The organism is Streptomyces sp. 6N223, assembly GCF_052246635.1.
Taxonomy (GTDB): domain Bacteria; phylum Actinomycetota; class Actinomycetes; order Streptomycetales; family Streptomycetaceae; genus Streptomyces.
Window position 1 is genome coordinate 1 of record NZ_JBQQCA010000026.1, and the last position, 56,643, is coordinate 56,643.

Here is a 56,643-nt window from a genome sequence, read left to right on the forward strand (position 1 = left end):
CCCCCGCACCCGGCGCGGCGCCGCCACCCACCCGCCCGACTACCATCGATTCCCATGCCGATGCCCAACCTGGTCAGCCTTGAGTCCGTCAGCAAGGACTACGGCACCCGAGCCGTCCTGGACCGCGTCTCGCTCGGCGTATCCGAGGGCGACCGCGTCGGCGTCGTCGGCCGCAACGGCGACGGCAAGACGACCCTCGTCAGCATCCTCACCCGCCGCCTCGACCCCGACGCCGGGCGCGTCACCCACACCACCGGCCTGCGCCTCGGCGTTCTCAGCCAGGGCGACACCCTCGACCCGGCCGCCACCATCCGGCAGGCCGTGATCGGCGGGCTCGCCGACCACGAGTGGGCCGGCGACGCCCGCGTCCGCGACGTCCTCACCGGCCTCTTCGGCGGCCTGGACCTGCCCGGCTTCCCCGACGGCCTCGACACCGTCATCGGCCCGCTCTCCGGCGGCGAGCGCCGCCGCGTCGCGCTCGCCGCGCTCCTCATCGCCGAGCAGGACCTGGTCGTCCTGGACGAGCCCACCAACCACCTCGACATCGAGGGCATCTCCTGGCTCGCCGACCACCTGCGCGCCCGCCGCTCCGCCCTCGTCGTCGTCACCCACGACCGCTGGTTCCTCGACCAGGTCTGCACCCGCATGTGGGACGTGCAGCGCGGCACCGTGCACACCTACGACGGCGGCTACAGCGACTACGTGTTCGCCCGCGCCGAGCGCGAGCGCATCGCCGCAAGCGAGGAGGTCAAGCGCCAGAACCTCGTCCGCAAGGAGCTGGCCTGGCTGCGGCGCGGCGCCCCCGCCCGCACCAGCAAGCCCCGCTTCCGGATCGAGGCGGCCAACGCCCTCATCGCCGACGTGCCGCCGCCCCGCGACGGTGCCGAGCTGGTGCGCTTCGCCTCCGCCCGCCTCGGGAAGACCGTCATCGATCTCGACGAGGTGACCATCCGCGTCGGCGAGGGCGACGCCGCCCGCGAGCTGCTGACCCGCCTGACCTGGCAGCTCGGCCCCGGCGACCGAGTCGGCCTGGTCGGCGTCAACGGCTCCGGCAAGACCTCGCTGCTGCGCGCCATGGCGGGCTCCTCACCGGCGTCCGGCCGCGTCACCGTCGGCAAGACCGTCCGCCTGGCGTACCTCTCCCAGGAGGTGGCCGAGCTCGACCCCTCCTGGCGGCTGCTGGAGGCGGTCGAGAGCGTCCGCTCCCGCGTGAACCTCGGCAAGGGGCGGGAGCTGACCGCCTCCCAGCTCTGCGAACGCCTCGGCTTCGGCGCCGACCGCCAGTGGACCCCGGTCGGCGACCTCTCCGGCGGCGAGCGGCGCCGCCTGCAGATCCTGCGCCTGCTGATGGACGAGCCCAACGTCCTCTTCCTCGACGAGCCCACCAACGACCTCGACATCGAGACCCTCACCCAGCTTGAGGACCTGCTGGACGCCTGGCCCGGGTCGCTGGTGGTCGTCAGCCACGACCGGTACTTCGTCGAGCGCGTCACCGACCGGATCTACGCGCTGCTGGGCGACGGCAGGCTGCGGATGCTGCCGCGCGGCATCGACGAGTACCTCGAACGCCGCTCCCGCCGGCGCGCGCCGAGCGTGCCCGCGCCCGCCGCCGCCGTGGCACCGGCCGCCGTCTCCGCCTCCGCCTCTGCCTCCGCCAAGCCCGCGGCCCAGGCCCGGGCGGCGCACAAGGAGATCCAGCGCATCGAGCGGCAGCTCGACCGCCTGGGGGAGCAGGAGTCGAAGCTGCACAGCGAGATGGCCGAGCACGCCACCGACTTCCAGCGCGTCGCGGGCCTGGACGCCCAGCTCCGCGAACTCGCCGAGCGGCGCGAGGAGCTGGAGACCCGATGGTTCGAACTCGCCGAAGAGGCCGTGTGATACGACTGGTGACTGTCAGGTAAGGGGAGGGGTCCAGGGGGGACCATGTCACAGCCACCGCATCAGCCACCGCATCAGCCACCGCCGTCTTCGCCGTACCCGCCGCAGGGACAGCCACAAGGACAGGGCCGGCCTTACGGCCAGCCGCTGGACCAGCGGCCCACCGCACCACCCTCCGGCGGCTTCGGCCCGCCGGCGCCGCCCGGTCCGCCGCCACCGGCCGGCCAGCCGCTCCAGCCGACCCAGCCGGGAGGCTTCGGGCCACCCAACGCCGCTCCGCCGCCGCCTGCTGCCTCACCTCCCACCGGGCCCCGGCACCCCGGCGGCCGGGGCCGCGCCCGGACCCTGATCGCCCTGGCGACCGGGTTCGGGCTGGTCGCCGTCGGCGCGTCCATCGCGCTGCTGACCGGGTTCGACCGCTTCCAGGGCTCCGGCTCCGACCCCAGCCCAGAGCCCGGCCCCACCGGCCAGGAGCAGGAGGCAGACGGCCTGCCCACCGAGCCCGTTGACGCCTCACTCGCCTGGGAGGCCGGGCCGCCCGAGGTCACGCCGGAAGAGATCACCGACGAGTCGCGGGGGGTGTGGGTCTCCGGGGAGAACGTGGTGCGGACCGTGGACGACGCCATCACCGCCTACGACCTGCGCACCGGTGAGGAGGCGTGGAGTCTGCCGCTGGAGCTGACCGAGGGCCAGTGCCGCGCCTCGGAGAACGTCTCCGAGGACCGCATCGCGGTGCTCCAGGGCCGGGACTGCGAGATCATGACGGTGATCGACATCGCCAGCGGCGACGAGGTCACCTCGTTCCCCACCGATGTCGGCGGATCCGGCGGGGGCGCCGGATCCGGTGGCGTCCCGTCGATCCTCGGCGACATCGCGGCGGTGTCCTGGTCATACGGGCTCATCGAGTACAACGTCGGCACCGGTGAACCGATCTGGGCGAGCGACATCACCGGAGAGTGCCAGGACATCGCCCGCACCGTCATCGACCACACGTTCATCACGCACGAGGAGTGCGCGTCCGGCGATGCCGGCGGCAGCATCCGCGCCACCACGGAGGACGGCTCGGAGCTGTGGCGCTGGGAGTACGACGGGGGCTTCGAGGGCGAGCAGATGTACGTCAAGTCCGTCATCTCGATCGACCCGCTGATCGTCACGGCCCACGCCGACGACGACTACGAGCAGGAGCGCATCCTGCTCATCGACGAGCGGCACGAGTCGATCGAGTTCGCCTTCGACTACGACCCCGAGCACTACGTCTCGCCCTGCCACGGCAGCACGCTCACCGACTGCGGTCTCGCCGTCGTGGACGACCGGTACCTCTACCTCTCCAGCTACACGGGCCAGGAGAACGCGATCGTGGCGTTCGACCTCGGCGACGGTCATGCGGTCCTGGAGATCCCGCCGTACTACGCCGACCGGGACGAGGGCGCCCGCGAGGCGGGTGATCTGGCCAGCACCATCCGGCCGTTCGCCGTGGTGGACGGTCAACTCCTCGGCTACCAGCGGGACGCCTTCGACGAGAACTACCCGGGCACGGTGGTCTCCATCGACCCCGAGGCCGAGAAGGCCACCCCGGTGATGCACCTCGAAGGCGCCGCGAGCCCGAAGGAGTACCTGGTGACAGCGGGAGCCACCTCGCCGTGGGACTCGCAGGTCATCTGGCACGAGAACACTTTGCTGCTGGTCCGCATGTACTTCAGCGAGGACGACAACGCCGCCGGGGAGCCCTCCCTCCTCGCTTACCACTGAGGAGCGCTGACGGCGACGGGCCGTTGGTTTCGGTGCGGTCACGACCGCTTTCCTGCCGGAACAGGACCGGGCAGTGTCGCAGCCTGGTGGTAAAAAGGGCTCGGCTTAACAGATCACCGGGCCCAGGGGGAGCCATGTCACAACCACCGCCGCAGAATCAGCCTCCCGGTCAGCCGTCCGACCCGCGGCAGCAGGGAAGCTTCGGCCCCCCGACGCCGCCGCCCGCGCCCGGCACCCCGCCCTCGGCCCCGCCGCTCCCGCCGGCGGGCCAACCGGGCCAGCCCGGCTACGGGTACCCGCAGCCGCAGCCGCAGCCGCAGCCGCAGCCGCAGCCGCAGCCGCAGCCGTACGGCTATCCGCAGCAGCCGCCCCCGCAGGCGGGCTTCGGCGACCCCGTGCCGCCCGGGCCGTACGGGCCCGGCGCCGCCCCGACGCCGCCGGCCGCCGCCCCGCCGGGGTGGGGTCCGCAGCCGGGTCAGCAGGTCCAGCTGGGCGTTCCTGGCGTGCCTCCACCCCGGCCGGGCGGCGGCAGGTCCGGGGCCAGCGGCGCCCGCATCGCCCTGATCATCGCCGCCGTGGTGGCGCTGCTCCTGGCGGCCGGCGGCACCGTCCTGCTCGTCTCCGGCGGCGACGACTCCTCCCCGACCGCCGAGGGCGACGACGGGGACAACCCGGGCGGCGGCGGCGAGGGAGAGGGCGAGGGCACCGGAGGTGAGGGCGGGCTGCCCGCCGAGCCGATCGACGCGGCCCTCGCCTGGTCCACGCCCGGGCCGAAGGTCTCCGCCGAGGACATCATCCTGGGTGCCCGGGGGAGTTGGGTCACCGACGACACCGTGGTGCGCACCATCGACGACGCGATCACCGCCTACAGCCTGGAGAGCGGCGAGGAGGTCTGGAGCCTGCCCCTCGAACTGAGCGGCGGCGACTGCAACGCCTCGCCCACCGCCTCGGACAACCGCGTCGCCGTGCTCCAGGGCCGCGACTGCGAGGTGCTCACCGTGATCGACATCGCCGCCGGCGAGGAGGTCACCCGGATCAACCTCGACCTGGAGCGGATCGGCGGGTCCCTCTCCGACACCGTCTACCCGGCGATCCTCGGCGACACCGTCGCCCTGGGCACCGGCACCACCGGCATGGGATACGGCATCAGCACCGGCGAGCAGCTGTGGGTCTCCTCGCCCGAGGAGAACTGCCCCGAGGTGGCGTACGCCGTCATCGACGAGACCTTCGTCTCGCAGCGCGCCTGCGGCTTCGTCGGCGACGAGGGCGGCAGCATCCGCGCCACCGACGAGGCCGGCGACGAGCTGTGGGAGTGGGAGTACGGGACGGAGTACGAGGGCCAGGAGCTCGTCATCCACTCCGTGGTCTCGGTCGAGCCGCTGGTGGTCACCGCCTGGCTCGACGACGACCTGGAGAAGGAGACCATCTTCGTCATCGACGAGAACCACGAGGAGATCTCGCACACCCTGGACTACGACGTCGACCGGTACAGGTCCCCCTGCATGGTCAACACCCTGAACGACTGCAAGATGTCGGTCGTGCAGGACGGCTTCCTGTACCTGGCGAGCAACACGCCCGCCTCGGACAACGCCGTGGTGGCGTTCGAGCTGAGCAGCGGCCAGCCGCTGTACGAGGTGGCGCCGGTCTATGAGGAGGGCAGCGGCCCGGTCAACGGCACCTACCGCCAGATCCGGCCCTTCGCCGCCCAGGACGGGAAGATCCTCGCCTACCAGCGGGACGGCTACGACGACACCACGCCGGGCATGGTCGTGGCGATCGACCCCGCCACCGAGCAGGCGACGCCGGTGATGCGCCTCGACCCCGCCACCACCGCCCAGGAGGCGGCGGCCGGTTCCCCCTCAGACCTGCAGGAGCTGCGCCTGATATGGCACGAGAACAGCCTGCTCATGATCACCGAGGCGTTCTACGAAGGCAGCCTCGAGGACCGCGACGCGACCCTCGTCTACCGCTGACGGCCGTCCGATGAGCGTGCGGGTCGTCGTCGTGGACGACAGGCGGCTGGTGGCGGAGGCGCTGGCCTCGGCGCTGCGCGTACGCGGGCACCGGGTGCTGGGCGCCGGCGCCCCCGTGGCGCGCGCCGCCGATCTGGTGGTGAGCAAGCAGCCCGAGGTCTGCCTGCTCGGCTCGGACGCGCCCGACGAGCCCGGCGCCCTGGAGCCGCTGCCCCGCATCCGGCGCGAGGCGCCGAGGGTGGCGGTGGTGGTGCTCGGCCCGGTGCCGCGCCCGCGGGGCGTCGCCGCGGCCTTCGCCGCCGGCGCACGCGGGTACGTGCGCCACGACGAGCGGATCGAGGGCGTGGAGCGCGCCATGGTGAAGGCCCGCGCCGGCGAGGCGGCGGTCTCGCCGCAGCTGTTGCGCGAGGCCTTCGCCGAGCTGCTCAACCCCAGCGACGCGCCCGACGCCGAGGGCGCCAGGCTCGCGGCGTTGCTCACCGAGCGGGAGGCGGACGTGCTGACGCGGATCGTGGAGGGCGAGGACACCCGCCGCATCGCCGCGGGTCTTGGCGTGGCGCCCAGCACGGCCCGGACGCATGTGCAGCGCCTGCTGACGAAGCTCGGCACAGCCTCCCGCCTGGAGGCCGCGGCCCTGGCAGTCCGAACTCGACTGCTCGACCACTTGCCCTGACCCGCTCCCATCCGGGGGTCCAGGGGGCGGAGGGGGAAATGAACCGGTCCCTGACCTGGCCCGTTGACGGATCCAGCACGCGCATGGTTCATTGTGTTCGATTCTGTTTAACTAGGACCTAGCAGCGAAGCTGGTGCGAGGAAACGCGATGAAGAAGACCGCGACCCGACTGGCGGACGGCCGTGAGCTCATCTACTACGACTCCCACGATGACGCCGCCCGGGACGCCCTCGACCGGCGGCCCCTCCCGCCGGCCACCTCCTCCTCCGAGGTGCGCCGCCACCCCCTTCTCGGCGAACACGTCGGCTACGCCGCCCATCGCCAGACCCGCACCTACCACCCGCCCGCCGACCAGTGCCCGCTCTGCCCCTCCCGAGGCGACCGCCTCAGCGAGATCCCGGCCGAGAGCTACGAGGTCGTCGTCTTCGAGAACCGCTTCCCCTCCTTCTCCGGCGACCTCGGCCGCTGCGAGGTGGTCTGCTTCACCTCCGACCACGACGCGTCCTTCGCCGACCTCACCGAGGAGCAGGCCGCGCTCGTCCTCGACGCCTGGACCGACCGCACCGACTCCTTCTCCCAGCACCCCGGCGTCAAGCAGATCTACTGCTTCGAGAACCGCGGCGCCGAGATCGGCGTCACCCTCGGCCACCCCCACGGCCAGATCTACGGCTACCCCTACATCACCTCCGTGACGGAGCGGATGCTGCGCTCACTCGCCGAGCACAGGACCCGCACCGGCGGAGGCAACCTCTTCGACCAGGTGGTCGCCGACGAGCGCGCCGACGGGCGCCGCATCGTGCTGCAGACCGCCCACTGGCTGGCGTTCGTCCCCTACGCCGCCCGCTGGCCCTACGAGGTCCACCTCTACCCGGCGCGCCGCGTCCCCGACCTCCTGGCGCTCGACGACGCGGCGCGCGCGGAGTTCCCCGGCGTGTACCTGGAACTCCTGCGCCGCTTCGACCGGATCTTCGGCCCCGACGTCCCGCCCACCCCGTATATTTCCGGCTGGCACCAGGCGCCCTTCTCCCTCGAAGGGCGCGAGCTCGTGCGCGAGGACTTCGCGCTGCACCTGGAGCTGTTCACCATCCGGCGCAGCCCGGGCAAGCTGAAGTACCTGGCGGGCTCGGAATCGGGCATGGGTGCCTTTGTCAGCGATGTACTGCCGGAGGCGGCGGCCGACCGGCTGCGAGAGGTGGCGAGCAAGGAATGAGCAAATATCTCGTGACGGGCGGCGCGGGGTACGTGGGCAGCGTGGTCGCGGCCCACCTGCTGGCGGCAGGGCACCAGGTGACCGTGCTCGACGACCTGTCCACCGGCTTCACCGACGGCGTGCCCGAGGGCGCGGAGTTCCTCGAGGGCCGCATCCAGCACGCCGGCAAGTGGCTCGACCGCTCCTACGACGGCGTGCTGCACTTCGCCGCCTGCTCCCAGGTCGGCGAGTCCGTCGCCAACCCCGAGAAGTACTGGCGCAACAACGTCGGCGGCACCATCGAGCTGCTGCGCGCCATGCGCGTGGCGGGCGTGCGCACCCTCGTCTTCTCCTCCACCGCCGCCGTCTACGGCGAGCCGGCCACCACCCCGATCACCGAGGACGCCGCCACCGCCCCCACCAACCCGTACGGCGCCTCGAAGCTCGCCGTCGACCACATGATCACCGGCGAGTGCAACGCCCTCGGCCTGGCCGCCGTCTCCCTGCGCTACTTCAACGTCGCCGGGGCCAGCGGCGCGCAGGGCGAACGCCACGACCCCGAGAGCCACCTCATCCCCATCGTCCTCCAGGTCGCCCAGGGCAGGCGCGAGTCGATCTCCGTCTACGGCACCGACTACCCGACCCCCGACGGCACCTGCGTCCGCGACTACATCCACGTCGACGACCTCGCCGAGGCCCACCTGCTGGCCCTGGCCTCGGCCACCGCCGGCGAGCACCTGATCTGCAACCTCGGCAACGGCAACGGCTTCTCCGTCCGCGAGGTCGTCGAGACCGCCCGCCGCGTCACCGGCCACCCCATCCCCGAGACCCCGGCCGCCCGCCGCCCCGGCGACCCCGCCGTGCTGGTCGCCTCCGCCGACCGCGCCCGCGAACGCCTGGGCTGGCGCCCCAGCCGCGCCGACCTCGCCACCATCATCGGCGACGCCTGGGCCTTCGCCCAGCAGCACGCCGAGCAGGCCCAGCAGGCCCAGCGCACCCGAGAGGACAGCAAGTGAGCACAGCCGCCGCCCGCCACCAGGAACTCTTCGGCACCGCCCCCGAGGGCGCGTGGGCGGCCCCCGGCCGGGCCAACCTCATCGGCGAGCACACGGACTACAACGACGGCTTCGTCATGCCGCTCGCCCTGCCCCACAACACCACCGTCACCGCCTCCCGCCGCGACGACCGCATGCTGCGCGTCCACTCCCGCGACATCCCCGGCCCCACGGTGGAGTTCCCGCTCGACGAGCTGACCCCCCACATGGTGGAGAGCTGGGCCGCCTACCCGGCCGGCGTCGCCTGGGTGCTCCAGGGCGCGGGCCACCGCCTCGACGGCGCCGACCTGTACTTCGAGTCCAACGTCCCCACCGGCGCCGGCCTGTCCTCCTCCGCCGCCCTGGAGGTCGCCACCGCCCTCGCCCTCAGCGACCTGAACGGCCTCGGCCTCACCCCCGACGACCTCGCCCGCCACTCCCAGCGCGCCGAGAACGACTTCGTCGGCATGCCCTGCGGCATCCTCGACCAGATGGCCTCCGCCGCCTGCACCGCCGGGCACGTCCTCTACCTCGACACCCGAGACCTCAGCCGCCGCCAGATCCCCTTCGACATGGCCGCCGAGGGCCTGCGGCTGCTCGTCGTCGACACCCAGGTCAAGCACGCCCACGCCGACGGCGCCTACGCCCAGCGCCGTGCCGAGTGCGAGGCGGGCGCCGCCGCCCTCGACGTGCCCGCGCTGCGCGACATCCCCCACGCCGAACTGGACGCCGCGCTCGCCCGCGTCGAGGACCCCGTCATCCGGCGCCGCGTGAAGCACGTCGTCACCGAGGACCACCGCGTCGAGCAGGTCATCGCGCTGCTCGACGCCGGCCGCGCCCGCGACATCGGCCCTGTCCTCACCGCCGGGCACGCCTCGCTCCGCGACGACTTCGAGATCTCCTGCGCCGAGCTGGACCTCGTCGTGGACACGGCCAACGCGGCCGGCGCGCTCGGCTCCCGCATGACCGGCGGCGGCTTCGGCGGCTCGGCGATCGTCCTCGTCGAGGCCGACGCCACCGAGACCGTCGGCAAGGCGGTCACCGCCGCCTTCGCCGCCGAGGAGTACGTCCCGCCCCGCATCTTCGAGGCCATCCCCTCCGCCGGGGCCCGCCGCGTTTCCCTTCCCGCGTAGCCTGAACACCCACTTCCCGTTGTGACTTTATCGATACGACTACTTTGGTGAAACACCTTCCATGAACGCCCACCGGCCGTAGTCTGAGATCAGCACCGGTGGGGGCTGGTGCCACATCAGGGGGCGAGACAGGTGGGTGCGACGCCCAAGGGCCTGACGCCGATGTGCCGTACGGCGGCGGCCGTCCGGTGACGCGGAGTCGTAAAGGCACGGCGGCGCCGCGCCCACCGAGCCCGCGCGTTGCCCAGGGGGCGCAGTGGACCGAATCCGGGTGCTTGTGGTGGACGGGCATCGCATCTTCGCCGAGTCGCTGGCCACCGCGCTCACCGCGGAGCAGGACGTCGAGGCGCTCGCGGTCGGCAGCGTGCCCGCCGCCCTCCACCTGCTCGAACGCATCCGCGGCGGGAACGAGCAGCCGTTCGACGTGCTGCTCATCGACGCCGAGCTGGACGGCGCCCTCCAACCCGCCGGCGCGTCCCCGGGAGGCGCCTCGCCGAACGGAGCCGCCCAGGCCGCCTCCCTCCTGACCACCGCGCTCCAGCGCTATCCGGCCACGCGCACGGTCATGCTCGCGACGTTCGACGACCCGGCCAACGCCGCCCAGGCCCTGGCGGCGGGCGCGTGCGGCTGGATCGCCAAGGACGCCTCCCTCGCCCGCCTCCTCGCCGTGCTCCGCGGCGTCCTCCGCGACGAGACCCACCTCTCCCCGGCCCTGCTCACCGGCGTCCTCCGCGAACTGACCCGCGACCGCCGCCACCGCGACGAACACCAGCGCCTCGTGGAGTCCCTGACCCCGCGCGAGCTGGAGGTCCTGCGCTGCATGCTGGCGGGCCTGGGCCGCAAGGCCGTCGCCGAACGCCTCTACCTCTCCCCCCACACGGTCCGCACCCACATGCAGAACGTCCTCAGCAAGCTCGGCGTCCACTCCACCCTCGCCGCCGTGGCCCTGGCCCGCAGGGCGGGCGTGCCCCCCGCCGACTGAGGTCCAAGGGGAGGGGGGCTAGCTACACCCCCGCCCCTCTCCCTACGCCTCGCGACCTGGGTGTCTGACCGGCTGGGGCGCGAACGCGCCAATTTCTACCGTCATTTGCATGACGAATCGAGCCCAGACATCCCAGACATCCCTGGCATCCACGAAGAATGGCCTGGCCGCGCGGCTGGGCGGCTGGAGCACCCGGCACCGCAAGACGGCCATCCTCGGCTGGCTGCTCTTCGTCGTCCTGACCGCCGTCGTCGGCGGCGCCTCCGGCTTCAACGCCATGAGCGACTCCGAGGTCGGCTCCGGCGACTCCCAGCGCGCCGCCGAGATCCTCGAGGACGCCGGCCTCACCACCCCCGCCGGCGAGCTGGTCATGCTGCGCGGCGACGAGCCCAACGCCTGGCGCGAGGCCGCGCGGGAGCTTTCCGTCGCCCTGGAAGGGACGGGCGAGGTCACCAACCTCCAACCCCCCATCCCGTCCTCCTCCGGCCGCGAGGCGTTGATCACCTTCGACATCGCGGGCGACCCCGACACCGCCCCCGACCGCGTCGGCCCGGTCATCGACGCGGTCGACGCGCTGGAGGGCGTCGAGACCTACCAGTTCGGCGAGGCCAGCGGCGACAAGGCCGTCTCCGACCTGCTCTCCGACGACTTCCGCACCGCCGAGATGACGGCCGTCCCGCTGGCCCTCGGCATCCTCCTGATCGTCTTCGGCGCCCTGGTCGCCGCCCTGCTCCCCGTCTTCCTGGCCCTGACCGCCTGCATCGCCACCCTCGGCCTGCTCGCCCTCGCCAGCCACCAGGTTCCGCTCTTCGAGACCACGAACTCCGTGATGTTCCTGGTCGGCCTGGCCGTCGGCGTCGACTACTGCCTCTTCTACCTGCGCCGCGAGCGCGACGAGCGCGCGGCGGGCCGCGACCCGGAGACGGCGTTGCGCATCGCCGCCGAGACCAGCGGCCGGGCGGTCCTGGTCTCCGGCCTGACCGTGATGCTGGCCATGTCCGGCATGTTCCTCTCCGGCCTGCTGCTCTTCCACGGCTTCGCCGTCGCCACCGTGTCGGTCGTGCTGGTGGCGATGCTCGGCTCGGTCACCGTCCTCCCCGCGATGCTCTCCTGGCTCGGCGACCGCATCAACGCCGGCCGCGTCCCGCTCCTGCACCGCCGCCGCGCGAGCGGCGGCCTGTCGGGGAAGCTGATGCGCCCGGTCCTCTCCCACCCCAAGGCGTTCGCGATCGTGGCGGGCGCTGCCCTCCTCGCCCTCTGCGCCCCCGCCCTGACGATGAAGACCGAACAGCTCGGCCTGGAGAAGCAGTTCGGCTCCGACTCGCCGCTGACCATCGCCTACGCCGAGATCACGAGCGCCTTCCCCGACGGCCCGGCGCCCGCCGAGGTCGTGGTCCGCGCCGACGACGTCACCTCCGCCGAATTCACCGCCGCCCTCCGCGACTTCGAGAACGCCACCGACGCGAGCAACGTCACGCTCCACGAGTCCCAGAACATCGCCCGCATCGAGGTCCCCCTGAAGGGCGACGACTCCGAGGCCCTGGACACCCTCCGCGACGAGCTGGTCCCGACCTACCTGGAGCCCGTGTCCGAGGAGGCGTACGTCACCGGCGAACTCGCCGAATCCACCGACTTCACCGATCAGCTCTCCAACGACATCTTCCCGATCCTCCTCTACATCACGGTCGTGACCTTCCTGGTGATGCTGCTGTCCTTCCGCTCCCTCCCCATCGCCGTGGCCTCCATCGTCCTGAACCTGCTGTCGGTGGGCGCGGCCTACGGCGTGATGACGGCCGTCTTCCAGCACGGCTGGGGCGCGGAGACGCTGGGTATGGAGCCGGCCGGGGCGATCGAGGCCTGGATGCCGCTGTTCGTCCTCGTCATCCTCTTCGGCCTCTCCATGGACTACCACGTCTTCGTCGTCTCGCGGATCCGCGAGGCCCACGAGCGCGGCCTGCCCGCGAACGAGGCCATCCGCGAGGGCATCCGCGCCACGGCGGGCTCCGTGACCGGCGCGGCGGTCATCATGGTCGCGGTCTTCTCGGTCTTCGCTCTCCTCCAGATGCAGGACATGCAGCAGATGGGCGTGGGCCTGGCCGTAGCGGTCCTGCTGGACGCGACCCTGGTCCGGATGGTCCTGCTCCCGTCCATCCTCGCCCTCCTCGGCGACCGCGCCTGGCCCCGTCGCCGCCGCAGCGTTCCCCGCCACCAGCAGCCCCTGGAACCTCCCATCCCCGTCGCCTAGTTCAACGCACGTGGCCCGCCGCTCACAGGGGGAGCGGCGGGCCACTTCGCGTTGTCAGGAGCGTCAGGCCGCCGTAGCCCACTCCACCCGCACGGAGATCAGCGGGTCACCTCCGAAGAACAACCCCAGCCGATCCAGCGACCGCATGCGGACCCGCTTCTGCCCGTCGAACCCGACGATGTCGTACACCGTCCGCCCGTCCTCATCCTCAAGCGCGAATCCCCACCCGGCGATCCACGCATCCTCCCGTTCGCCCTCCACCTGCACGACGGCGAAGACCCGGGGCGCGGCCCCCGCGACCATCTCGCGGATAGTTTGGTCGAACTCTTCGTCACTCCACGGTGGTTGTCCCATGCGATCTCCTCGATCGTTGGTCCGGAGTAGTTGAGACGCCACTCACTGTAGGGCCTATGATGAGTACGAAGCAACCTCAACTAGGGTCTTGAGTGGACTAGTTCACTCGTTCGAGAGGGGTATCATGCCGCCCAGGATTCAACCCACCGCCCGGCAAGCCCGATTGGGAGCCGAACTGCGCAAGCTGCGCGAAGCGGCGGGCATGTCCGGAAAGGACGCGGCTGGACTGCTGGGGATCAACCCCGTGTCCATCAGCCAGCTTGAGAGTGGGAAGGCGGGCGTCAGCGGAGAACGGGTCCGCAGGCTCGCCGCCCACTACGCCTGCCCGGACGAGGAGTTGATCGACGCCCTGGCGGCCATGGCCGACGACCGCACGCGCGGCTGGTGGGAGGACTATCGGGGTGTTCTTCCGCCATCCTTCCTCGATCTCGCCGAGATGGAGTACCACGCGACGCGTCTGCGGAGGATCGAGATCGTGCATATCCCAGGTCTGCTTCAGACGGAGGACTACGCCCGCGCGGTCTTTTCGTACATCGTCCCGGCGTTGCCGCCGAGCGAGCTGGAGCCGCGCGTCGCCCATCGGATGCAGCGCAAGATGGTCATCGACCGCTACCCGCACACGGAGTACACCGCGATCATCCACGAGGCAGCGCTGCGCATCCGGGTGGCCGACCGAAAGACGGCCCGGGCCCAGCTCCGCGCGGTGCTCGACCAGTCCGAGCGGGGCCACGTCACAGTGCGAGTGGTCCCGTTCGACCGTGACGGCTTCGGCGGGGCTGGCTGGTCGATGACGTACGCATGCGGTCCTGTCCCGCAGCTCGACACGGCCCTGCAGGACAGCCCTCAAGGCAGCGTCTTCATCGATGCACGCGCGCAGGTGAGCCGACTAAGCTCGCTCTTCGACATGGGCGCGCGGGCGGCACTCAGCCCCGAAGACACCCGCGACCTGATCCACGGCATCATCCAGGAACTCTGAGAGGCCAACCGTGTCCGAGCACATCGCGTGGCAGAAGTCGTCGTTCTCCGGCGGCGGCGATGGCAACGAGTGCCTTGAACTGGCCGCCCGCTCGCAGGACCTCGCCTTCCGCGAGAGCGACGACCCAGCGCTGATCCTGACGACCAACCGCGACCGCCTCGGCGCTCTGCTGTCCCTCATTAAGGCAAACGACCCGATCGGCCGCTGACATGCCCAGCCAACACAGGTGGCAGAAGTCCTCATTCTCTGGCGGCGGTGACGGCAACAACTGCATGGAACTGTCTACCGCCCCCACCGGCCCCGCCCTCCGCGAGAGCGACGACCCCGCCACCATCCTCGCCACCACCCCCGCCCGCCTGGCGGCGCTCCTCTCCGCCCTCAAGACGCCCAATGCCGGTTGACCCGGCGACTGCCCACGCCTGGGCCGCACTCGGTGGCCCAAACGGACTGGCCGAGGGGGTGTCGTACGAAGAGGCGAGCGGCGTATTGCCAGCCCGGCTGCCGGTGCGGGAACTGGCGCGGGCGAGCGTGGGCGTGTGCTCGCTGGCCGCTGCCGAGCTGCTCGCGCGGCGCGGTGAGGCGTCGATTCCCACCGTCCATGTGCGCGAGGCCGCCGTGGCCACGGCGTTCGTCAGCGAGCGGCACCTGCGGATCGATGGGCGGAAGCCGACGTCCTTCGCGCCGCTGTCCGGCTTCTGGCGCGCGGCCGACGGCTGGGTGCGCACGCACGCCAACTACCCGCACCACCGCTCCCGTCTCCTGCGCGCGTTGGGGATCCGCGACACGGGCGATGACCAGGCGCTGGCCGGGTCGCTCGCTCAGGAGCTGGCCGGGCGTCCGGCCCTGGGGATCCAGGAGACGGTCTACGCGGCGGGCGGTCTGGCCGTGGGCGTTGCCACGGGCCGGAGCGCGACTGTCCATCCGCTCGTCGAGTCCCGGCTTGCTGGGGAGAGCCCGCCACGGGCGCTGCCTGGGGCGTCCCTTCCGGCCAGCGGCGTGCGCGTCCTGGATCTGACGAGGGTCATCGCCGGGCCCGTCGCCACGCGCACTCTCGCCCTCCTCGGAGCTGACGTGCTGCGCGTCGACTCCCCCCAGCTCCCTGAGGACCCCGACGCCCACGCCGACACCGGCATGGGCAAGCGCTCGACCCTGCTGGACCTCTCCACTCCCCAGGACCGGAAGGTCTTCGACGCCCTCCTCGGGTCGGCCGATGTCGTGGTCACGGGGTACCGGCCCGGCGCGCTCGACCCGTACGGTCTGGCGCCCGAGGCACTGCTGGAGCGGCGCCCCGGCCTGATCGTCGCCCAGCTCTCGGCCTGGGGCTGGTCGGGGCCGTGGGCGGAGCGGCGTGGCTTCGACAGCCTCGTCCAGGCCGCGAGCGGCATCGCCGCGATCGAGGCCGGGGCCGACGGCCGTCCGGGTGTGCTGCCCGCACAGGCGCTGGACCATGGGACGGGGTACCTGCTCGCGGCGGCGGTCCTGCGCGCACTGAGCGACCGGCAGCTCACCGGCGGCGGCCGGCGTATCAGGCTCTCCCTCGCGGGCACGGCCTCCTGGCTGCTCCACAACATCCACCCGGCACCCGCGGCCGCCGCACCCGCCGAAGGCGAGACGTACGACCCCCAGCCCTGGCTGACCGAGACCCCCTCGCCCTACGGAACCCTGCGCCACGCCCTCCCCCCGATCGCCTACGACGGCGCCCCCAGAACATGGCCACGTCCGCCGTCACGGTGGGGCACCGATCGCCCCGCCTGGAACTGATCACCGAGCCCGCGACTGTGGCCGGCACGCTGGACCGTAGGGAGATCTCCGTTCCGGGCGTCCCGGATTCGTGGCGGCTGCTGACTGCGGCGCAGGCACTCGCGCCCATGACATGGTTTCCTGTTATGGAAACCCGTATCCCTTGCACCGGTCGGTCGTGGTTCGGGAACATGACTCTGGGCTAGCTTGCCGTGGTGGGAAGGAGTTGCATGCGCGTCACGAAGTATGTCGGCGAGTGCGAAGACGACGAGTGCGCCGGGGTCTTCAGGACAGACCGAAACAGCTACTTGTTCCAGGGAGACGTGACCACCGATCACGGTCTCAGTGTCCCTGCCGGTGAGGGAATCGTGGAACTGCCAGCGTCGGTGGTCGAGGCGCTGGTCAAGAGGGCGATTCGCGATGGCATCGCATAAAGAACTTATGAGGAGCTTCAAGCGGGAAGCGTTCCGGCTCGAAACCCTGGACGCCTACGACATTCCAAGACTGGCGGACCACTTCCATGCCTTCATGGCGGGAGAGGAGCAGCCGGAGAGCTTCCGCAACACTCCATGGGTGACGACGGTCCGTGATGCCACAAAGAGTGGTAAGCGCATCTATCGAGTCCATGTGCTCTCACGTCCGCTCACGGACTACCTCCGGTACGAACTGGGATGGGGATACCACCGCAACGCTGAAGCGGGAGAGGAGTTCTTCATCCTCGACACGACCGATCGGAAGAACCCATTGGGGGCCGTCCCAGACTTCTGGCTGTTCGACGAGTCGGCCGTCAGTGTGATGCGCTATGACGAAAACGGCGCGTTTCTGGGATCAGACGTGCTCCCCTCGGAGCGCACCGCTGAGTTCTTGGCGTACCGGGACGAGGCCCTGAGCCGCGCGCAGCCGTTCTTCGAATGGTGGGAAACGTACGGGGCTGAGTGAACCGGGCGGAACTAGGTGCCTCGCTGCGGGCCCTGCGGCTCTCCTCCGGTAAGGAGGCAAAGGCCGTGGCCCGCGACGCTGGGCGTCCGGCTCATCGAGGAGCCGACCGAAGTCCTCAGGGCCTGCCAGATCCGTGATCTTGCCTGGCACCACGCCACGCCGACGGCGACGTTCCAGGAACGGGTACGGTCCCACGGCCGAGCTCTCCCCGGACGTTGAGGTCCGGTTCAGCCAGACGCTGAGCGGGCGGGCTGGAACAGCTCGATCAGGTTGCCGGCCGGGTCGGCGAGGAGGATCTGGCTGCCGCCGGGGCCGCTGACCATGTCGCTGCGGAAGGACAGGCCCGCATCGCGGAGGCGGGCGATCTCGGCGTCCAGGTCGTCGACGATGAGGTGGATGCGGTTGCGGCCTGCGATGGCGGCATCCTCGGGGGTGGCGCGGGCGCCGGAGCTGGCGGGGCCGGACAGCAGCAGCCGCAGCGGGCCACGGACCACGTCGGCGAACGCGGGTGCGGCGCTGGTGTTCAGCGTGAAGCCGAGGTGGGTGGTGTAGAAGTCGATGGCGGCCTGCACGTCGTCAACGATGTAACGGACACTGGCGTACTCGTCAGGCGCGGTCATGGCCGAACTCCTCATGCTCGGTGGCGGCAGGATCATTTTGATGGATCTGCGTCAAAAGGATCTGCCGGACGCGCGGGCCGCCGCCGAGGAACTCGCCGAGCCGTGGCGGCCAGCGGGATGCGCCGGGGGCGCGCGCCGTGATCCGGGCATGAGACCGGGGCTGTGGAGGTGGCCGAAAGGGCGGCTCTCCACAGCCCCGGATCCCTACCTGGTCCTGCCGGAAGGTGGGCTGTCTGTCGTCCTCGCGGGGGACAGGTGATGCGGTCTTCAGCTCATGGTGATGTTCGAGGACCCGCTGCTCTGGTAGCCCTCCGTCGCCATGATCATGTAGTAGCTGAACGCGCCGAGGGTCATGCCGGCCTGGCCCCACGCGTCGAAGTGGGTGCCGGTGTTGATGGTGCCGCTGGTCCGGTGGCTCTGCCGGACGCTCCAGAACTGCGGGAAGGTCCGGGTGCCCTCCACCGACGGGGCGTTGTACCGCATGGAGTGGACGAGGGTGTACGTGCCGCCGTCGGCGTTGATCGTGCCGCGCGTCTCGCCGCCGCTGCTGGGGTTGTACGGTCCGTGGGACTCCACGATGTAGTACTCCACCAGCGGGTTGGAGGTCCAGCCGTAGAGGGCCAGGTAGCCGTTGCTGCCGTGGTTGACGCTGCCGCTGTAGTTCACGGTCCGCCGGCTGCCGTTGGCCCAGCCCTTGCCGCAGACGAAGTTGTTCGTGCCGTTCCACTGGGTGCTGTAGCTGCCCCCGGAGTTGAGCGTCATCGACACCGTGCCCTGGGTGTCGGTCCAGAAGGAGTAGTAGTACCCGTCGTGGGTGCCCGTCTGGTTGGTGGTGATGGTCTGCTGGGCTCTGGCGCCCTCGGGCAGCATCAGCGCGGCCGCGCCACCGAGGGCCAGCGCGCCGACACCGCCGATCAGACCCCTGCGACCGAGCATCGGCGCGGGGTTGTTCTCCATGGTCATGCTTCCTCCTTGTGAAGGCTGGCGGAGGCCAGACACGTGGTACGACTCGACAGTTCTGTCGATGACCAGAGCGAGGTCGCCGACGGATCGTCGGCGTTGTCGCAGCACAGCGGGAGCTGGCCGGTCGGTGTGCGGCTCACGACCGGAGGGCCAGATCGCGCGGGTGACCCGGATCGACAATGTGACGTGGGGGTGCAGTGACGGAATTGTCGATGTCATGACCATGCTGAGACCCCCCCATTGAGTTGTCAACAGTTTCCGCAAGGTTTACGAGAAACCCGCCCCTGTCATACGTCCCTTGAAACCTCGTCACTCCAGGTCGGCGCCCTGCCCTAGGCGTTGAGCCCGCACGAGCCCTCAAGGTTTCCAACTCTTCACACCGAAAGTTTCCGGAGCACTTCCGGATCATCCGCCCGGCGATCGCGTCACCCTCACGACCCCCCGTCCGCGGGAAAAGCGCGGGCCCGGCGCCAGGGCCCGTTGCTAGCATCGGCGACATGATCACGCCTTCGCCTCAGCGCCACCGGCTGATGCCCCGCCAACGGGGCCGCTGAGCACGGACGCGTACCGAATCGAGGCCCCGGGACGGGGCCTCGACGTGTGTGGTGCGGACCGGGCCTCGCTGCCGGGAGAGGAGGACCGATGACCGCACAACGCCCGCAACGCCCACGCCACCCTGAACGGGTTTACATCACCACGACCATTCCGTACGTCAACGCGCGCCCGCACCTGGGGTTCGCCCTGGAGCTGGTGCAGGCGGACACGCTGGCCCGCCACCGGCGCCGCCGCGGCGATCACGTCCGGCTGCTCAGCGGCACCGACGACAACTCCCTGAAGAACGTCCTGGCCGCCGAGGCCGAGGGCGTGGACGTGCGGTGGCTGGTCGATCGCAACGCCGACGCGTTCGCCGCGCTGCGCGAACCGCTGGCGTTGTCGCTCGACGACTTCATCCGCACCAGCAGCGACCCCCGCCACCGCGTCGGGGTGGAGCGGCTGTGGCGCCGGTGCGCCGCCGCCGGGGACCTGTACCGCAAGGCGTACGAGGGTCTGTACTGCGTCGGCTGCGAGCAGTTCTACGCCCCGGACGACCTGGTCGACGGGCGGTGCGCCGAGCACGGGAGCGAGCCCCAGCTCGTCGCGGAGGAGAACTGGTTCTTCCGGCTTTCCCGCTACGCCGACCGGCTCCACGAGCTGATCGTGGCCGGAACCCTGCGCATTGAGCCCGCCGTCCGCCGCAACGAGGTTCTCGCCCTGATCGCCGACGGCCTGCACGACTTCTCCGTCTCCCGTTCCCACAGCCGCGCCCGCGGCTGGGGCATCCCCGTGCCCGACGACCCCGACCAGGTCGTCTACGTGTGGTGGGACGCGCTGGGCAACTACGTCACGAGCCTCGGCTACGGCCACGGCAACGGCTACGGCGACGGCGACCCCGCGTACGACCGGTGGTGGGTGACCAGCGAGCGCCGCATCCACCTGGTCGGCAAGGGCGTGGTGCGCTTCCACGCCGTGTACTGGCCGGCCATGCTGCTGTCGGCCGGGCTGCCGCTCCCCACCGACATCCTGGTCCACGACTACCTCACCGTCTCAGGCCGCAAGCTCAGCAAGTCGGGCGGCGCCACCGTCGATCCGGCCGCCCTGGCCGAGGCGTACGGCACCGATGCGGTGCGCTGGTGGCTGCTGCGCGATGTTCCCCGCGTCGGGGACGCCGACTTCACCGTCGACCGGCTGACGACCCGTGCCGACGCGGACTTCGCCGGAGGACTGGGCAATCTCCTCCACCGCATCGTGACGATGGTCCACCGCTATCGCGGCGGGGCGGTCCCCGCACCCGCGACCCATGCGGGCGGGTGGGACCAGCCTGCGGTGCAGCCCGCGGTGGCGGCGTTGGAGGAGGCATGCCGGAACGCCCCCGGCCGTGTCGATGCGGCCCTGGCCGGCTTCGACTTCCGCAGCGCGATCTGTGCCGCCTGGGACATCGTGGAGGCGGCCAACCGCTGCGTCGACACCACCCGGCCCTGGGAACTGGCCGGGGCGGAACGGCGGGGCGCCGGCGACGCGGGCCGGCAGCTCGACACGGTTCTCGCCGCCCTGGTCACGGCGTGCCGCGTGCTGGCCGACGAACTGCACCCCTTCATCCCCGACGCCGCCGCGCGCATCGCCGAGCAGGTGGCACCCGCTGACGGGGGCGTTCTGCCAGCCGCGAGCCCGCTCTTTCCCCGCCTCCGGTAGAGCGGCGGCCACGGCCCGTCACGCGGACGTGGCGACCTTCCACAGGTGGCCGTCCGGGTCGGCGAAGGGCCCGAAGCGGCCGCCCCACTCCGCGGCGACCGAGGACTGACCTACGCGGTGAGCTGGAAGTGCCAGACGATCAACGCCGGAACGCCGGCGTTGGCCACGGCCGCCGCCTCGGGTACCAGGTCGAACAGGCACCACGGCCAGACCTCCCACGGCCCGAGTTCCGTCAGGCGTTCCCTCGGCCTCTCCTGCTCCGGCCGGTCCCGCGCCTCGACCCGCTCGCCCTCGCCGCCCGGGCGTTCCACCGGCTCCTCGCACCGTCGCACCTGCAGGCCCACCGGAAGCGCGGCGCGCAGGTAGTCGCCGGTCAGGTGGCGGTAGCCCGACAGCCGCCCCGGCTGCCCGTCCGGGCGGCGTAGCGGCGGAATCGCGCCGCGCCCCACCCACTCGGGGTGCATGTCGGAGATCACCAGGTGCCCGCCGGGGCGGAGCACCCTGGCGAACTCCGCCATCACCGGCCGCAGATCGGCGACGTGCGTCAACGCCAGGGAGCAGGTGACCAGGTCAACGGCGTCGTCGGCCACGGGCAACCGGTGCAGGTCGCCGTGGTGGAACGCGCCGTCCGGCACCCGCTCGCGCGCCCGCGCCAGCATGTCGGGCGAGCTGTCCACGCCGATGACCCGGTGGCCGCGCCCGGCCAGCAGAGCCGAGAGCCGGCCGGTGCCGCATGCGGCGTCCAGGGCGGTCCCCGTCGGCAGCCCGTCCAGGATCTCGGCGATGAGGGGCTCGTCGTAGTCGAACGCCGCGTTGGGGCCGTCGTACGTCGCGGACCAGACCCGGTAGCCCTCCACCGTGTTCAGGCGATGCACGTCCACGGCGGCGTCCGCCAGCGACTCGTCGTCGAGCAGCCTGCGGACCTCGGCGATGCGCGCGTCGACGAACGCGCGATCGGCCTCCCGGACCTCCCCGGTGAACGAACGCAGCAGGGCTAGGCCCTCAAGGGCGAGCGTGTAGGCCAGCGGATGCTCGTGGATCACACCGGGACGCTAGCCGCGCACGCCCCGCCACGGCCACCGAATTAGTGCTCCCGGTAGTCGCGCAGGCCGTCCGCACCCACACCTTCACAGACAGGTCTGACAACCAGTCTGACAACCCGATCTGACAACCGCCGCTCACCACGCCAGGCCGATGTAGGCGTACCCGCCGCCGACCGCCGCCACCGCCGCCAGGCACGCGGCCCACGCCGCCCAGCCCTTGCCACTGTCCCGCAGCGCGGCCCGCGTGCCGACGACGAGCGCGCCGGGCAGGAGCACGATGGGGAGGAGCATGAGCGTCCAGCCGCCCGCGTCCGTGCACAGCAGGGAGTCCTCGCGCTCGGCGGCGCAGCGGCCCAGCAGGCCGATCATCCACAGCGCGGGCACGTAGACGATCGCCGCGAGGCCGCAGCACCACAGCAGCCCGAGCCGCGCGATGCGGCTTGTCAGGCGCCATCCCCCGCTGGTTGTCAGCATCCACCGGATGATGGCGGGAAAACGGCCAGTTGCTGAAGCCGAGTCGGCGAGGTGTTGCGCGAACGTTACGGCGGGCCTAGGTTGGTGGCGACTGTGATGGGAGCGCTCCCAGGAGTAGAGGGGCGAGCGCCCCCGACGAACACCCAGCCCTCCAGGGGCCGGCGGACTGGGTGCGGCTGCACGTCCGGACGGAGGACGCCGCAGTCACTACGTCACCAAGGAGACCTCCTTGACGGCCTCATCACGCATCACGCGCCGCACTGCCCAGCCCACCCTCGCGGGGGCGGCGGCCCTCGGCGCCTTCGGCGGCGACTTCAACGCGGCGATGGACTTCGCTGACCGGCACCTCCAGGGCGCCCAGCCCACACGGGACTTCAACGGCATCCCCCACCCCGAGGACCCGGCCGCGATCCCGTGGACGTTTCCCTCGTAACGCCCCCAACCCCCCACGACAAGGACGACACCATCATGACCAGCAGACGGCAATTCCTCTTCGGCGCGCTGGCCGTGGCCGCGGCCCCCGCCGCCCTCGGCACCGTGGCCTCCGGCACCGCGCACGCCCAGCAGAGCGGAGTGATGCAGGGCGGAGTGAAGGTCATGCCGCTCGGCGACTCCATCACCGACGGCTTCAACGTGCCGGGCGGCTACCGCATCGACCTGTGGCAGAAGTTCCTGGACGGCGGCTACACCGTCGACTTCGTCGGGTCGATGCGCAACGGCCCCAGCAACCTCGGCGACCAGGACCACGAGGGCCACTCGGGCTGGACGATCGCTCAGATCGACGAGAACATCACGGGCTGGCTTGGCACCTACAGCCCGCAGACGATCCTGCTGCACATCGGCACCAACGACGTGTACGGCAGCGACCCGGCGGGCGCGCCCGCGCGCATGTCCACGCTGGTCGACAACATCACCGGCCTGGCCCCGGACGCCGAGCTCTTCGTGGCCACGATCATCCCGCTGGGGTGGGAGGACGCGAACCTCCAGTCGCTCAACGCCGCGATCCCGGGCATCGTGCAGGCGAGCGCCGACGCGGGCAAGAAGGTGCACCTGGTCGACATGTACAGCGCCCTGACCGCCGCCGACCTCGCCGACGGCGTCCACCCCAACGCGGGCGGCTACAGCAAGATGGCCACGGCCTGGTATGACGCCCTCCTGTCGGTCCCGGGCAGCATCGGCGACGGGGCGAGCGTGGCAGCGGCCAGGCGGTAGCCGTTCCCCGGCGTGCCTCGGCCCCACGGCGCGGAGGCCGAGGCACGCCTGCCGGGCATCCCTTCTGCCTGACCGGAACCGGAACCGGAAGCTGAGGCGCTGAGGTTCGGGCCGTCATCGCCGGTCACTGGCCGGTCCATCACCGGTCACCCGGCGAGCGCCTCCGCGATGGCCTGAACCAGCTCCGTGTCCTCCGGCCCGGGCGCGTCGGGGGCGCCGGCCGCCTGGGCGTAGGTCCCTGTGATCGACAGGACGCGCTCGCCGCCCGCGTTGACCGTCGCCTCCAGCAGGGGCGACTCCGGGTTGATCTGGACCAGGGCACCGTCGCCGATCTCCGGAGCGTTGATGTCCTCCGACGGGACACTCATGTTCCCGGCCAGCACCGGATCGGTGTACACGATGGCGCGAAGGGCCGCGCTGTTGCCGGTGAACTCGCAGGTCATGGCGCCCGTGTCGCTCAGCACGGTGCGCGCCGCGAACAGGTCCTCGCCGAGCACACCGGACGCCTGCGCGAGATCGATGTCGGCGCACGGGCCCTCGGGGACACCGTCGGGGATCGTCACCTCTTCCGGCAGGCGCTCCAGCGCCAGGACGGCGATCTCCGCCATCTTCTGGCCGAGCGTGGCCTCGTCGAGCGCCGGCATCCCCCCGGGGTCGTTCTCGCTGTAGGAGTACTGGAAGTTCAGCCCCGTGTCGCCGTCGAGCACCTTCAGAAGGCCCATGTGCGCCGAGTCGCTGGAATCCGAAAGGGTGAACGCCTCGGCGTGGTCGCCGAGATCGTCGACCTCGCCCCTCTCGTACCCCTCCCAGCTCTGGAAGAACGCCTCCTGGTTCGTGCCCGCCACCGTGGACATCTTGAAGCCGTCGATGCCAGGGATGTCCTTGGTGAGGTAGGAGCATCCGGCCATTCGCCCGCCGTCCCCCTGCGGGTAGATGAACCGCCCCGTGATGTACAGCGTGTCGGCGCCGAAGATCTCGGCCAGTTCCTCGGTCTCGAAGAGTCCGCACTCGTCGAATCCGGCCTGCTCGACCGGCTCCTGCGGCTCCTGTGACTCCCGCGGCTCCTGCTCGTTGTCGTCGTTCGCGCCGAGGGTCTGCCCCGCGCCCCCGTCGGCGTTCGGCGAGTCGCCGCTCGAACCGCTCGAACAGCCCGCGCTGGTCAGCAACGCCACGGCCCCCACAGCCACGGCCAGTCGAGGGCGCCACCTCATACGTACTCCAAGATCGTGATGTTCGTTCCTTGGAGCAGACATTGGCGAACGCCGCTTTCACGCCACTTTCATGCCTGGGCCGCGGTCGGGCTCGACGACCCGGTACGCGAGGACTATGCGGTCGGGCGGGCGATCGTCGCGGCGAGCTCACGAGCACGGTCGTGGGCGTCGGCCATGGATGCCTCGTGCATCGGGAGAAGCTCCGCCAGGGACGGTGTGTGGGGTGCCATGGTCAGCTCCGGGACCACGGTGGCGACATCGAGTCCCAGCAGTTCCTCTCGTCCGAGCACCGCCTCAGCGGTGGGCACGACGTAGTCGAAGCCGTGGTTGGGCGCGCCGGGACCGTAGCTGCCACCTCGGGCGGAGATCAGCACCGCTGGACGTCCGGCAGCCGGGGACGGCCTGAACGTGCGACCGAAGACGATGATCTGGTCGAGCCAGGCCTTGAACACCGACGGCATCGACAGGTTGTACATCGGTACCGTGAACAGGTAGGCCCTGGCGCCGAGGAACTCCTCGATGAGCTCGTCCTGCAATGCGGCTGCGGCAGCCTGCTCGTCGGTGTGATGGGCGGGATCGGTGACGCGGGCGGTGATGCCGGCAGCACTGAGATGGGGCACGGGTGCCGCGGCGAGGTCGCGGTGGACAACCTTGCCGTCCCAGCCTGCGAGGAAGGACTGGGCGACCTGGCGCGAGACCGAGGCCTCGCCGAGCGCGGAGGAGTCAATGTGAAGCAGGTACGACATGGATGGGTGTTCTCTTTCAGTAGTGGCGTGTAGTGGCGTGAGAGCGCGCTCCAGCGATCGACCAGAGCGAGTCGTTGTCGTGGAGTGGTGTGTGGTCGCCGACTGTGTTACACACTGGTAGTGCGGTTGCGCACCAGGTGAGAGGCGAGTGGGATGGCTTCAGCGCGACAGATCAGTGGTCCGTGCCAGGCATGGCCAAAGGACAGCGCCTTCATCCGTGAGGTGCTCGACCGCATCGGTGACAAGTGGACAGTGCTGGTCATCAGCACCCTGAGCGCCGGCTCGCTGCGCTACTCCGACTTGCAGGCGAGCATCCCGGGCATCTCCCAGCGGATGCTGACCCAGACCCTCAAGCACCTCGAGCGGGATGGACTGATCACGCGGACCGCGTACCCCGAGGTTCCGCCGCGAGTGGAGTACGAGCTGACGGATCTGGGGCGTTCCCTGTTGGATGCGGTGACGGCGATGGTTGGTTGGGCCGCCGCCCACCACAGTGAGATCGCCAGCAACCGGGCTGTCAGCGAACGGACCGGAGTCGGCCGAGGCAAGACATCGGTCAGCGCGTCGGCAGGCTGAGCCGTCGGTGGTGCTCATCGCTGCGCAGCGCCGGGCACATCACCCGCGGCGTTCTCGTTGCTCGCCTTCACGGTCGACGCCCCGTCGTCGGCGTCGATGGAGCACGTGCCGGTAGCAGGATCGCACCACCCGCTGGAGGGGACCGCCACGATCTCGAGCCCGTCCCTCGCCCGGCTCATGACACACACTCGCTCGGCACGGGCCCGGCCGCCTGCTGCAGCAGGCGGCCGTAGACAGGGACCTTCTGGGCGCCCGGGGCGGCCACCCGACGGTCGAAGACGACGAACGGGACGCCGGTCGCGCCCAGTTCCAGGCCCTCGTCGCGGTCGGCGCGCACTCGGTCGGCGTACTCGCTGCTCGCGAGGACCTCGCGGGCTCGCCGCCCGTCCAGCCCTACTGCCTCCGCGACGCCTGCGAGGGTGTCCGGGTCGTGGGGGTTGAGGGTGCCGGCGAAGAAGCCGTCCTGGACGGCGGAGAAGAACTCGAACCCGCGGCCCTGGTCGTTGGCGTACTGGACCACGCGGTGCAGGTCGAGTGTGTTGGCGTTCAGGCGGTTCAGCGAGTACTCGAGCCTCTCCTGGCGTGCGAGGGCCTGCATCTGGCGCTCGGCCCGGAGGACGTCGACGGCGGTGCCGCCGTGGGCACGGAGGAAGCTCTTCTCGTTCTCCTCCGGCTCGTGCGGCGCGCCCGGGTCCAACTCGAACGACCGCATGACGATCTCGAACCGATCCGCGTCCGGACGCTGCGCGATCGCAGCCTGGAGTCGGTGCTTTCCGACATAGCACCACGGGCAGCCCAGGTCAGACCACACCTCGATGACGACCTGCGACAACTCGGATTGAGTTGGCTGCTCAACCATCTTGCTCACCTCACTAGTAGTGCGTAACACCATCATCAGTGAGTAAGAGAGAGCTTACAAAAGGCACTTTGAAGTGCGTCAGCATCTTCCTTCTTGCCCGGGTTCCGCCGCCCCGGCACCCGGCCCCGCCACAGCGATCATTCTGTCCATGCACACTGGGAGCATGGCCTCGAAGGAGTGGCAGGGTGCCGGGGCGACGACGGCTCAGCCCCGGGACGCCACCACTCGCGTGAATGTCAGCACGCGCCCCGAGTCATCGCGGACCGTGTCCGCTTCCTCCCGGGCCGCGCCAGCCGTCCATTCCGGGTCACCGAACTCCGCGCACGCCTGGTTCCACAGCAACCACTCCCGCCAGCCGTCCTCCAGGGTGTCTGCGGTCTCCACCAGGACTGCCCCGCTCCTCTCCCATGTCCGCCGCCACCACTCCGCGGTCCGGAACGTCCAGAAATCCGCATCCGCCGCCCACGCCGACAGATACTCCGGCACCGGCTCTGCATCGAGGTCGACCCTGGTCGCCGGCGCCGCTATTCCGATCTGACCGCCCCGCCGCACGCACCGTGCCAGCGTCGGCAGGTACCGGACGTCCGTCCCGAAGTAGTGGTACGCGTCCACACTCACCACGGCGTCGAAGTACCCGTCCGCGAACGGCAGCTCGTGCGCCTCGACTCGTAGCGGTGTCACCGTCCCCGCGCCCGTGTCCACCTCCCGCACCCGCCGCCAGTTGTCCCCGGGGCCGATCCACAGATCCGCCGCTGTGACGTGCACGCCGAACTCGCGGGCCAGAAACACCGACGTCAATGCCGTCCCGCACCCGAGGTCGAGCACCCGCATCCCCGGCTCCAGCCGCATCGCGCCGGTCAGCCACTCAGCCAGCCACAGCGGCTGCGGTCCCATCACGTTGGCGATGACCCACGCCGGGTCGTACTTCGCGCTCCGTGGATACTGCGGCAGCGTCAACCGCTCAGCCAGGACGCCGGGTTCGGCCGACGGCGGTTTCCGCAGCGAGACCTCCCCGCCGTCGTCTTCCGTCCCTTCCGGCTTCCGCGCGACGATCCGTGCGAACCCCAGCGTCCGCCCCGCATCTGCCCGCAGCATTGCGGCGACGTCGGCCGCGCCCCGCCCTGGGTGGGCTTCCAGCACCGTCTCCTCCCAGGCCAGCCAGTTCGCCGCGCCGTCCGGGAGGAGATCCGCACGCTCGACGTCCACCTTCCCGGAGGACTCCCACAGCCGCCGCCACCACTCTGGGGTGTGCCAGCCGTTGAACTCCCAGTCCCACCACGGCGCGAGGTGTTCGGGCACGCGCCCGTCCAGTTCCTGTGTCACGCCCGGCGTGACGACGCCGACTTGTCCTGCGGGCCGCACGAACCGCAGCAGGGACGGCAGGAACCAGTGGTCCGTGCCGAAGTACTCGTAGGCGTCGACGCACACGACCGCGTCGAAATACCCCTCGGCGAACTTCAGGTCGTGCGCGTTGACGCGCAGCGGGACGACCGAGTCCTCGACACCGGCCGCGCGGATCCGCTCCCAGTTGTCGGACGGGTCGATCCACAGGTCCGCGGCGGTGACGTGGACGCCGTACTCGCGGGCGAGGAAGACGGAGGTCAGGGCGCGCCCGCAGCCGAGGTCGAGGACACGCATGCCGGGCCGGAGGCCCATCGCAGCGGTCAGCTCCTCGACGAGCCAGAGGGCGTTGGGCCCCATCTGGTTCTCAAGAACCCAGTCGGCCGGGTAAGCCGCAGCACGCGGCGCACTGCGCACGGCAATGCGGTTCTGAAGGTTTAGCAGGTCAAACGAAGAGTCGCTCATGGCGAAGGAAAGGTCCTTTGAGAGAGAGGAAGGACCCGAGAACTGAGCAGACGAAGAGGCGCGGCGTCAGCCCCGGGCCCGGAAGGCGGGGATGGCGGATGCGCTGCACGCGGCAGCGCCGTACCCGGCGGTCATCAACCCACCTCCTCACGTCCCGAAAAGACCAGTCCGATGTCCTGCACCGTACCAGACGCCGACGCCAGCCGATCACTGCGTTCCGGATACCGCCCCCTCAACCTCCGTGGCAGCACCCGCGGAGCCACGGGCACAACGAAACGAACAACGCAAGGCGGGTGTGCCGGCTGGCGGACGGTCACGCCCCGAATCGCTCACCATGGCGCTCAGGCGCTCAGGCGCTCAGGAGCCCAGGCGGCGTACCGGGGACCCGGCGAGGTACGCCTCGATGGCCTCGACGGCCTGGCCGTAGTAGGTGCGGTAGTTGCCGCGCGTGACGTACCCCAGGTGCGGGGTGGCCAGCAGCCGGGGCGCGGTGCGCATGGGGTGGGAGGCGGGCAGCGGCTCGGTGTCGAAGACGTCGACGGCCGCGCCCGCGATGCGGCCCTCGCGCAGCGCCGCGAGCAGCGCGTCGGTGTCGACGATGGCGGACCGGGCGGTGTTGATCAGGTACGCGGTCGGCTTCATCAACGCCAGCTCCCGTGCGCCGACCAGGCCGCGGGTGCGGTCGCCGAGCGCGAGGTGGACGGAGACGAAGTCGCTGCCGGCCAGCAGGTCGTCGAGGGAGGGGGCGAGCCGCGCGCCGGCCTCCTCGGCGCGGTCCCTGGTGAGGTTCTGGCTCCAGGCCGCCACGTCCATGCCGAAGGCGAGCCCCACCCGGGCCACGCGGGTGCCGATCTTGCCGAGGCCGAGGATGCCGAGCCGCGCGCCGTGGAGGTCGGTGCCGACGGTGGACTGCCAGGGGCCGTTCCCCCGCAGCGCGGCGTTCTCGGCGACGACGCCGCGGGCGAGGCCGAGCAGCAGCGCCCACGTCAGCTCAACGGGCGGGGTGGCGGCGCTCTGCGTGCCGCAGACGGTCACGCCGTGCTCGGCCGCGGCGGCGTAGTCGATCACCGTGTTGCGCATGCCGGAGGCGATCAGCAGGCTCAGGCGGGGGAGCCGGGCCAGCAGCGAGGCGGGGAAGGGGACGCGCTCGCGGAGCGTGACGATGATGTCGAAGTCGGCGACGGCCGCCGCGAGGGCGTCCTCGGTGGCGAAGTGCTCGGCGAAGGAGGTGACCCCAACCCGGTCCAGGACAGGGCTCCAGTCGGCGGCCGCGAGGGCGGTGTCCTGGAAGTCGTCCAGGATGGCGCAGCGCAGTGTCATGCGGGCCATCATTCCTCAGGGCGGCTCGGGGCGGAGACGCGGCGAATATGATGAACCACCCGAACCGTCCGAGTGATCCGAACCGTCCGACATGAAGAGACGCTCATCGTGGTTTCATGAAGCGCAGCGCAGAGGCACCGCAGTCTGTCTTGTATGAACTTCACGCATCGCATGGCGACGCTCGCTGCCGTCGTTCTCATACCCGTGGGCATCGCCGGGACCAGCTATCTGCTCAGCGAGGACCCGGCCGAGCCGTCGGTGCCCGCCGAGGTGGAGCTCAGTGAAGACCCCTCGCCGTCGCCCTCGGATTCGGGCACGCCCGGCGACACCGCGAGCGACAGCCCCGGCGGATCCCCCAGCGATACCGGAAGCGGTACCCCGGAAGAGCCCAACGAGGAAGTCGTGCCACAGCCCTCCACCACCGAGGGATCCATCGATGACGACGACAACGGCAACGACGACAACGGCAACGACGACGGGCCCGGCGACGGCGGGGACGACGACAGCGGGGGCGGCGACGACGGCTGAGGCGGCCCCCGCCCCCGGCGGCTTCCGGCTCTCAGCACGCTTCCGCATCCTGCTGTGGCTGCTGGCCGTCATGGCCGTCGCCCTCGCCGCCGTCGTCCTCACCACCCGCTCGATACTCCTGCGCGACGTGAACGAGCGCACCGCCGAGGTGCTCTCCCAGGAGGCCTCCGAGTTCGAGAGCTTCGTGAGGTTCGGCCGCGACCCCGAGACCGGCGAGCGGTTCACCGGCGCCGAACGCCTGCTCGAGGTCTTCCTGCAACGCCAGTACCCCGACCCCGCCGAGGAACTGCTCGGCTTCATCCGCGAGACGCCCCTGCCCAGCGTCGAAGTGCAGCAGCGCGAGATCCCGTCCGAGAAGCCCCTCAAGGACGACGGCGCCTCGCTGGCACGCATCGCCGAGTCCCCCGAACGCTCCGGCATCCTGCGCCGCGAGGAGGGCGAGATCCGCTGGGCCAAGGTCCCCATCGTCGCGGCCCCGGACGACCCCGAAGCCATGTTCATCGTCGCCCTGCACATCGACGGCGCGCGCGCCGAGGCCGAGGCTATGGTCGGCGTTCTCGTCGTCATCTCCGGCATCGCCCTGCTGATGACCTGCGCCGTCGGCTGGGCCGTCGCGGGCGGCATCCTCGCCCCCGTCCGGCTGGTCCGCACCACCGCCGCCCAGCTCACCGAGCAGGACCTCACCCGCCGCATCCCCGTCCGGGGGCGGGACGACATCTCCGCCCTCGCCGAGACGTTCAACGCCATGCTCGACCGGCTGGAGCTCGCCTTCACCGCCCAGCGGCGTTTCGTGGACGACGCCGGGCACGAACTGCGCACGCCCATCACCATCGTCCGGGGCCACCTGGAGCTGATGAACGCCGGCGAGGGCCCCGACAGCGCCGCCGAACGCCGCGAGACGCTGCGCCTGGTCACCGACGAGCTCGACCGCATGAGCCGCATCGTCGAGGACCTGCTGCTCCTCGCCAAGGCCGAGCGGCCCGACTTCGTGCAGCCCGCCCCGATACCGCTCGCCGAGCTGACCGGCGACGTCTTCGTCAAGGCGCGGGCGCTGGGCGACCGCCGCTGGGAGCTGCCCGAGCTCGCCGAGTGCGAGGCGGAGCTGGACGCGCAGCGCATCACCCAGGCCATGGTGCAGCTCGCGCAGAACGCCGTGGAGCACACCCGCCCCGGGCAGGCGATCCGCATCGGCTCGCGCCGCGTCGGCGAGAGCGTCGAGCTGTACGTCGCCGACACCGGGCCCGGCGTTCCGGCCGAGGACGCCGAGGTCATCTTCGAACGCTTCCGGCGCGGCGGCACCGCACGGCGCGGCACGCGCGGCGCCGGGCTCGGCCTGTCCATCGTCAAGGCGATAGCCGAGGGCCACCACGGCCGGGTGGAGCTGCGCGAAAGGCCCGGCGGCGGCGCCACCTTCGTTCTCGTGCTCGGCCTTCGCGTTCTTCGCGTTCCACCGGAAAGGACCCCGACGTGACGCGCATTCTCATAGCGGAGGACGAGGAGCGCATCGCCTCCTTCGTCGAAAAGGGCCTGCGGGCCAACGGCTTCGTCACCACCGTCGCCGCCGACGGCGACACGGCGCTGGACTACGCCGTCACCGGCGGCTTCGACCTGATCGTCCTGGACATCGGCCTGCCGGGGCGCGACGGCTTCACCGTGCTGCGCGAGATGCGCGAGGCGCGGGTCACGACGCCCGTGATCGTGCTCACGGCCCGGGACTCGGTGCGGGACACGGTCGCCGGCCTCGAGGGCGGCGCGGACGACTGGATGACCAAGCCGTTCCGGTTCGAGGAGCTGCTGGCCCGGGTGCGGCTGCGGCTGCGGACGGCGGCGCGGGCGCCGGAGGTGACGGTGCTGCGCAGCGGGGACCTGAGCCTGGACCTCCGCACCCGGCAGGCGCGGGCGGGCGACGCGGTGGTGGACCTGACGGCGCGCGAGTTCCTGCTGCTCGAGCTGTTCCTGCGCCACCCCGGGCAGGTGCTGTCGCGGGAGCAGATCCTCTCCCACGTGTGGGGGTACGACTTCGATCCCGGCTCGAACATCGTGGACGTGTACGTGCGTGCGCTGCGGAAGAAGCTGGGCGCGGGGCGGCTGGAGACCGTGCGGGGCATGGGCTACCGGCTGCCGCTGGAGCCGGCGGACGCGAAGGCCCGATAGACCCGACCGCCCCGACAGCCCCGACAGCCCCGAAAAGGCCTGACAGTCCTGACAGCCTTGATCGCGGAAGGCTACATGAAGCCGTCCTCATGAGGCGTTCATCGGCGGCTCACCCGGCGTTCCGAGACTGGTGGGGTGGCACTCACCATCCGTCAAACCGCCGCTCTGTGCGTGGCGCTCAGCCTGTGCGGGCTGCTGGCCGTCCCGACGAACTTCGACGGCCTCGGCGCCGACGCGCGCATCACGCTGTGCGTCTTCGCCCTCGCCACCTGCGCCTGGGTCGCCACGCCCATCGACGACACCTTCGTCGCCCTCGGCGCCGGGCTGGCCCTCACCACCACCGGGGTGACCAGCACCGACACCCTCTTCGGCACCCTGGGCGACCCGACCGTCTGGCTGCTGATCTGCGCGTTCGTGCTCGCCGCCGCCGTCGCCCGCAGCGGGCTGGCCGGGCGCGCCGCCGCGTTCCTGGTGTCGGGGGCGCGCACGGTGCGGCAGCTCTTCCACGTCACCACCGCCGCCCTCGTCGCCAGCGCCTTCGCCATCCCCGCCACCTCCGGCCGGGCCGCGCTCGCGCTGCCGGTCTTCCTCGCCCTCGCCAGCGCGCTGTCCGGCCGCACGCGGCTCGTCGTGGCGCTCGCGCTGCTCTTCCCGACGGTCATCCTGCTCTCCGCCGTCGCCACCCTCATCGGCGCGGGCGCGCACCTGATCACGGTCTCGGTGCTGTGGGAGACGACGGGCGAGCGGATCGGCTTCCACGAGTGGCTGCTGCTGGGGCTGCCGCTGGCCGTGGTCTCCTCGCACCTCGCCGCCGAGCTGGTGCTGCTGACGATGACGCGGCGGGCCGACCGGCGAGGGCCGGTGAAGGTGAGCGCCGAGGACATCCAGGCTCACAGCGAGCAGCCGGTGACCGGTCCGCTGACGGCCGGCGAGGCGCGGTCGGCGCTGCTGCTGGCCACGGTCGTGGCCCTGTGGTGCAGTGAGCCGCTGCACGGGGTCTCGCCCGCGCTGGTGGCGTTGATCGGCGCGGTGGTGGCGACGGCGCCGAGCCTCGGCACGATACGGCTGAAGGACGCGCTGGCGACCGTGCCGTGGTCGCTGCTGCTGTTCATGGCGATGACGATGGCGATGGGCGTGGCGCTGGCCCAGTCCGGCGCCGCCGACTGGCTCGTCTCGGGGCTGCCGGGCGGCGAGGCGGTGCCCGCCTGGCTCTTCCTGGCCGTCGTGGTCGCGATCAGCACCGCCGCGCACCTTCTCCTCCAGTCGCGGTCGGCGCGTTCGAGCGTGCTGGTGCCGCTGGTGGTGGCCTCGGCGCTGGCGGCGGGCGTCGATCCGGTCGCGGCGGCCCTCGCCTCCACGGCGGCGGCCGGGTTCTGCCACACGCTGCCCGCCTCCGCCAAACCCGTGACCCTCTTCTCCGACGTGCCCGGCGCCCCCACCTACACGCCCGGCGACCTGCTGCGCCTGTCGGCGTTCCTCGCCCCGCTGACCGCCGCCCTCGTCCTGCTCTTCGCCCTCGCAGTCTGGCCGTTCCTCGGTGTCACGCCGTGAAGCCGCGTGATGCCGTGAAGCCGCAAAGGAGAAATACGTGATCCCGCCCTACCGAATCGCCGTGGCCCCCAGCGGCCTCAAGGAGTCGCTGTCGGCTTCGGACGCCGCCGAGGCCATCGCCGAGGGCCTGCTGCGGGTCGCGCCCGGCGCGGAGATCGAGCTGCTGCCCCTGGTGGACGGCGGCGAGGGCACGGCCAAGGCCCTGGCGGCGGTCACGCCGGGCGGCAGGGTCGTGCCGCGGCTGGCCACCGGCCCGGTCGGCGACCCGGTGGACAGCCACTACGCGCTGCTGCCGGGCACGGCGGTGGTGGAGATGGCGGCCGTGGCGGGCCTGGCCCTCGTGCCGCCCGAACGCCGGGACCCGGGCGTCACCACCACGTACGGCGTGGGCGAGCTGATGCGCGCCGCGCTGGACGCCGGGGCACGCCGCATCCTCGTGGGCTGCGGCGACTCCGGCACCTCGGACGGGGGAGCGGGCGCGCTGCAGGCCCTCGGCGCCCGCCTCCTCGACGCCGAGGGACGCGAACTGCCGCCGGGCGGGACGGCGTTGCTCCGCCTGGACCGGATCGACGCCGGCGGCCTCGACCCCCGGCTCGCGGACGCCGAGATCGTGCTGGCCTGCAACCCGTTCAACGTGCTGTGCGGGCCGCGCGGCGTCGCCCGCGTCTTCGGGCCGCAGAAGGGCGCGACGCCCGAGCAGGTGGAGGAGCTGTCCGCCGCGCTGGAGCGGTGGGCGGCCGTGCTGGGGCGCGACCTCGCGCCCACGCGGGGCCTGCGGGGCCTGGACCTGCGCCGGGCTCCCGGGACGGGGGCCTCGGGTGGTCTGGGGGCGGGTCTGGCCGCGCTCGGGGCGCGGCTGAAGCCGCGCTTCGAGGTGCTGCTGGACCACCTGGACCTGGACGCGCGGCTCGCCGGGGCCGACCTGGTGGTCACGGCGGAGGGCTCGCTGGACGGCCAGACCCCGCACGGCAAGATCCCCGGCGAGGTGGCGCGCCGTGCCAAGGCGCTCGGCGTCCCGGTCCTGGCTCTGGCGGGCACGATCGGCGAGGGCGCCCACGAGACGCGCCTCATCGGCGTCGACGCCTACAGCGGCATCCTGCCCGCGCCTCTCCCACTGCCCGAAGCGCTGGCGCGGGGCCGGGAGTTCCTCGCCGACGCGGCGGAGAACGCCCTGCGCATGGTCCTCCTCGGCAGCCGCCTCGCGGCGTCCCGGGCATAGCCCGCCCTGAGCAGCCCTCGGAGCGGGGCGCCGCGGGGCGCCGGTCAGGGGTGGCGGGGGCCCGGGAGGGTGCCCGCAGCGCGCAGGGTGTGGCGGGCCGCCTCGATGGCCTCGGCCGTCGTGGCGAAGACCCGCCCCGCCGCCCGCAGCCGCGGTATGACACCGATCGCCTTGAGCGGCTGGTCGTGGCCCTCGCGGATGCCGGAGACGTAGACCGCGATGCCGCGCCGCTCCAGGCGTTCGATCGCCTCCTTGAGCGCGAGCGCGCCGCTCGCGTCGAGCGTCGTCACGCGGCACATCCGCAGTATCACGGCGGAGACGCCGCTCACCTCCGCGAGTTGGCGCTGGAAGCGGTGGGCGGCGGCGAAGAAGAGAGGGCCGTCGAGGCGGTACACCACGATGTGGTCGGCGAGCAGCCGCATCTCGTCCCGGTCGTCGCCGACCTCCCGGCCCAGGACGGCCGCCAGCTCGTCCGCCAGCGCCACGCGGTCGACGCGGGCCTGCGCCGCCACGGCGTGCAGGGCCGTGACGCCGGCCGCCAGCATCCCGAGGATCACGGCGTACACGAGGTCGAACGCCACCGTGACGACGGCCGTCAGCGACACCACCACCGCGTCCGGCCGCGTGGCGCGTGCCATGGCGCGCAGCGAGCCGGGCTCGACCATCCGCACCGACGTGGCCAGCAGCACCCCGGCCAGGGCGGCCAGCGGGATGCGGGCGACGAGCGGCGCGGCGGCGCAGATGACGGCCGCCAGGACCGCCGCGTGGACGAGCGCGGACAGGCGCGAGACGGCCCCGGCCCGCACGTTCACCGCCGTGCGGGCGGTGGCGCCGCTCGCGGGGATGCCGCCGACGAGCGGCGCGGCGACGTTGGCCAGGCCCTGCCCGAACAGCTCCCGGTCCGGGTCGTGCGGCGGCACCCGCGCCCCGGCGTCCCCGGCGTCCCCGGCGTTCGCGGCGTCCGCGGCGTTCGCGCGACCCTCCGCCATCCCGTCGGCCATCCCCGCCGAGAGCAGCGACTCCAGCGCCGCCAGCCCGGCGATCGCCATGGCGGGCGCCAGCAGCGCCCCGAACGCCCCGGGATCCAGCACGCCCGCGCCGAGGAAGGACAGCGAGGGCACGGCCAGCCCGGCCGGCAACTCCCCGATGGCCTGAACGCCGTTGAGCGGGAGGATCTCCGCCGCGAGCGTCGCGGCGGCGACCGCCAGGATCGAGAACGGGACCCCCGGCCGCCAGAGCGCGCCGGCCAGCACCGCGGCGGCCACCCCGAGGGCGAGGGCGAGCGCCGTCCAGTTCGGGTCGCGCGCGAACTCCGCCGCCGCCTCCCACGCCACGGCCCCCACCTGCACCCCCTCCGGCGTGGACACCCCCAGCGCGGCAGGCACCTGCTGAAGCCCGATGACGCACGCGATCCCCAGCGTGAACCCCGCCATCACGGGAGCGGGAATCAACCTCACATAACGCCCGAAGCGCAGCAGGGAGAGCGCCAGCAGCAACAGCCCCGCGAGCAGCCCCACCGTCAGCACCCCCTCCGGTCCGTGCCGCGCCGCGATCGGCACCAGCACCACCGTCATCGCCCCGGTTGGGCCCGATACCTGCAGGTGCGACCCGCCGAAGACCGCCGCCACCGCCCCCGCGACCACCGCCGTGGCCAGCCCGGCGGCCGGGCCCATGCCGGAGGAGATCCCGAGCCCCAGCGCGAGCGGCAGCGCCACGACCGCGACGGTCACCCCGGCCAGCAGATCCCGGCGTGGCTGCCGGAACGCCTCCAGCAGATCGATGCGAGTGGGGAGAAGCGGACGGACACGGGTCCAGGATGTGGTGAGCAACGAGGTGGTGAGCAACGCGTCGGTCCCCCAGGTCGATATGGCCTTTGCGCGGCGGGCCGTGACTGACTGACAACTTACCGTGAACACCTGGGGTTTGTTGATCACCCGATGGAGTGGACGTTCGCGAGGCGGGAGCTGCGGCGGCGCGCAGGCGGAGGCTCCGCCCCCGACGCCCCGCCTATGCCGGGGTGTTGTCGAAGGGCGCCGTCAGCGCCCGCAGCAGCGCAGCCAGTTCGCGGCGCTGCGCGCCGGTCAGGTCGCCGAGGATGGCGCGCTCGTGGACCAGCAGCTCCGCCAGGGCCTCGTCCGCGTGCCGCTGGCCGGAGGCGGTCAGCCGCACCAGCACGCCGCGGCGGTCGCTGGGGTCGGGCAGCCGCTCGACCAGGCCCTTGCGCGCCAGGCGGTCGATGCGGTTGGTCATCGTGCCCGAGGTGACCAGGGTCTGCGTCAGGAGCTGTCCGGGGGAGAGCTGGTAGGGGCTCCCGGCCCGGCGCAGCGCCGTGAGGACGTCGAACTCCCACGACTCCAGCCGGTGTTCGGCGAAGACCTGGCGGCGCGCCCGGTCCAGGTGGCGCGCCAGCCTGCTGACGCGGCTGAGCACCTCCAGCGGCTCCACGTCGAGATCGGGCCGCTCCCGCCGCCAGGCGGCGACCAGCCTGTCAACCTCGTCCTCCATGGGGCCCTCCATGGTGAACAGTGTAGTAGTTGTGTCGATGTGAAGTCTCTTGACGTCGAGATATAACCGGGGCACGATCGTTTCCATGACCACCGACCGCCCCCAGTGGGACCCCCACCAGTACCAACGCCACAGCGGTCACCGCGCCCGGCCGCTGCACGACCTGCTCGCCCGCGTCCCGCCGCTGCCCACCCCCCGGGGCCCCCGCATCGCCGACCTCGGCTGCGGCCCGGGCAGGCCCAGCCTGCTGCTGGCCGAGCGCTGGCCGACCGCCCGCATCACCGGCTACGACAACTCCGAGGACATGCTGGAGGAGGCCAGGGAGTACGCGGGCCCCACGCCCGGCGGCGGCGCGCTCGACTTCGCCCTCGCCGACATCGCCGCGTGGCGGGCCGAGGAGCCCCACGACCTGATCGTCTCCAACGCCGCCCTCCAGTGGCTGCCCGGCCACGCCGGCCGCTTCCCCCAGTGGGTGGCGGGCCTGAAGCCCGGCGGCGTCCTCGCCTTCCAGGTGCCCGGAAACTTCGGTGCCCCCAGCCACCGGCTCCTCGCCGAGCTGACCCGGAGCCCGCGCTGGCGCGCGCGCCTCGGCGACCTCCTGCGCGACGGCGACACCGTGCTCTCCCCGGCCGGATACTTCGCCGCGCTGGCCCCGCTCGGCTGCTCGCTCGACGTGTGGGAGACCACCTACCTGCACCCGCTGCCCGGCGAGGACCCGGTGCTGGACTGGGTGAAGGGCACGGCGCTGCGCCCGGTGCTCACCGCGCTGCGCGGCGACGAGGAGGCGCGCGCGGCGTTCCTCGCCGAGTACCGCGACGCCCTGCGCGAGGCGTACCCACCCGGCACACACGGCACCCTCTTCCCCTTCCGCCGCATCTTCGTCGTCGCCCAGCGGCGTTAGCGACCAGGACGCGCCCCTCCCCGGCAACCTTTCCCGTCCTCGCGGCGACCTCACATCGCTCGGATAGCGGTCAAACGCCGTCCAGACGCCGTCCCGAACCGAGGAGGAAACGTGCCTGGATCGCAACGACGCGGGCGCAGACGCACGTGGGTCAGCGCGGTGCTCGCGGGCGTCGTCGCGGCCGCCGGCCTGACCGCCGTGTCCGCCGTGTCCGGCGCCCGGGGGGCGGGCGCCGACGCCGACGGCCCGCAGGTCATGGCCTCGCAGCTGGAGTCGCTCGACCGAGGGCTCGTCAGCGTCCACACCGGCAGCGGCAACCTGGTGAGCTGGCGTTACCTCGCGTCCGACCCCGACGACGTCGGCTTCAACATCTACCGAGGCGACACCAGGGTCAACGACCAGCCCATCACCGGCTCGACCAACTTCTTCCACTCGGGGGCCCCCGACTCCGCCGACTACCGGGTGCGGGCCGTCGTGGGCGGCGTCGAGCAGGCGTTCTCCCCGCACGCCATCCAGTTCCGGCCCGGCTACCACGACGTGCCCCTCCAGCAGCCCGACGGCGGCACCGTCAACGGATCCGGCTACACCTACGAGGCCAACGACGCCTCCGTCGGCGACCTCGACGGCGACGGCACCCTGGAGTTCGTCCTCAAGTGGCAGCCGACCAACGCCAAGGACAACTCCCAGTCCGGCTACACCGGCAACACCGTCATCGACGCCTACACCCTCTCCGGGCAGCGCCTGTGGCGCATCGACCTGGGCCGCAACATCCGCTCCGGCGCCCACTACACGCAGTTCCAGGTCTACGACTACGACGGCGACGGCTCCGCCGAGATCGCCATGAAGACCGCCGACGGCACCGTGGACGGCACCGGCCGCGTCATCGGCAGCTCCGGCGCCGACTACCGCAACTCCTCCGGCTACGTCCTCTCCGGCCCCGAGTACCTCACCGTCTTCGACGGCGAGACGGGCGCGGCGCTGGCCACCACCGACTACGTGCCCGCGCGCGGCAGCGTCGCCAGCTGGGGCGACGACTACGGCAACCGCGTCGACCGCTTCCTCGCGGGCACGGCGTACCTCGACGGCGAGCGCCCCTCCATCATCATGGCGCGCGGCTACTACACCCGGACCGTCATCGCCGCCTGGGACTACCGAGGCGGCCAGCTCACCCGCCGCTGGACCTTCGACACCAACAGCTCCACCAACGCGGGCCGGGGCTACGACGGCCAGGGCAGCCACAGCCTCTCCATCGGCGACATCGACCGCGACGGCCGCGACGAGATCGTCTACGGCTCGATGGCCGTGGACGACAACGGCTCGGGCATGTGGACCACCCGCACAGGACACGGCGACGCCCAGCACCTGGGCGACTTCGACACCAACGACCCGGGCCTGGAGTACTTCAAGGTCTCCGAGTCCACCAGCCAGCCCTCCTCGCTGCGCATCGAGCCCATGAACGGCCAGCGCGGCTGGCAGACCCCCAGCGGCGCGGACAACGGCCGCGGCGTGGCCGGCGACATCTACGCCGGGAACCCGGGGGCCGAGTTCTGGTCCGCCCACGACACCACGCTGCGCGACCTCGCCTACGGGTCCGTCGGCCGCGAGCCCTCCTCCATCAACTTCCTCTCCTGGTGGGACGGCGACCTGACGCGCGAGCTGCTCGACGGAACCCGCATCGACAAGTACGGCACCGGCGGCGACACCCGGCTGCTGACCGGCTCCGGCGTCGCCTCCAACAACGGCACCAAGGCCACCCCGGCGCTCTCCGGCGACATCCTCGGCGACTGGCGCGAGGAGGTCGTCTGGCGCACCAGCGACAACCGGGCGCTGCGGATCTACTCCACGCCGCACGAGACCTCGCACCGGATCACGACCCTGCTCCAGGACCGGATGTACCGCACGGGCCTGGCCTGGCAGAACACCGCCTACAACCAGCCGCCGCACCCCAGCTTCTACCTCGGGGCGGGCATGGGCACGGCACCCAGGCCCACCGCCGCGGAGACCTCCTGAGGCTCCCTAAGCCCCCTGACAGGGGAACGAGGTTGGTCGAAACGGGTGAAGGTCGGCAACCGAATCCTCCCAGGCGCGTTGTTCAGGACGCTCCACTGACAGGGCATCCCTGAGCATCCCGAACTCGGAAGGACAAGCTTGTGATCAAGAAGACGCTTGCCACGGTTGCCGTCGCGGCCTCCGTCGTCGGCGCCACCGGCATCGCGGCCTCACCGGCCCTGGCCATCGGCGGCGACCAGAAGGGCCCCGGAGCCGTCAACGCCAACGGGGCGAAGCAGGTGTACGGCAACACCACCACCGGTGGTTACATGAGCCCAAACATCTCGCTCATCAACGGCTCGCTCAACCGCGTCTGCCTCGGCCTTGACGATGTCGACCTCCAGAACCTGGTGCCGATCATCCCGATCGTCAACATCCCGATCCAGGACATCCTCAACAACAAGCCCAAGAACAGCTGCTCGGACAACTCGACGGCACAGTCGGGCGACTCCCCGCTGTCGCACATCCTCTCGGACCTCTCGCTGCTGTCCGAGAACGGCGTCTCGAAGCACTGAGAACCGGCGGACTCCGGGTTCTTCGGCCTTCTGACCGGTGCTCCGCGACCCGACCCCCTTCCCGGGCGACAACCCGGGGAGGGGGTCCCCTCGCGTCCGGGTCTCACGTCCGGGTCTCACGTCCGGCGGTAGCCCACCAGGCGCGGGTGGTGCTCCATGCCCTGAAGGCCGTGCCACGCCAGGTTGACCAGGTGGGCGGCGACCTCGGACTTCTTCGGCTTGCGCACGTTCAGCCACCACTGGCCCGTCAGCGCCACCATGCCGACCAGCGCCTGGGCGTACAGCGGCGCCAGCTTCGGGTCGTAGCCGCGGGCCTTGAACTCCAGCCCCAGGATGTCCTCCACCTGCGTGGCTATGTCGCCGATGAGCGACGCGAAGCTCCCCGTGGTCTGCGCCACCGGCGAGTCGCGCACCAGGATGTGGAAGCCGTCGGTGTGCTGCTCGATGTAGTCGAGGAGAGCGAACGCCGCCTGCTCCAGCAGCTCGCGCGGGTGCCCGGCGGTCAGCGCCCCCGTGACCATGTCCAGCAGCCGCCCCATCTCGCGGTCGACGACGACCGCGTACAGGCCCTCCTTGCCGCCGAAGTGCTCGTAGACCACCGGCTTGGAGACCCCCGCCTTGGCGGCGATCTCCTCCACGGAGGTGCCGTCGAAGCCGCGCTCGGCGAAGAGGGTGCGGCCGATGTCCAGCAGCTGCTCCCGGCGTTCGGTGCCGGTCATACGCCGCCGCCCGCGCCGCGCCGGCCGGGCCGTGGAACGAGGGCCGCCGCGGGCCTGCCGCCTGCCGCGCGCGCTCCGCGCCGCGCGGCCCCCGTGCGCGTCGGGCGAGGCGTCCCCCGGCGGCTCGGTCCCCCCGACCGAGCCGGTCGGGCCGTCGTCGGCGGCCCCGCCCGCACCCTCGTCCGCGCCCTCGTCCGCGCCGCGTCCGCCGCGCTTCACCGCGCCGGTGTCCCCGCCGGTTTCCGCGCTCGCCTCTGTGCTGCCCTCGTCGCTGCCCTCACTCGCCACGGCTTCATCATGCCGCGTCGGCGGGCATGGGCTCCTCCTGATTTCCGGCACCATCGCGCTCCGTGCGCTCCGTGGGCTCCGTGCGCTTGGCGTCGAGGCGCGACTGCTTGGGCCAGCGCACGTCGTACGCCCAGCCCGCCTTCTCGAACCAGCGGATCAGCCGCGCGCTGGAGTCCAGCTGCCAGCGGTCCACGCCGTGCCGCGCGCACGTCGGGTCGGCGTGGTGCAGGTTGTGCCAGGACTCGCCGCAGGACAGCACCGCCAGCCACCACACGTTGCCCGAGCGGTCGCGCGACTTGAAGGGCTGCTTGCCGGTGGCGTGGCAGATGGAGTTGATCGACCAGGTGACGTGGTGCAGCAGCGCCACCCGCACCAGCGAGCCCCAGAAGAAGGCGCTGAGCGCGCCCTGCCAGGACATCGTGACCAGGCCGCCGATCACCGCGGGCGCCAGCAGCGACACCGCGGTCCACACCGCGAACTGCCGCGAGATGCGCCGCGTGTCCGGGTCCTTGATCAGGTCGGGGGCGTACTTCTGCTGCGGCGTCTGCTCACGGTCGAACATCCACCCCATGTGTGCCCAGAACAGCCCCTTCATCAGCGCGGGGACGGTCTCGCCGTACCGCCACGGCGAGTGGGGGTCGCCCTCGGCGTCGGAGTGCTTGTGGTGCCTGCGGTGGTCGGCCACCCAGCGCACCAGCGGTCCCTCGATGGCCATGGACCCGGCGATCGCCAGCGCGACCCGCAGGGGCCGCTTCGCCTTGAACGCCCCGTGCGTGAAGTACCGGTGGAAGCCGATGGTGATGCCGTGGCAGCCGACGAAGTAGAACGCCACCAGCAGCCCGAGGTCCAGCCAGCTGACCCCCCAGCCCCAGGCCAGCGGAACGGCCGCGATCAGGGCGATGAACGGCACCGTGATGAACAGCAGCAGCGTGATCTGCTCAACGGAGCGCCGCTCCTCGCCGCCGAGCGTGGCGGACGGCAGCGGCTCCGGCTCCTCGGCGGTCCGGGGTGGGGACAGGAGATCGGGAGAGGGAGGGCTGGTGGTCATGAAGGTTCCTCGTGAATGCGTTGGGGGAAGAGGGCAGGAGGGTCGAACAGACAGCGGACGGCGGGCAGCGTGGGCAGCGAGCACCAGGGGGATTGTGCCCACCTACGGCACCGTAACCTACGGCGTCGTAAGTATCGCAGTTCGCTCCGTTGTCACAAGGCCCTCAGCTCGACGTCGTATGCCGCGCTTACGATGGGAGCGCACCTGTCCACCCCTTCAGGCGCAAGGAGCCGCGAGCCGTGACCAGCCACGACAGAAACGGACGGGAGTCGTCGGACAGCGGCAGCCCGCTGCGGGCCGATATCCGCCGCCTCGGCGACCTCCTCGGCGAGACACTGGTGCGGCAGGACGGGCCCGAGCTGCTGGAGCTGGTGGAGCGCGTCCGCGCGCTGACCCGGACCGACGGTGAGGCAGCCGCCGCCCTGCTGGGCGAGACCGACCTGGCCACCGCCGCCAAGCTGGTCCGCGCCTTCTCCATCTACTTTCACCTCGCCAACGTCACCGAGCAGGTGCACCGCGGCCGGGAGCTGCGCGAGCGGCGCGCGGCCGAGGGTGGCGCGCTGTCCCGCACCGCCGACATGCTGAAGGACGCCGACCCGAGTCACCTGCGGCAGACCGTCGCAAACCTCGGCGTGCGGCCCGTCTTCACCGCCCACCCCACCGAGGCCGCCCGGCGTTCCGTCCTCACCAAGCTCCGCAAGATCGCCGAGCTGCTGGAGGCCCCCGCCAGCGAGCGGCGCCGCACCGACCTGCGCCTGGCGGAGAACGTCGACCTGATCTGGCAGACCGACGAGCTGCGCGTCACCCGCCCCGAGCCCGCCGACGAGTCCCGCAACGCCGTGTACTACCTGGACGAGCTCCAGGCCGGAGCCGTCGGCGAGGTGCTGGAGGACCTGGCGGACGAGCTGGAGCGCGCCGGGTCGCCGCTGCCGGCCGGCTCCCGGCCGCTGACCTTCGGCACCTGGATCGGCGGCGACCGCGACGGGAACCCCAACGTCACCCCGCAGGTCACCTGGGAGGTGCTGCTGCTCCAGCACGAGCACGGCATCTCCGGCGCGCTGGAGCAGATCGACGAGCTGCGCGGCGCCCTGTCCAACTCGATCCGCAACTGCGGCGCCAGCGCCGAGCTCCTCGACTCCCTCAAGGCCGACCTGGAGCGGCTGCCGGAGATCACCCCCCGCTACAAGCGGCTCAACGCCGAGGAGCCCTACCGGCTGAAGGTCACCTGCGTCCGGCAGAAGCTGCTCAACACCCGCACCCGGCTCGCCAGGGGCACGCCGCACGAGCCCGGCCGGGACTACCTGGGGACGGGGGAGCTGCTGGCCGACCTCGCCGTCGTCCAGTCCTCGCTGCGCGAGCACCGCGGCGGGCTCATCGCCGACGGGCGCCTGGAGCGGCTGATGCGCACGCTGGCGGCGTTCGGGCTCCAGCTCGCCACGATGGACGTGCGCGAGCACGCCGACGCCCACCACCACGCGCTCGGCCAGCTGTTCGACCGGCTGGGCGAGGAGTCCTGGCGTTACGCCGACATGCCGCGCGAGTACCGCACCAAGCTGCTGGCCAGGGAGCTGCGCTCGCGCCGCCCGCTCGCGCCCACGCCCGCGCCGCTGGACGAGGCGGGCGCGCGCACCCTCGGCGTCTTCGAGACGGTCCGCAAGGCGCTGGACACCTTCGGCCCCGAGATCATCGAGTCGTACATCATCTCCATGTGCCAGGGCGCGGACGACGTGTTCGCGGCGGCGGTGCTGGCCCGCGAGGCCGGGCTGGTCGACCTGCACGGCGGCTGGGCCAAGATCGGGATCGTGCCGCTGCTGGAGACGACGGACGAGCTGAAGATCGCCGACGAACTGCTCGACGCGATGCTGTCCGACCCCTCCTACCGGCGGCTGGTGGCGCTGCGGGACGACGTGCAGGAGGTCATGCTCGGGTACAGCGACTCCTCGAAGTTCGGCGGCATCACCACCTCGCAGTGGGAGATCCACCGGGCGCAGCGGCGGCTGCGCGACGTGGCCCACCGGCATGGGGTGCGGCTGCGGCTCTTCCACGGCCGGGGCGGCACGGTCGGGCGCGGCGGCGGGCCGACGCACGACGCGATCCTCGCCCAGCCCTGGGGCACGCTGGAGGGCGAGATCAAGGTGACCGAGCAGGGCGAGGTCATCTCCGACAAGTACCTGGTGCCCTCCCTGGCTCGGGAGAACCTGGAGCTGACGGTGGCCGCCACGCTCCAGGCATCGGCGTTGCACACCGCGCCGAGGCAGTCGGTCGAGGCGCTGGCCCGCTGGGACGCGGCGATGGACGCGGTCTCGGACGCGGCGCACGCGGCGTACCGGCGGCTGGTGGAGGACCCGGACCTGCCGGCGTACTTCTTCGCCTCCACGCCGGTGGACCAGCTCGCCGAGCTGCACCTGGGCTCGCGCCCCTCGCGCCGCCCCGACAGCGGCGCGGGCCTGGACGGGCTGCGCGCGATCCCGTGGGTCTTCGGCTGGACGCAGTCGCGGCAGATCGTGCCCGGGTGGTTCGGCGTCGGGTCCGGGCTGCGCGCGGCGCGCGAGGCGGGGCTCGACGGGGTGCTGGCGGAGGCGTTCGAGCAGTGGCACTTCTTCCGCAACTTCCTGTCGAACGTGGAGATGACGCTCGCCAAGACCGACCTGCGCATCGCCCGGCACTACGTGGAGACGCTGGTGCCGGAGCGGCTGCGGCACGTCTTCGACGCGATCGTCGCGGAGCACGAGCTGACGGTGGCCGAGGTGCTGCGGATCACCGGCGAGGAGAAGCTGCTGGACGCGAACCCGCCGCTCCAGCGGACGCTGCGCGTGCGGGACGCCTACCTCGACCCGATCTCCTACCTGCAGGTCACGCTCCTGCACCGGCAGCGGGAGGCGGCGGACCGGGGCGAGGAGCCGGATCCGCTGCTGTCGCGTGCGCTGCTGCTGACGGTCAACGGCGTGGCGGCGGGCCTGCGCAACACGGGCTGAGGCACCGGGGCTCCTACACGCCCGCGCGGAAGGTGCGGCGGTAGGCCGACGGCGAGACACCGAGCGCCGCGGCCATGTGCTGGCGCAGCGACGCCGCCGTGCCGAAGCCCGCCGCCTGGGCGACGCGGTCCACCGGCAGCTCCGTGTCCTCCAGGAGCTGCCGCGCCCGCTCCACCCGCTGCTGGATCAGCCAGCGCTGCGGCGAGGACCCGGTCTCCTCCCGGAAGCGGCGCGTGAAGGTGCGCACGCTCATCGACTCCTGGGCGGCCAGCTCGCGCAGCGTCAGCGGCTGGTCCAGGCGCGCCAGCGCCCACGCGCGGGCGTTGCGCGTGGTCTGGACGCCGGCGTCCGGCATCGGGCGTTCGATGAACTGCGCCTGCCCGCCCTCCCGGTGCGGCGGCACCACCGTGCGGCGGGCGACGGCGTTCGCGACCGCCGAGCCGAAGTCGGAGCGGACCATGTGCAGGCACAGGTCGATGCCGGAGGCCACCCCGGCGGAGGTCAGGATGTCGCCCTCGTCGGTGTAGAGGACGTCCGGGTCGAGCCGGACCCTGGGGAAGAGGCGGCGGAAGTTGTCGCAGGCCGCCCAGTGGGTGGTGGCCCGGCGGCCGTCCAGCAGCCCGGCCGCGGCCAGCACGAACGCCCCCGTGCAGATCGACGCGATGCGCGCGCCCCGCCGTATGCGGGCCAGGGCTCCGGCCAGGTCCGGGGGGAGGGTGCCGGAGGCGTACGTCTCGTCCCGCCCGTGCGCGGCCGGAATGATCACGGTGTCGGCCTCGGCGACCGCCTCGGGCCCGTGCTCGACGTTGACGGTGAAGTCGGCGTCGGTGCGGAGCACACCCGGGGTGGGGGTGCAGGTCACCACCTCGTAGAGCGGCTGGCCCGAGGGCGCCTTCGCCCGGCCCAGGATGCGGTGGGCGATGCCGAGCTCCATCGGCAGCAGGCCATGCCGGACGAGGACGGCCACCCGGTGCCGGCCCGGCGTGGTGAAGACACCGGCGTGGGCGGTGGTCATGGCGGTGGCGGCGGTCGTGCCGGTGGCGGTCGTGGCGGTGGCGGTCGTCATGGCCCGATCCTTGCACATCCTGGCCATCCGGCCACTCGATTCGCACGCCTGTGCCCGTGAGGATCGGCACGTGACACAAACGATCCAGGAAGAGCGGAAGCGCACCGCGCCCCGCGTGCACCCGGCCTGGTGGGTGGCCGGCGTCTCGTTCCTCGTCCTCATCGGCGCGGCGGGCTTCCGCGCGACGCCGGGTGTGCTGATCGACCCGCTGCACGAGGAGTTCGGCTGGTCGCGCGGCAGCATCTCCTTCGCCGTCTCCGTCAACCTCCTCCTCTACGGCCTCACCGCGCCGTTCGCCACCGCGCTGATGGAGCGTTACGGCATACGCCGCATCGTCAGCGGCGCGCTGCTGCTGATCTCGGCGGGCGGGGGCCTCACCGTCTTCATGACCAGCCAGTGGCAACTCGTGCTGTGCTGGGGCGTGCTGGTCGGGCTCGGCGCCGGGTCGATGGCGCTGGCGTTCGCCGCGACGATCTCCGGCCGGTGGTTCGTGGCCCGCCGCGGGCTGGTGACCGGCGTGCTGACCGCGGGCGGCGCGGCCGGGAACCTGGTCTTCCTGCCGCTGGTCGCGCTGCTGGCGGAGGGCCCGGGCTGGCGCTTTGCCTCGCTGACCGTGGCCGCCGCCGCGCTGGCCGTGGTGCCGCTGGTGCTGTGGCTGCTGCGCGACCGGCCCGAGGACGTGGGCCTCACGCCGTACGGCGCGGGCGAGGACTACGTGACGCCGCCCCCGCCGCCGCCCGGCGCGGCCCGCCGGGCGCTGCGCGCCCTGCGGGAGGCCAGCCGCACGCCCGTCTTCTGGCTGCTGGCCGGCACGTTCGCGATCTGCGGCGCCTCGACGAACGGGCTGATTGGCACGCACTTCGTCCCCGGCGCCCACGACCACGGCATGGCGGTGCCGGTCGCGGCCTCGCTGCTGGCCGTCATCGGCGTCTTCGACCTGGTGGGCACGGTCTTCTCCGGCTGGCTGACCGACCGCCACGACGCGCGCCGGCTGCTCGCCGTCTACTACGGGCTGCGCGGGATCTCGCTGCTGTTCCTGCCGCTGCTGCTGGAGGAGTCGGTCCACCCGCCGATGCTGCTGTTCGTCGTGTTCTACGGCCTGGACTGGGTGGCGACGGTGCCGCCGACGATCGCGCTGTGCCGGGAGCACTTCGGGGAGGACGCCGGGGTCGTCTTCGGCTGGGTCCTGGCGTCGCATCAGCTCGGCGCGGCCGTGGTCAGCTTCGTGGCGGGCATGATTCGCGACACGACCGGGTCGTACGACCTGGCGTGGACGTCGTCGGGCGCGCTGTGCGTGATGGCGGCGCTGATGGTGATGGCGATACGCCGCGCGCGGGTGACGGCGGTGGGGTGAGGCCCCACCCGCCCCGACCCCGACGGCGCTCAAGCCCGCCCGGGGGTCCGGGGGCGGAGCCCTCGGGGCCCCGGCCCGGACGGGGGTGCGGGCCGGAGCCCCGAGGGAGGGAGGTGAGTTCTCAGCCCGCCGAGTGCGACCCGCGGCGCCGCAGCGCCAGGTAGCCGCCCACGGCCAGCAGCGCCGCCGCGCCGCCCGCGATCGCGAAGACCGGCGTGCCGGAGCCGGTCTCCGCGAGGTCATCCTCACCCTCCGGCGTCGTGCCTCCGGCCACGCCCTCCTCCGGCGCCGGCGTCTCCTCGGCCGGGGTCTCCTCTCCGGGGGTCTCCTCCCCAGGCGTTTCCTCCCCAGGCGTTTCCTCTCCGGGGGTCTCCTCGCCCGGCGTCTCCTCTCCGGGGGTCTCCTCGCCCGGCGTCTCCTCGTCCGAAGCCGGACACGTGTGGGACAGACGGAAGTTGACCGGCTCGCCCTCCACCGTCGCGCTCGCCTCGACCAGCGTGGCCCCGGCCTCGGAGGCCACGTAGGCGTGCTTGTCGCTCGGCGGGCCGAAGGTGGTGACGACCAGCTCGCCGCCCGGCTCGAAGGTCACCCGCAGCTCCACGAACGTGGTGGTGTTGCCGGGCAGCACGAAGTGCCATCCGTCGCTTCCCTCGGGGATGCCGGTGCACTCCTCGCCGATCGCGAACTCGGGATCGTCGGCGGTGATCGGGGTCGACTGGTGCAGCCCCACCTCTTGTTCGCCGTCGGTGGCGGACGCCGGGACGGCGGTGGCCAGCAGAACAGTCGTAGATGCCGCGGCCATGCCGAGGAGGCTGAGTGTGCGCATGTGGTCTTCCGTTTCCGGGGGAAAGGGTGCCGAGATATGGACGGGGCGTGGAGGGTTGGGCAAGTCTTCAGTCATGAGCGGAGGAAGGCAACCGTTGGTGACCCTGTTCACCCCATCTGTCCCCAAAGGCGCTTGATAACGATCCGGCCAATCACGCGGCCGAACGTTTCAGTACAGCGCGAAGGTCAGCACCAGCGCCGCCAGGGCGACCCCGGCCGTGGCCCACGCCGTGCGGTACATGCGCAGTCCCCCCGCGATCACCAGCGACGCGAGCAGCAGCGCCCCGGTCAGCGGCAGCCAGGCGTACAGGATCCCGGCGAAGCCGGTCCGCACCGCCTCGTTCGTGTCCGGGCGCAACGCCACCGAGAGCGACTCGCCCGGCTCGCGGCCGATGCTCTCCGGCAGCACCACCTCCTCGCGCGGCGTGCCGCTCCCGCCCGCCTCCGGCGCGAACGAGCCGACGCACACGTCCCGGTCGCACGCCTGAAGCGTCAGAGTGCCGCGATCCCGGCCGTCGGAGACCATCGCGTGCTGCGCCGTGTCCCACGAGGTGCGCACCCCGGCGGCGAGCACCAGCAGCACCAGCAGTCCCATGACGATCAGCCGCGCCAGGAGCAACGCCCCGTACGCGCTCTCCCCGGCCCTGCGGACCCGGCTGCGCTTCGCGGCGGGCACCGAGCCGGTCGACGTGGTCGTGGTGGCGGGCATGGCGCAGATCTTTGGCCATGGCGCCACGCCCGGTCAAGCGCTGGGCTGTCAGATGGCCAGGCGGCCGAGGGCCTCCTCGGCCCGCTCCAGCAGCGCGCCCGGCTCATCCCCCCGCACCGGCCCTCCGACCGGCCGCCAGAAGCCGGGCGGCGGCGGGGCCACGAGCCGCATGCGGGCGTTGCCCGCCCAGTCGGCGTCGAAGGCGAGCCGCCAGGAGTGCAGGTGGCAGTCCCCCTGGGGCTGCTTCTCGAAGAGCGGGTCGCCCTCGATGGCGTGGCCGATCCACGCCAGGTGGACGCGGATCTGGTGGCGCCTGCCGGTGACCGGGCGCACGGCGAGCAGCGAGTGCGTCGCGTCCTGCCACACCCGCGCGAAGTGCGTCAGCGACGGATAGCTCTTCCTGGGGTGGTCGCCGGCGGCGGGCGACGGTGGCAGCGTCCAGGTGTCCCCGCGCCGGGTGATGTCCTCGCGCCGGCCCGCCACCCGGACGCGGTTCTTGCGCCCGACGGACAGCGGCAGCTCGATCGTGCCGCGCTCCGGCAGGCCGCCGGGCCCGCCGCGGGTGATGGCGAGGTACGCCTTGTCCACGGTCTGCTTGTTGAACTGCCGCGTCAGGCCGGAGTGGTGGCGCAGCTCCTTGGCGAGGAGGATCAGGCCGGAGGTCACCTTGTCGATGCGGTGGACGGGGAAGAGGCGTTCCCCGGCCGCCTCGGCGACGCGGACCAGGTCCGTCGGCTCGTGCCGTTCGCCCATGACCGAGACGCCGGGCGGCTTGTTGAGCGCGAGGATCGCCTCGTCCTCGTACACCAGGCAGGCGTTCCTCACCTCGGCCCAGTCGGGCGTCATGAGTTGTAGGCGTTCTGGGCCGGCTCCAGCCCGCGCGTGACGAGGGTCTCGACCGCGTCCGCCGCGCGGTCGACGAGGTAGTCGAGGTCCTTGCGCTCGGCGGCGGAGAAGTCCCGCAGCACGTAGGCGGCGGCGTCCATCCGGCCGGGCGGGCGGCCGACGCCGAAGCGCACGCGGTAGTAGTCCCGGCCCAGCGCGGCGGTGATGGACCTCAGGCCGTTGTGCCCGTTGTCCCCGCCGCCGCGCTTGAGGCGCAGCGCGCCGTACCCGATGTCGAGCTCGTCGTGGATCACGACCAGCCGGGAGACCGGGATCTTGTGGAACGCCGCGAGCGCGGCCGTGGGCTGGCCCGAGAGGTTCATGAACGACAGCGGCTTGGCCAGCAGCAGGCGCGGCCCCGGGGAGCCGGGCCCGCCGAGGCGGCCGTCGGCGACCATGGCGCGGGACTTGTGCGCCTTGAACGCGCCGCCGATCCGCTCGGCGAGCAGGTCGGCCACCATGAAGCCGGCGTTGTGCCGGTTGCCGGCGTAACGGGGCCCGGGGTTGCCGAGGCCCACGACCAGCCACAGGCCGTTGCCGCCGTCGTTCGTCTCCGTCATGGAATCGAGGGTATCGAGGGCATCGAGGGTGGGTCGGCGCCCGGCCGGCTCAGGCGGCCGGAGCCTCGGCGCCCTCGGCCGGGGCGGCCTCGCCGGTGGGCTCCTCGGCCTGCGGCTGGAGGATCTGGATGACGACCTCCTCGCCGTCGATGGCCAGCGAGGTGCCCTCGGGCAGCGGCACGTCCTTGGCCTGGACGGAGTCGCCCGGCACCAGGCCCTCGACGGAGACGGTGACCGACTCGGGGATGTGGGTGGCCTCGGCCTCGACGGGGAGGGCGTTGAGCACGTGCTCCATCAGGCCGCCGCCGGGGGCGAGCTCGCCCTCGGTGTGGATCGGGATCTCGACGTTCACGCGCTCGCCGCGGCGCACGACGAGGAGGTCGAGGTGGACGAGGAAGCCGCGGATCGCCTCGCGCTGGACGGCCTTGGGGATGACGAGCTCCTCGCGGCCCTCGATGTCGAGGGTGATCAGGACGTTCTTCGTCTTCAGCGCCATCATCGTCTCGTGGCCGGGCAGGGTCACGTGGACCGGCTCGGTGCCGTGCCCGTAGATGACGGCGGGGATCTTGCCCGCGCCCCGGGCGCGGCGGGAGGCGCCCTTGCCGAACTCCTTGCGCGGCTCGGCGGTGATCTTCACGTCAGCCATGGTGTGGTACTCCCTCGCTCTCGCCGCGAGGGAGGTGCGACGAAGAGCGCGTCGATAACGGATGACCCCCCGCAGGGGCCTCCCTCGCCGTGCGACTGGCCAGTCTACCGGCCCGGGGTGATCCCCCCGCCCGCCCTCCCCCAGGCCCTTGGGGGCCTGGGAGGTACCCCCATCACGGGCTCCGCCCCGGACCCCGTTTGCCGCCCACGCCCCGGCACCCCACCCGGGGGTGAGCGCCGTCGTGAACCGCCCACCGCCCCCGGCGGCCGGGGGCTCCGTCGGGGGCACCCACCCGCCCGGCCAGGGCTAGGCGTCGCCCTCGAAGAGGCTCGTCACCGAGCCGTCCTCGAAGACCTCGCGCACCGCGCGGGCGATCGTCGGGGCCATCGACAGCACCGTGATCTTGTCCAGGTCGGCCGCCACCTGGCCCGGCGTCGGCAGGGAGTTGGTGAAGATGAACTCGCTCACCTGCGAGTTCTTCAGGCGGTCGGCCGCCGGGCCCGACAGCACGCCGTGCGTCGCCGCCGCGATGACGTCCTCCGCGCCGTTGGCGAAGAGCGCCTCCGCCGCCGCGCAGATCGTGCCCGCCGTGTCGATCATGTCGTCGACCAGCACGCACACGCGCCCCCGCACATCGCCCACGACCTCGTGCACCGTGACCTGGTTCGCCACGTCCGGGTCGCGCCGCTTGTGGACGATCGCCAGCGGCGCGGCCAGCCGGTCGGCCCAGCGGTCGGCGACCCGCACCCGTCCGGCGTCCGGCGAGACCACCGTCAGCTTCCTGCGGTCCACCCGCCCCGCGATGTACTCCGTCAGCACCGGCAGCGCGAACAGGTGGTCGACGGGCCCGTCGAAGTACCCCTGCACCTGGTCGGCGTGCAGGTCCATCGTGATGATCCGGTGCGCGCCGGCCGTCTTCAGCAGGTCCGCCATCAGCCGCGCCGAGATCGGCTCCCGGCCCCGGTGCTTCTTGTCCTGCCGGGCATAGCCGTAAAAAGGGATGATCACGGAGATGCTGCGCGCGGAGGCACGTTTCAGCGCATCGATCATGATGAGCTGTTCCATGATCCACTTGTTGATCGGCGCGGTGTGAGACTGCATCAGGAAGCAGTCGGCGCCCCGCACGGACTCCTCGAAGCGGACGTAGATCTCGCCGTTGGCGAAGTCCCGGGCCTTCGTCTGGACCAGCTCAACGCCAAGCCGCGCGGCGACCTCCTCGGCCAACTCGGGGTGTGCGCGGCCGGAGAAGAGCATCAGCTTCTTCTCGCCGGTCGTCTTGATCCCGGTCACGGTGGGTCTCCTCGCAGTCCGCGGCGTGCGCCGTTTGTGGGCTGTTCCGGGGTAAACGGTACGGCAGGAGGTGGCGCTCAGTGTTCTCCGGTCTGTTCCCCGGACTTCTCCTCGTCGAGCGCCGCCGCCGCGGCCCGCGCCGCCTCCGAGCCGGGCCGCCTGCGCGCCACCCAGCCCTGGATGTTGCGCTGCTGGCCGCGCGCCACCCCCAGCGCCCCCGGCGGCACGTCCTTGGTGATCACCGACCCCGCCGCCGTGTACGCGCCGTCCCCCACCGTGACCGGCGCCACGAACATGTTGTCCGCGCCGGTCCGGCAGTGCGAGCCCACCGTGGTGTGGTGCTTGGCCTCCCCGTCGTAGTTGACGAAGACCGAGGCAGCGCCGATGTTCGTGTGCTCGCCGATCGTCGCGTCGCCCACGTACGACAGGTGCGGCACCTTGGTGCCCTGGCCCACGTCGGCGTTCTTCAACTCCACGAAGGTGCCCGCCTTCGCCGCGGTGCCCAGCACCGTGCCGGGCCGCAGATAGGCGTACGGGCCGACGTTCGCCGACTCCCCGATCCGCGCGCCGTCCGCGACCGCGTGGCTGACGCGCGCGTCGGCGCCGACGATGGTGTCCGTCAGGCGGCAGCCGGGGCCCACCTCCGCCCCCGCCGCCACGTGCGTGCGGCCCAGCAGCTGCGTTCCCGGGTGGATCACGGAGTCCGGCTCGAGGGTCACCGTCACGTCCAGCCAGGTGGTGGCGGGGTCGACGACGGTCACGCCGTCGAGCACCATCGCCCGCTCGAGCAGCCGGTCGTTCAGCAGGCGGCGCGCCCGCGCGAGCTGCGCCCGGTCGTTGACGCCGACCAGCTCGCGGTGGTCGGGCACGAGCCGCGCGCCGACCCGGTGGCCCAGGCCGCGCAGGATCCCGAGCACGTCCGGCAGGTACTCCTCGCCCTGGGCGTTGTCGGTGCCGACCCGGCCCAGCGCCTCGGCCAGCAGCTTGCCGTCGAAGGCGAAGATCCCCGAGCTGACCTCGCGGATCGCGAGCTGCGTCGCGCCCGCGTCCCGGTGCTCGACGATCTCGGTCACCGAGCCGTCCGTGCCGCGCACCACCCGCCCGTACCCGGTGGCGTCGGGCACCTCCATCGTCAGCACGGTCACGGCGTTGCCCTCGGCGGCGTGCGCCTCGACGAGCTCGGTGAGCGTCTCGCCGGTCTGGAGCGGGATGTCGCCGCAGGTCACCACCACCGTCCCGGTGGGCGACGCGGGCAGCGCCTCCAGCGCGGTCCGCACGGCGTGCGCGGTGCCGCGCCGCTCGTGCTGCACGGCGACGCTCACGCCGGGCGCGGCCTGGGCCAGGTGCTCGGTCACCCGCTCCCGGCCGTGGCCGACGACCACGACCGTGCGTTCGGGCGCGTCGCCGGTGACCTCGGCGCAGGCCGCCAGGACGTGGCCGAGCAGGGTGCGGCCGCAGATCTCGTGCAGCACCTTCGGGGTGGCCGACTTCATGCGGGTCCCCTCGCCCGCTGCGAGAACGATCACGGCTTCCGGGCTGATGGTGCTCACGTCAGTTGCCCTTTCGGCGTTGGTTGAGGGGGTCGGCAGGCTACAGCAGCCCGTCCCACATCTGCTCCAGGAGCACCGACCACCAGCTCTCGGGGTCGGCGACCGCCTGCGGGTCGAGCGCCGCGAGCTGGGCCTGGAAGTCGGTGGTCCAGCGGCCCGCCTGGTCCGGGGTCAGCCCGTACCGCAGCCGCCACATCCGGCCCAGCAGGGCGAGGCAGCGGGCGAACTGCGGCAGCGAGGCGTTGACGAACTGCGGCGGCACCGGCTGGCCGCCGGGGCCCGCCTCCAGCGGCACCGCCACGATGTACGCCGTGCCGTACTGCACGCACAGCTGGCGGCCGAAGTCGGTGCCCATGACGAGGTACGAGCCGGCGTCGGCCGTCGGCTGCACGCCGCGCTCCGCCGCCACCTCGGCCAGCGTCGGCACGGGGCGGCCCGGCTGCGCCATCGCCCAGAAGAACGGGTTGATCTCCAGCGGCAGCCCGGCCCAGGTCAGGGACTGCGTCACGATCTCCGGAACCCCCTGCCGCGAGGCGGACTGCGGGTCGTACCGGAAGACGCCCTGGGGGCCGAACGCCTCGGCCAGCTCCTGCCCGATCACGTCCAGGCCGATGGCGGGTGCGGGCTGGGCCTGCGGCAGCGGCGCCCGCACGGGGGCGGAGCGCGGCGGGCCGTCGGCGAACTGCTGGAGCTCGTCCTGGTGCTCGACCAGGTGGCGTACGCCCGCCTGACGGGAGGCGAAGTCCTGGCCGTACGCGGCGGTGTGGGTGATGCGGACCTGCGGCCAGGTGTCGCGGACCATGCGGGCGCAGTAGCCGCCGGGCAGCTCGCAGGACTGGAGCTCGGTGTGGAGCTCCAGCACGGCCTGGGGCGGGACGTTCATGGCGCGCAGCTCGTAGAGGATCTGCCACTCGGGGTGGGGCATGCCGGGCGCGGAGCGGCGGATGAGCTGCTGTTCCGAGCCGTCGGGCGCGCGGTAGCGGAGGACGGCCATGTAGCCGGAGCCGACGGTGGGCTGGTCGGACTGCGGGTAGCCGTAGCCCCCGGCCGGCGCGGCGGGCGCGGCCGGCGCGGCCGGTGCGCCGGGCACGCCCTGGGGTGCGAAGACGGTCGCGGCCGCGTGTACGCCCTGGCCCTGACCCTGGTCGGGGGCCGGGGCGGGGCCCGGCGCCGGGGTGCCCGCGCCCTGCGTTGGGGACTTGAAGTCGTCGACGGACACCATCTGGGTCGGCACGTATCCGCTGGCGTCGGCTCCGGCGCCGTCGGGCGACGGGCGGGAGCCGGGCGTGCCCGGCGCCCCGGGCGGCGGCGGGACGGGCGCGCCCGCGCCACCGCCGCCGCCCGGGCGGGACGGGGGACCGGAGGCCTTGGCCGTGTCGGCG

Annotated in this window: 52 protein-coding genes (1 of these 52 only partly in view); 29 read left to right on the forward strand and 23 right to left on the reverse strand. The window is 72.2% G+C overall.

From position 1 onward, the window contains the following. Positions 1–54 precede the first annotated feature (54 nt). From ACTWQH_RS17550 to ACTWQH_RS17590, 9 genes are all read left to right on the forward strand, one after another. The gene (locus tag ACTWQH_RS17550) at positions 55–1,878 is read left to right on the forward strand and encodes an ABC-F family ATP-binding cassette domain-containing protein (RefSeq protein ID WP_443287528.1); all 1,824 of its coding nucleotides are present in this window, start codon (positions 55–57) and stop codon (positions 1,876–1,878) included. A 45-nt stretch (positions 1,879–1,923) separates the two neighbouring features. After that, positions 1,924–3,627: an outer membrane protein assembly factor BamB family protein gene (locus ACTWQH_RS17555; protein ID WP_443287529.1), complete on the forward strand. Its 1,704-nt coding sequence runs from the start codon at positions 1,924–1,926 to the stop codon at positions 3,625–3,627. Between the two features lie 134 nt (positions 3,628–3,761). Continuing rightward, entirely contained in the window at positions 3,762–5,600 is a 1,839-nt protein-coding gene (locus ACTWQH_RS17560; protein WP_443287530.1) for an outer membrane protein assembly factor BamB family protein, read from the forward strand. A 10-nt stretch (positions 5,601–5,610) separates the two neighbouring features. After that, positions 5,611–6,273: a LuxR C-terminal-related transcriptional regulator gene (locus ACTWQH_RS17565; protein WP_443287531.1), complete on the forward strand. Its 663-nt coding sequence runs from the start codon at positions 5,611–5,613 to the stop codon at positions 6,271–6,273. Positions 6,274–6,421: 148 nt separating this feature from the next. Continuing rightward, complete coding sequence (galT, locus tag ACTWQH_RS17570) at positions 6,422–7,483, forward strand: galactose-1-phosphate uridylyltransferase (RefSeq protein WP_443287532.1); 1,062 nt, start codon at positions 6,422–6,424, stop codon at positions 7,481–7,483. After that, complete coding sequence (galE, locus tag ACTWQH_RS17575; protein WP_443287533.1) at positions 7,480–8,478, forward strand: UDP-glucose 4-epimerase GalE; 999 nt, start codon at positions 7,480–7,482, stop codon at positions 8,476–8,478. Before galT ends, galE begins: the two co-directional genes overlap by 4 nt. Further along, positions 8,475–9,629 carry a galactokinase gene (gene galK, locus ACTWQH_RS17580; protein ID WP_443287534.1) on the forward strand — a complete coding sequence of 385 codons (1,155 nt, stop codon included), beginning with the start codon at positions 8,475–8,477 and terminating at the stop codon, positions 9,627–9,629. Before galE ends, galK begins: the two co-directional genes overlap by 4 nt. Positions 9,630–9,909: 280 nt before the next feature. Next, positions 9,910–10,611 (forward strand): response regulator transcription factor, encoded by a 702-nt coding sequence (locus ACTWQH_RS17585; protein WP_443287535.1) that lies wholly within the window; start codon positions 9,910–9,912, stop codon positions 10,609–10,611. A 109-nt stretch (positions 10,612–10,720) separates the two neighbouring features. Then, a complete protein-coding gene (locus tag ACTWQH_RS17590) occupies positions 10,721–12,856 on the forward strand; it encodes an MMPL family transporter (RefSeq protein ID WP_443287536.1) in 2,136 nt (711 codons plus the stop codon). Positions 12,857–12,919: 63 nt separating this feature from the next. On the opposite strand, the gene ACTWQH_RS17595 is transcribed toward ACTWQH_RS17590, so the two are convergent. Further along, positions 12,920–13,210 (reverse strand): hypothetical protein, encoded by a 291-nt coding sequence (locus tag ACTWQH_RS17595; protein ID WP_443287537.1) that lies wholly within the window; start codon positions 13,208–13,210, stop codon positions 12,920–12,922. 124 nt (positions 13,211–13,334) lie between these two features. Here ACTWQH_RS17595 and ACTWQH_RS17600 point away from each other — a divergent pair, with 124 nt between their 5' ends. The 6 genes from ACTWQH_RS17600 to ACTWQH_RS17625 all read left to right on the forward strand — a co-directional run bounded on the left by ACTWQH_RS17600 (position 13,335) and on the right by ACTWQH_RS17625 (position 16,865). Further along, on the forward strand, positions 13,335–14,186 hold the full coding sequence (locus ACTWQH_RS17600) for a helix-turn-helix domain-containing protein (protein ID WP_443287538.1): 852 nt from the start codon (positions 13,335–13,337) through the stop codon (positions 14,184–14,186). 10 nt (positions 14,187–14,196) lie between these two features. Then, entirely contained in the window at positions 14,197–14,394 is a 198-nt protein-coding gene (locus tag ACTWQH_RS17605; protein ID WP_443287539.1) for a DUF397 domain-containing protein, read from the forward strand. 64 nt (positions 14,395–14,458) lie between these two features. Continuing rightward, positions 14,459–14,587 carry a hypothetical protein gene (locus ACTWQH_RS17610; protein WP_443287540.1) on the forward strand — a complete coding sequence of 43 codons (129 nt, stop codon included), beginning with the start codon at positions 14,459–14,461 and terminating at the stop codon, positions 14,585–14,587. After that, a complete protein-coding gene (locus tag ACTWQH_RS17615) occupies positions 14,577–15,947 on the forward strand; it encodes a CoA transferase (RefSeq protein WP_443287541.1) in 1,371 nt (456 codons plus the stop codon). Before ACTWQH_RS17610 ends, ACTWQH_RS17615 begins: the two co-directional genes overlap by 11 nt. A gap of 209 nt (positions 15,948–16,156) precedes the next feature. Then, positions 16,157–16,360, forward strand: a complete 204-nt coding sequence (locus tag ACTWQH_RS17620; RefSeq protein ID WP_443287542.1) for a hypothetical protein — start codon at positions 16,157–16,159, stop codon at positions 16,358–16,360. 7 nt (positions 16,361–16,367) lie between these two features. After that, positions 16,368–16,865 (forward strand): DUF6879 family protein, encoded by a 498-nt coding sequence (locus tag ACTWQH_RS17625; protein WP_443287543.1) that lies wholly within the window; start codon positions 16,368–16,370, stop codon positions 16,863–16,865. 227 nt (positions 16,866–17,092) lie between these two features. Here ACTWQH_RS17625 and ACTWQH_RS17630 read toward each other — a convergent pair whose 3' ends face one another. Together ACTWQH_RS17630 and ACTWQH_RS17635 are read right to left on the reverse strand one after the other, a co-directional pair. Beyond that, a complete protein-coding gene (locus tag ACTWQH_RS17630) occupies positions 17,093–17,485 on the reverse strand; it encodes a VOC family protein (protein ID WP_443287544.1) in 393 nt (130 codons plus the stop codon). Between the two features lie 267 nt (positions 17,486–17,752). Then, on the reverse strand, positions 17,753–18,442 hold the full coding sequence (locus tag ACTWQH_RS17635; protein ID WP_443287599.1) for a glycoside hydrolase family 11 protein: 690 nt from the start codon (positions 18,440–18,442) through the stop codon (positions 17,753–17,755). A 648-nt stretch (positions 18,443–19,090) separates the two neighbouring features. Between ACTWQH_RS17635 and metG the strand changes: the two genes are divergently transcribed. Then, positions 19,091–20,677 carry a methionine--tRNA ligase gene (gene metG, locus ACTWQH_RS17640; protein WP_443287545.1) on the forward strand — a complete coding sequence of 529 codons (1,587 nt, stop codon included), beginning with the start codon at positions 19,091–19,093 and terminating at the stop codon, positions 20,675–20,677. Between the two features lie 110 nt (positions 20,678–20,787). Here metG and ACTWQH_RS17645 read toward each other — a convergent pair whose 3' ends face one another. Both ACTWQH_RS17645 and ACTWQH_RS17650 read right to left on the reverse strand, forming a co-directional pair. Further along, complete coding sequence (locus ACTWQH_RS17645) at positions 20,788–21,720, reverse strand: class I SAM-dependent methyltransferase (protein WP_443287546.1); 933 nt, start codon at positions 21,718–21,720, stop codon at positions 20,788–20,790. Positions 21,721–21,855: 135 nt separating this feature from the next. Further along, positions 21,856–22,194 carry a hypothetical protein gene (locus ACTWQH_RS17650; RefSeq protein ID WP_443287547.1) on the reverse strand — a complete coding sequence of 113 codons (339 nt, stop codon included), beginning with the start codon at positions 22,192–22,194 and terminating at the stop codon, positions 21,856–21,858. Between the two features lie 229 nt (positions 22,195–22,423). Between ACTWQH_RS17650 and ACTWQH_RS17655 the strand changes: the two genes are divergently transcribed. Both ACTWQH_RS17655 and ACTWQH_RS17660 read left to right on the forward strand, forming a co-directional pair. Further along, the gene (locus ACTWQH_RS17655; RefSeq protein WP_443287548.1) at positions 22,424–22,627 is read left to right on the forward strand and encodes a hypothetical protein; all 204 of its coding nucleotides are present in this window, start codon (positions 22,424–22,426) and stop codon (positions 22,625–22,627) included. Positions 22,628–22,662: 35 nt separating this feature from the next. Continuing rightward, positions 22,663–23,406 (forward strand): SGNH/GDSL hydrolase family protein, encoded by a 744-nt coding sequence (locus tag ACTWQH_RS17660; protein WP_443287549.1) that lies wholly within the window; start codon positions 22,663–22,665, stop codon positions 23,404–23,406. Positions 23,407–23,552: 146 nt separating this feature from the next. Here the strand turns inward: ACTWQH_RS17660 and ACTWQH_RS17665 are convergent, their stop codons facing one another. Together ACTWQH_RS17665 and ACTWQH_RS17670 are read right to left on the reverse strand one after the other, a co-directional pair. Next, positions 23,553–24,617 (reverse strand): hypothetical protein, encoded by a 1,065-nt coding sequence (locus tag ACTWQH_RS17665; RefSeq protein ID WP_443287550.1) that lies wholly within the window; start codon positions 24,615–24,617, stop codon positions 23,553–23,555. 113 nt (positions 24,618–24,730) lie between these two features. Next, positions 24,731–25,363 (reverse strand): FMN-dependent NADH-azoreductase, encoded by a 633-nt coding sequence (locus ACTWQH_RS17670; protein WP_443287551.1) that lies wholly within the window; start codon positions 25,361–25,363, stop codon positions 24,731–24,733. 153 nt (positions 25,364–25,516) lie between these two features. Between ACTWQH_RS17670 and ACTWQH_RS17675 the strand changes: the two genes are divergently transcribed. Next, positions 25,517–25,939 carry a winged helix-turn-helix transcriptional regulator gene (locus tag ACTWQH_RS17675; protein ID WP_443287552.1) on the forward strand — a complete coding sequence of 141 codons (423 nt, stop codon included), beginning with the start codon at positions 25,517–25,519 and terminating at the stop codon, positions 25,937–25,939. Positions 25,940–26,114: 175 nt separating this feature from the next. On the opposite strand, the gene ACTWQH_RS17680 is transcribed toward ACTWQH_RS17675, so the two are convergent. The 3 genes from ACTWQH_RS17680 to ACTWQH_RS17690 form a co-directional block, all read right to left on the reverse strand. Beyond that, positions 26,115–26,798 carry a DsbA family oxidoreductase gene (locus ACTWQH_RS17680; protein ID WP_443287553.1) on the reverse strand — a complete coding sequence of 228 codons (684 nt, stop codon included), beginning with the start codon at positions 26,796–26,798 and terminating at the stop codon, positions 26,115–26,117. Positions 26,799–27,002: 204 nt separating this feature from the next. Further along, on the reverse strand, positions 27,003–28,604 hold the full coding sequence (locus ACTWQH_RS17685) for an SAM-dependent methyltransferase (protein WP_443287554.1): 1,602 nt from the start codon (positions 28,602–28,604) through the stop codon (positions 27,003–27,005). Positions 28,605–28,961: 357 nt separating this feature from the next. Continuing rightward, positions 28,962–29,924: a D-2-hydroxyacid dehydrogenase family protein gene (locus tag ACTWQH_RS17690; protein ID WP_443287555.1), complete on the reverse strand. Its 963-nt coding sequence runs from the start codon at positions 29,922–29,924 to the stop codon at positions 28,962–28,964. 153 nt (positions 29,925–30,077) lie between these two features. Here ACTWQH_RS17690 and ACTWQH_RS17695 point away from each other — a divergent pair, with 153 nt between their 5' ends. The 5 genes from ACTWQH_RS17695 (at position 30,078) to ACTWQH_RS17715 (ending at position 35,376) form a co-directional block, all read left to right on the forward strand. After that, entirely contained in the window at positions 30,078–30,452 is a 375-nt protein-coding gene (locus ACTWQH_RS17695) for a small hydrophilic protein (RefSeq protein ID WP_443287556.1), read from the forward strand. After that, positions 30,361–31,923, forward strand: coding sequence for a sensor histidine kinase (locus ACTWQH_RS17700; RefSeq protein WP_443287557.1), 1,563 nt, complete (start codon positions 30,361–30,363; stop codon positions 31,921–31,923). Before ACTWQH_RS17695 ends, ACTWQH_RS17700 begins: the two co-directional genes overlap by 92 nt. Further along, complete coding sequence (locus ACTWQH_RS17705; protein WP_443287558.1) at positions 31,920–32,606, forward strand: response regulator transcription factor; 687 nt, start codon at positions 31,920–31,922, stop codon at positions 32,604–32,606. Before ACTWQH_RS17700 ends, ACTWQH_RS17705 begins: the two co-directional genes overlap by 4 nt. Before the next feature lie 135 nt (positions 32,607–32,741). After that, entirely contained in the window at positions 32,742–34,157 is a 1,416-nt protein-coding gene (locus ACTWQH_RS17710; protein ID WP_443287559.1) for an SLC13 family permease, read from the forward strand. A gap of 37 nt (positions 34,158–34,194) precedes the next feature. Then, positions 34,195–35,376 carry a glycerate kinase family protein gene (locus ACTWQH_RS17715; protein WP_443287560.1) on the forward strand — a complete coding sequence of 394 codons (1,182 nt, stop codon included), beginning with the start codon at positions 34,195–34,197 and terminating at the stop codon, positions 35,374–35,376. 44 nt (positions 35,377–35,420) lie between these two features. Here ACTWQH_RS17715 and ACTWQH_RS17720 read toward each other — a convergent pair whose 3' ends face one another. Further along, positions 35,421–37,220: a SulP family inorganic anion transporter gene (locus tag ACTWQH_RS17720; protein WP_443287561.1), complete on the reverse strand. Its 1,800-nt coding sequence runs from the start codon at positions 37,218–37,220 to the stop codon at positions 35,421–35,423. Positions 37,221–37,383: 163 nt separating this feature from the next. Further along, the gene (locus ACTWQH_RS17725; RefSeq protein ID WP_443287600.1) at positions 37,384–37,881 is read right to left on the reverse strand and encodes a MarR family winged helix-turn-helix transcriptional regulator; all 498 of its coding nucleotides are present in this window, start codon (positions 37,879–37,881) and stop codon (positions 37,384–37,386) included. 85 nt (positions 37,882–37,966) lie between these two features. Between ACTWQH_RS17725 and ACTWQH_RS17730 the strand changes: the two genes are divergently transcribed. The 3 genes from ACTWQH_RS17730 (at position 37,967) to ACTWQH_RS17740 (ending at position 41,346) form a co-directional block, all read left to right on the forward strand. Further along, a complete protein-coding gene (locus ACTWQH_RS17730; RefSeq protein WP_443287562.1) occupies positions 37,967–38,782 on the forward strand; it encodes a trans-aconitate 2-methyltransferase in 816 nt (271 codons plus the stop codon). A gap of 111 nt (positions 38,783–38,893) precedes the next feature. Next, complete coding sequence (locus tag ACTWQH_RS17735) at positions 38,894–40,792, forward strand: rhamnogalacturonan lyase (RefSeq protein WP_443287563.1); 1,899 nt, start codon at positions 38,894–38,896, stop codon at positions 40,790–40,792. A 140-nt stretch (positions 40,793–40,932) separates the two neighbouring features. Next, entirely contained in the window at positions 40,933–41,346 is a 414-nt protein-coding gene (locus ACTWQH_RS17740) for a rodlin (RefSeq protein ID WP_443287564.1), read from the forward strand. A gap of 116 nt (positions 41,347–41,462) precedes the next feature. Here ACTWQH_RS17740 and ACTWQH_RS17745 read toward each other — a convergent pair whose 3' ends face one another. Both ACTWQH_RS17745 and ACTWQH_RS17750 read right to left on the reverse strand, forming a co-directional pair. Further along, a complete protein-coding gene (locus ACTWQH_RS17745; protein ID WP_443287601.1) occupies positions 41,463–42,065 on the reverse strand; it encodes a TetR family transcriptional regulator in 603 nt (200 codons plus the stop codon). A gap of 295 nt (positions 42,066–42,360) precedes the next feature. Then, positions 42,361–43,401, reverse strand: a complete 1,041-nt coding sequence (locus ACTWQH_RS17750) for an acyl-CoA desaturase (protein WP_443287565.1) — start codon at positions 43,399–43,401, stop codon at positions 42,361–42,363. 239 nt (positions 43,402–43,640) lie between these two features. On the opposite strand from ACTWQH_RS17750, the gene ppc reads away from it, so the two are divergent. Beyond that, positions 43,641–46,376, forward strand: coding sequence for a phosphoenolpyruvate carboxylase (ppc, locus tag ACTWQH_RS17755; protein ID WP_443287566.1), 2,736 nt, complete (start codon positions 43,641–43,643; stop codon positions 46,374–46,376). A 13-nt stretch (positions 46,377–46,389) separates the two neighbouring features. On the opposite strand, the gene ACTWQH_RS17760 is transcribed toward ppc, so the two are convergent. Continuing rightward, positions 46,390–47,391, reverse strand: coding sequence for a GlxA family transcriptional regulator (locus ACTWQH_RS17760; protein ID WP_443287602.1), 1,002 nt, complete (start codon positions 47,389–47,391; stop codon positions 46,390–46,392). Between the two features lie 49 nt (positions 47,392–47,440). Here ACTWQH_RS17760 and ACTWQH_RS17765 point away from each other — a divergent pair, with 49 nt between their 5' ends. Then, a complete protein-coding gene (locus tag ACTWQH_RS17765; RefSeq protein ID WP_443287567.1) occupies positions 47,441–48,796 on the forward strand; it encodes an MFS transporter in 1,356 nt (451 codons plus the stop codon). Positions 48,797–48,917: 121 nt separating this feature from the next. On the opposite strand, the gene ACTWQH_RS17770 is transcribed toward ACTWQH_RS17765, so the two are convergent. From ACTWQH_RS17770 to ACTWQH_RS17805, 8 genes are all read right to left on the reverse strand, one after another. Then, the gene (locus ACTWQH_RS17770) at positions 48,918–49,622 is read right to left on the reverse strand and encodes an LPXTG cell wall anchor domain-containing protein (protein WP_443287568.1); all 705 of its coding nucleotides are present in this window, start codon (positions 49,620–49,622) and stop codon (positions 48,918–48,920) included. Positions 49,623–49,790: 168 nt separating this feature from the next. Beyond that, positions 49,791–50,330, reverse strand: coding sequence for a hypothetical protein (locus tag ACTWQH_RS17775; protein WP_443287569.1), 540 nt, complete (start codon positions 50,328–50,330; stop codon positions 49,791–49,793). A gap of 48 nt (positions 50,331–50,378) precedes the next feature. Beyond that, positions 50,379–51,176 carry an RluA family pseudouridine synthase gene (locus tag ACTWQH_RS17780; protein WP_443287570.1) on the reverse strand — a complete coding sequence of 266 codons (798 nt, stop codon included), beginning with the start codon at positions 51,174–51,176 and terminating at the stop codon, positions 50,379–50,381. After that, a complete protein-coding gene (gene pth, locus ACTWQH_RS17785; protein ID WP_443287571.1) occupies positions 51,173–51,775 on the reverse strand; it encodes an aminoacyl-tRNA hydrolase in 603 nt (200 codons plus the stop codon). The genes ACTWQH_RS17780 and pth overlap by 4 nt, the downstream gene beginning before the upstream one ends. Positions 51,776–51,824: 49 nt before the next feature. After that, complete coding sequence (locus ACTWQH_RS17790) at positions 51,825–52,421, reverse strand: 50S ribosomal protein L25/general stress protein Ctc (RefSeq protein ID WP_443287572.1); 597 nt, start codon at positions 52,419–52,421, stop codon at positions 51,825–51,827. Positions 52,422–52,727: 306 nt separating this feature from the next. Beyond that, entirely contained in the window at positions 52,728–53,711 is a 984-nt protein-coding gene (locus ACTWQH_RS17795; RefSeq protein ID WP_443287573.1) for a ribose-phosphate diphosphokinase, read from the reverse strand. A gap of 77 nt (positions 53,712–53,788) precedes the next feature. Continuing rightward, positions 53,789–55,261 carry a bifunctional UDP-N-acetylglucosamine diphosphorylase/glucosamine-1-phosphate N-acetyltransferase GlmU gene (gene glmU / locus ACTWQH_RS17800; RefSeq protein WP_443287574.1) on the reverse strand — a complete coding sequence of 491 codons (1,473 nt, stop codon included), beginning with the start codon at positions 55,259–55,261 and terminating at the stop codon, positions 53,789–53,791. Positions 55,262–55,301: 40 nt separating this feature from the next. After that, a protein-coding gene (locus ACTWQH_RS17805) for an SUKH-4 family immunity protein (RefSeq protein WP_443287575.1) crosses the window boundary here: on the reverse strand, positions 55,302–56,643 show its 3' portion. The gene runs 1,298 nt beyond the window's last position; 1,342 of the gene's 2,640 nt are visible here — the last part of the coding sequence; the start codon falls outside the window, past its right edge; its stop codon occupies positions 55,302–55,304.

Coding starts and splice junctions, on each gene's coding strand:
- ACTWQH_RS17550 (WP_443287528.1), top strand. CDS start 55: ATGCCGATGCCCAACCTGGTCAGCCTTGAGTCCGTCAGCAAGGACTAC.
- ACTWQH_RS17555 (WP_443287529.1), top strand. CDS start 1,924: ATGTCACAGCCACCGCATCAGCCACCGCATCAGCCACCGCCGTCTTCG.
- ACTWQH_RS17560 (WP_443287530.1), top strand. CDS start 3,762: ATGTCACAACCACCGCCGCAGAATCAGCCTCCCGGTCAGCCGTCCGAC.
- ACTWQH_RS17565 (WP_443287531.1), top strand. CDS start 5,611: ATGAGCGTGCGGGTCGTCGTCGTGGACGACAGGCGGCTGGTGGCGGAG.
- galT (WP_443287532.1), top strand. CDS start 6,422: ATGAAGAAGACCGCGACCCGACTGGCGGACGGCCGTGAGCTCATCTAC.
- galE (WP_443287533.1), top strand. CDS start 7,480: ATGAGCAAATATCTCGTGACGGGCGGCGCGGGGTACGTGGGCAGCGTG.
- ACTWQH_RS17590 (WP_443287536.1), top strand. CDS start 10,721: ATGACGAATCGAGCCCAGACATCCCAGACATCCCTGGCATCCACGAAG.
- ACTWQH_RS17595 (WP_443287537.1), bottom strand. CDS start 13,210: ATGGGACAACCACCGTGGAGTGACGAAGAGTTCGACCAAACTATCCGC.
- ACTWQH_RS17600 (WP_443287538.1), top strand. CDS start 13,335: ATGCCGCCCAGGATTCAACCCACCGCCCGGCAAGCCCGATTGGGAGCC.
- ACTWQH_RS17610 (WP_443287540.1), top strand. CDS start 14,459: ATGGAACTGTCTACCGCCCCCACCGGCCCCGCCCTCCGCGAGAGCGAC.
- ACTWQH_RS17615 (WP_443287541.1), top strand. CDS start 14,577: ATGCCGGTTGACCCGGCGACTGCCCACGCCTGGGCCGCACTCGGTGGC.
- ACTWQH_RS17620 (WP_443287542.1), top strand. CDS start 16,157: ATGCGCGTCACGAAGTATGTCGGCGAGTGCGAAGACGACGAGTGCGCC.
- ACTWQH_RS17625 (WP_443287543.1), top strand. CDS start 16,368: ATGAGGAGCTTCAAGCGGGAAGCGTTCCGGCTCGAAACCCTGGACGCC.
- ACTWQH_RS17630 (WP_443287544.1), bottom strand. CDS start 17,485: ATGACCGCGCCTGACGAGTACGCCAGTGTCCGTTACATCGTTGACGAC.
- ACTWQH_RS17635 (WP_443287599.1), bottom strand. CDS start 18,442: ATGGAGAACAACCCCGCGCCGATGCTCGGTCGCAGGGGTCTGATCGGC.
- metG (WP_443287545.1), top strand. CDS start 19,091: ATGACCGCACAACGCCCGCAACGCCCACGCCACCCTGAACGGGTTTAC.
- ACTWQH_RS17650 (WP_443287547.1), bottom strand. CDS start 22,194: ATGCTGACAACCAGCGGGGGATGGCGCCTGACAAGCCGCATCGCGCGG.
- ACTWQH_RS17660 (WP_443287549.1), top strand. CDS start 22,663: ATGACCAGCAGACGGCAATTCCTCTTCGGCGCGCTGGCCGTGGCCGCG.
- ACTWQH_RS17665 (WP_443287550.1), bottom strand. CDS start 24,617: ATGAGGTGGCGCCCTCGACTGGCCGTGGCTGTGGGGGCCGTGGCGTTG.
- ACTWQH_RS17670 (WP_443287551.1), bottom strand. CDS start 25,363: ATGTCGTACCTGCTTCACATTGACTCCTCCGCGCTCGGCGAGGCCTCG.
- ACTWQH_RS17675 (WP_443287552.1), top strand. CDS start 25,517: ATGGCTTCAGCGCGACAGATCAGTGGTCCGTGCCAGGCATGGCCAAAG.
- ACTWQH_RS17680 (WP_443287553.1), bottom strand. CDS start 26,798: ATGGTTGAGCAGCCAACTCAATCCGAGTTGTCGCAGGTCGTCATCGAG.
- ACTWQH_RS17685 (WP_443287554.1), bottom strand. CDS start 28,604: ATGAGCGACTCTTCGTTTGACCTGCTAAACCTTCAGAACCGCATTGCC.
- ACTWQH_RS17690 (WP_443287555.1), bottom strand. CDS start 29,924: ATGACACTGCGCTGCGCCATCCTGGACGACTTCCAGGACACCGCCCTC.
- ACTWQH_RS17695 (WP_443287556.1), top strand. CDS start 30,078: ATGAACTTCACGCATCGCATGGCGACGCTCGCTGCCGTCGTTCTCATA.
- ACTWQH_RS17700 (WP_443287557.1), top strand. CDS start 30,361: ATGACGACGACAACGGCAACGACGACAACGGCAACGACGACGGGCCCG.
- ACTWQH_RS17725 (WP_443287600.1), bottom strand. CDS start 37,881: ATGGAGGACGAGGTTGACAGGCTGGTCGCCGCCTGGCGGCGGGAGCGG.
- ACTWQH_RS17730 (WP_443287562.1), top strand. CDS start 37,967: ATGACCACCGACCGCCCCCAGTGGGACCCCCACCAGTACCAACGCCAC.
- ACTWQH_RS17745 (WP_443287601.1), bottom strand. CDS start 42,065: ATGACCGGCACCGAACGCCGGGAGCAGCTGCTGGACATCGGCCGCACC.
- ACTWQH_RS17750 (WP_443287565.1), bottom strand. CDS start 43,401: ATGACCACCAGCCCTCCCTCTCCCGATCTCCTGTCCCCACCCCGGACC.
- ACTWQH_RS17760 (WP_443287602.1), bottom strand. CDS start 47,391: ATGACCACCGCCCACGCCGGTGTCTTCACCACGCCGGGCCGGCACCGG.
- ACTWQH_RS17765 (WP_443287567.1), top strand. CDS start 47,441: ATGGCCCGATCCTTGCACATCCTGGCCATCCGGCCACTCGATTCGCAC.
- ACTWQH_RS17770 (WP_443287568.1), bottom strand. CDS start 49,622: ATGCGCACACTCAGCCTCCTCGGCATGGCCGCGGCATCTACGACTGTT.
- ACTWQH_RS17775 (WP_443287569.1), bottom strand. CDS start 50,330: ATGCCCGCCACCACGACCACGTCGACCGGCTCGGTGCCCGCCGCGAAG.
- ACTWQH_RS17780 (WP_443287570.1), bottom strand. CDS start 51,176: ATGACGCCCGACTGGGCCGAGGTGAGGAACGCCTGCCTGGTGTACGAG.
- pth (WP_443287571.1), bottom strand. CDS start 51,775: ATGACGGAGACGAACGACGGCGGCAACGGCCTGTGGCTGGTCGTGGGC.
- ACTWQH_RS17790 (WP_443287572.1), bottom strand. CDS start 52,421: ATGGCTGACGTGAAGATCACCGCCGAGCCGCGCAAGGAGTTCGGCAAG.